Origin of the sequence: Pseudomonas sp. M1 (assembly GCF_022760135.1) — a bacterium.
GTDB classification, from domain to species: Bacteria; Pseudomonadota; Gammaproteobacteria; order Pseudomonadales; family Pseudomonadaceae; genus Pseudomonas; species Pseudomonas citronellolis.
In genome coordinates, this window is the sequence record NZ_CP094343.1 from 6791378 (window position 1) to 6847528 (window position 56151).

The following is a 56151-nucleotide window of genomic DNA, read 5'->3' on the forward strand; positions in this document are numbered from 1 at the left end:
AGCGGGTTGTCGTCCACCGAGAGGCCGGGCTTGCCATAGTACTTGGCCGGGTCGGGCAGGTCGAAGCCCTCGCTGTAGTTGCCCCACAGCTGGTGGCCGTTGTGGAAGTCGTAGATGGCGCCGAGGTTGAACAGGTTGACCTGGTAGTCGTTGTTGCCGCCGGGCACGCCCTTGAAGTCGTCGACCTCGACGTCCATCTTCTGGTGCCGCGCGCCGCCGGAGAGGGTCAGGGCGTCGGTCAGCTTGTAGTCCAGTTGGCCGTAGAACGACAGGCCGTCGACCACGTAGCTGGGGTAGCGCGGCGCGCTGCTGGCGGTGCTCAGGTCGAGGCCGCCGCTTTCCGAGGAGATCAACTGGTCGAAGGTCTTCTGCTCGGCGTTGAAGCGCTCGTGGTCCAGGTCCACGCCGTAGGTGAGCTTCAGCTTGTCCCACTGCTTGCTGAACAGGCCCTTGAGGCCGCTGACCTCGAAGTTCTGCTGCGAGGCGGCGAAGTACACGCCGGTGCTGCCGGCCGGCTTGCCGGCGTTGTAGTAGGGGAAGGGGTAGAAGTTGTCGTCTTCCTTGCGGTAGTAGGCCTGCAGGTAGAAGTCCTGGTCCAGCAGGTTGGCGTGGTGGTAGTTGGCGTTGAGCAGCAGGCGGCGCGTCTGCGGCTCCAGGTCGGTGTCCATGCCGCTGCGGATCTGCGCGTCCTCCAGGTCCGAGGGCGCCTTGTAGTTCAGGTGCGGAAAGTAGATGCCGGTGCTGCCGTCGTTGCCCGAGTCGTAGTACTGGGCCAGCAGGTCCAGGCTCTGCTCGTCGGTGAACTGCGCGCTGAGGTTGCCCATGACGTCGACGGTGCGGTTGTACTGCAGGTCGGTCTGGGTGTTGTCGATGAAGATCTGGTTGCCGGCGCCGTCGTAGAAGGCTTCGTTCTTCTCCGCGGAAACGCCCAGGCGCCCGCTCAGCCGGTCGCTGCCGCCGCTGACCGACTGGGCCAGGCGGGTGGAGAGGTCGTCGCTGTTGTTGAAGCCGCTGCTGGCGCCCAGCTGGCTTTCGAAGCGGGCAGCACCGGGCGCGCCCTTCTTGGTGATGATGTTGATGATGCCGCCGGTGGCGCCGCCGCCGTAGATGGCGCTGGCGCCGGAGAGCACTTCGATGCGCTCGACGTTGAACGGCGAGATGCTGTCGAACTGCCGCGACAGGCCGCGGGAGCTGTTCTGGCTGACGCCGTCGATCATCACCAGCACGTTGCGTCCGCGCATGTTCTGGCCGTAGTTGGTGCGGCCTTCCGGGGCCAGGTCGAGGCCGGGGACCAGCTTGCCCACCGCTTCCTTGAGGCTGACGCCGGTGTCCAGTTGTTCGCGCAGCTGCGCCTGGTCCACCACCCAGACGGTGCCGGGGATGGAGCTGATGTCGGTGGGCGTGCGCGCGGCCACGCTGATCTGCGTCGGCGCCATGCTCAGCGGCTCGCCGCCGGCGGCCTTCTCGCGCTGCAGCACCACGGTGCGCTCGTCGCTGAAGCTCCAGCGCATGCCGCTGCCGGAAAGCAGCTTGTCCAGCGCCTCCTCGCGGCTGTAGCGGCCATCCAGGCCGGGGCTCTTCAGGCCCTGGACGTCCTCGGAGTTGAACAGCAGGTGCAGCCCGGCCTGGTCGGCGAACTGCGTCAGGGCGCTGTCCAGGCTGCGCGGCGCGATGTGCAGCTCGACGTCCTCGGCAGCCAGGGCCAGGGGGCTGGCGCCGCCGAGCAGGGCGGCGAGGGCCAGGGCGCGGTACAGCGGGGAGAGGCGGTGATGCATGCGGGGGTTTCCGTTCTTGTGGGCAGGGCGCGTTTGTTGGGAATTCTTCGCGTTCATGCCTACGACGAAACGGGGTGGGGGATCTTGCAGTGGGGGAGGGAAAAATTTTCGTGGGGTCTGGTTTTGTATTTTGTAGGAGCGAGCTTGCTCGCGAACGGCGCTTGCCGGCAGCTTCGGTGTGTTGGTTTGACGCCGTTCCCTCTCCCCAGCCCTCTCCCTGAAGGGAGAGGGGGCTTGTCCGTGCCGAGAGGAGGAATGGTTTCAGCCAGAAACTTTCGGTGTTGCCGGCTAACTCCAGAACACCCGGCCCTGCCGAACAGTCCCCTCTCCCTTCAGGGAGAGGGTTAGGGAGAGGGCGCTCTTCAGAGCCCGCACCGAACCCAACCGGCGCCATCTAGCCCCCTACGAAGAAACCGGCCTAACCACCACCAACCAGGGCAACCGCGTCACCCGCACCGGCTGCAACCGCTGCAACGTCTGCAGCAACGCATCGGGATCGTCCAGGTCGAACACCCCGCTCACCTTGTGCCGCCGCAAGCTGGCATCGGTCAGCAGGATGCGCCCCGGCAGGTAGCGCTCCAGTTCCGCCAGCACCTCGCCCAGCGGGCGCTGGTTGAAGATCAGCTTGCCGCGCTGCCAGGCGCTGGCGCTGTCCAGGTCCAGCGGCTGCACCGGGCCGGGGGCGGCTTCTCCGCGATAGGCCAGGCGCTCGCCGGCGGCCAGGCGCACCGCCGGTTTGCCGCCGGCCTCCACCCGCACCACGCCCTCGCTGACCGCCACCTGCACTTCCGTGCCGCGGCTGTCGACGTCGAAGCGGGTGCCCACGGCGGTGACTTCGCCGTCGCCGGCATGCACCACGAAGGGCCGTTGCGCGTCCTTGGCCACTTCGAACAGCGCCTCGCCGCCATACAGATGCAGGCTCCGGCGGCTGGCGGAGAAGTCCACCGACAGCGCGCTGGCGCTGTTCAGCCAGACGCGGCTGCCGTCGGCCAGCTCGATCATCCGCCGCTCGCCGGTGCGGGTGGCGTAGTCGGCGTACAGGCCCGCCACCGGCGTGGGCAACGCCAGCGCCACGGCCAGCGCGGCGACGCAGGCGGCCGCTGCCACAGCGACGAGGCGGCGCGGGCGCAGCAGGCGGTGGTGGCGCGCCGTGCGGGTGGCCGGCAGGGCGCCCCACAGCGCCTCGGCGCTGCGCGCGGCGCTTTCGTGCTCGGGGCTCTGCGCGCGCCACTGGGCGAACGCGCTGCGGCGGCCGGCCTCGACGCGGCCGGAATGCAGCTCCGCCAGCCAGTCGATGGCCTGGTTCTCCAGGTCCCGGCGGCTCATGGCTGCGCCTCCCGCTGTTGCAGGTGGTCGCGGCAATGGCGCATGGCCTGGACGATGTACTTGCCCACCATGCTTTCGGAAACGCCGAGGCGGCGGGCGATCTGCGCGTGGGTCAGGCCGTCCAGGCGGTTCATCAGCAGCGCCTGGCGGGCCTTGGGCGGCAGTTGGTCGAGGGCGGCGTCGAGCTGTTCCAGGGCCTCGCGGGCCAGCAGGTTGCGCTCCAGGCCGGCGCCGGGGTCGCTGACCTCGTTGGCCGCCGTCTCCTCCACGTGCAGCTCGGCCAGCCGGCCCTCGCGGCGCAGGTTGTCGATGGCCAGGTTGCCGGCGACGCGGAACAGGTAGGCGCGCGGGTCCTGCACTTCGGCTTCCGGGGCCTGGTCGGCCAGGCGCAGCCAGGTGTCCTGGGCGACGTCGGCGGCGCGCTGGTTGTCGCCCAGGCGGCGGGCGAGGAAGCGCAGCAGGTCCGCATAGTGCGCCTGGAAGCTCTGCAGGAGGTGGGAGGAGGCGAAGCGCCGCATGATGACCGCGATACCCTGGAATACCGGCCCGCCGTGGGCGGGCCGCCGGTAAAGCGGGCAAGCATACACCGAATCGAGAATCATTATCGAACTCAGCCGAACTGCGACAGGTCCAGCGGCCGCACCGCGCCCATCCAGATGGCGTGGTCGCGGTGGTCGCGCAGGTCGTCGCCGGTGTCCGGGTGGATGAACACCACCAGGCCCTCGCGGTGCAGCGCCAGCCAGGGCACCACGGCGGCGAAGGCGTCGTTGCCGAAGGCCAGCTGGCAGCTCCAGTCCGGGTGCGGGCCGACCGGGCGCTGGTGCATGCGGCCCATCTTCACGCCGAACAGGCGCACCGCCTCCTCGCACAGCTGGCGGGCCTGCTCCAGGCTGTCGGCATCGTAGTAGACGTGGGCATGGTAGCCGTGGATCTCGTTCATGGGTCCTGTTCCAGTTCGGCGCGCAGCCAGTCGACGAAGGGCTGCAGCAGGCGGGCGCGGCGCTTGCGCTCGGGCAGCACGGCGTAATAGCCGTAGCGCGAGGCGGCGCTCTCGCGGATGGGCCGGCACAGTAACCCCTGCTCCAGCAGTTCGTCGACCAGGTGGCGCCAGCCGATGGCTACGCCCTGGCCGGCGATGGCCGCCTGCACCAGCAGCGTGTAGTTGTCGAAGCGTAGCCCGGCAGCCTCCGGCGGGCGCGGCAGCTCCAGGGCGCGGAACAGCCCCGGCCAGTCGAACCAGCGGCTGTGGGCCTCGGGCTTCAGGTGCAGCAGCGGCAGGCGCTGCAGCTCCTCCAGCGGCAGCGGCGCCTGGCGCTCGCCCAGCAGGCGCGGGCTGCACACTGGGAAGACTTCCTCGCCGAACAGCAGCAGCGGCTCGCCATGCTTGAAGCGCCCGTCGCCGAAGGCGATGGCCACGTCCACGTCGCTGCGCAGGCTGCTGGGGCTGCGCTCGCTGCTCAGCAGGCTGACGTCCAGTTCCGGGTGCCGCTGGCGGAAGCGCGGCAGGCGCGGCATCAGCCAGTAGGCGGCGAAGGCGAAGTCGGTGGCCACCTGCAGCATCTCCTGGGTGCGCCGGGCGCTGACCGCCTCGACCCCGGCCTCCAGCTCCGCCAGCCCGGCCTGCACGTGGCGCAGCAGCAACTGGCCGCTTTCCGTCAGAACGATCCCGCGGTGCACCCGGTCGAACAGACGTGTGCCGAGCAGCTTCTCCAGGCGCTTGATCTGCTGGCTCACCGCCGGCTGGCTGCTGCCCAGCTCGGCGGCGGCCGCGGTGAAGCCCTGCTCGCGGGCCGCGCACTCGAACACGCGGAGCAGTTCCAGGGGCAGGCTCATGGGTTCGCCACCCATAAGCTGGCGTTATCCGAAGCATGTATGGCCATGCGGTTTACCCCCTGCCGGCGCGGCGTGACACTGCTGCCACGCACTATTCCATAACAACCGTGCATAGGATAAGCCTCGCCATGCCACGCCCGAACATTCTCTTCATCATGGCCGACCAGATGGCCGCGCCCCTGCTGCCCCTGCACGATGCCGCCTCGCCGATCCGCATGCCCAACCTGATGCGCCTGGCCGAACAGGCCGTGGTGTTCGATTCGGCCTACTGCAACAGCCCGCTGTGCGCGCCCTCGCGCTTCACCCTGGTCAGCGGCCAGCTGCCGACCAAGATCGGCGCCTGGGACAACGCCGCCGACTTCGCCGCCGACGTCCCCACCTACGCCCACCACCTGCGCCGCCTGGGCTACCGCACGGCGCTGTCGGGCAAGATGCACTTCTGCGGCCCGGACCAGTTGCACGGCTACGAGGAACGCCTGACCAGCGACATCTACCCCGCCGACTACGGCTGGGCGGTGAACTGGGACGAGCCGGAAGTGCGCCCCAGCTGGTACCACAACATGTCCTCGGTGCTGCAGGCCGGGCCCTGCGTGCGCACCAACCAGCTGGATTTCGACGACGAGGTGGTGTTCAAGGCGCGCCAGTACCTCTACGACCACGTCCGCGAGCACGCCGAGCAGCCGTTCTGCCTGACCGTCTCCATGACCCACCCCCACGACCCCTACACCATCCCCCGCAAGTACTGGGACCTGTACCGCGACGAGGACATCCCCATGCCCTCGGTGGAACTGGCGCAGCACGAGCAGGACCCGCACTCCCAGCGCCTGCTCAAGGTCATCGACCTGTGGGGCAAGCCGCTGCCGCCGGAGAAGATCCGCGACGCCCGCCGCGCCTACTTCGGCGCCTGCAGCTACGTCGACGCGCAGATCGGCGCGCTGCTCAGGACCCTGGAGGAATGCGACCTGGCCGAGAACACCCTGGTGGTGTTCTCCGGCGACCACGGCGACATGCTTGGCGAGCGCGGCCTCTGGTACAAGATGCACTGGTTCGAGATGGCCGCCCGCGTGCCCCTGCTGATCCACGCGCCGGGCCGCTTCGCCGCGCGCCACGTGGCCGAGTCGGTGTCCACCCTCGACCTGCTGCCGACCCTGGTGGAACTGGCCGGCGGCGAGCTGCCGGCGGAACTGGAGCTGGACGGCCGCTCGCTGCTGCCGCACCTGCAAGGCCAGGGCGGGCACGACGAGGTGATCGGCGAATACACCGCCGAAGGCACCCTCAGCCCACTGATGATGATCCGCCGCGGCGACTACAAGTTCGTCTATTCCGAACAGGACCCGTGCCTGCTCTACGATCTGAAGAACGACCCGCGCGAACTGGAGAACCTGGCCGGCTCCGCGGCGCACCGCGAGCTGTTCGACGCCTTCCTGGCCGAGGCCCGGCAGCGCTGGGACATCCCGGCGATCACCGCCCGCGTGCTGGCCAGCCAGCGCCGCCGGCGCTTCGTCGCCGACGCCTTGCAGCGCGGCAGGCTGACCAGCTGGGACCACCAGCCGTTCGTCGATGCCAGCCAGCAGTACATGCGCAACCACATCGACCTGGACGACCTGGAGCGCCGCGCCCGTTACCCCAGACCCTGACCATAAGCACAACCAGAAAAAGCCGAGGGGAGATAAGCATGAACAAGTTAAGTGCATTGCTGCTGGCCACCACCATGGCGCTGGCCGGCCAGGCCGCGCAGGCCGAGGACGACGCCTGCGCCACGGTGAAACTGGCCGATCCGGGCTGGACCGACATCGCCGTGACCAACGGCGTCGCCAGCTTCCTGCTCGACAGCCTCGGCTACCAGGCCAAGGTCGACACCCTCTCGGTGCCGATCACCTACGGCGGCCTGCGCGACGGCCAGGTGGACGCCTTCCTCGGCAACTGGATGCCGGCGCAGCAGGGCTTCCACGACCAGTTCATCGCCAGCGGCCAGGTCACGCGACTGGCGAAGAACCTGGAGGGCACCGAATTCACCCTGGCCGTGCCGACCTACGTCTACGACGCCGGGGTGAAGAACTTCGCCGACCTGCAGAAGCACGCCGACCAGTTCAACCACAAGGTCTACGGCATCGGCTCGGGCGCGCCGGCCAACCTGTCGATCCAGAAGATGATCGGCGGCAACGAGTTCGGCCTGGGCGACTGGAAGCTGGTGGAGTCCAGCGAGCAGGCGATGCTCGCCGAGGTCAGCCGGGCGGTTAAGCGCGAGCGCTGGATCGTCTTCCTCGGCTGGACGCCGCACCCGATGAACGTGAAGTACGACATGAAGTACCTGGCCGGCGGCGAGAAGTACTTCGGCAGCACCGGCAGCGTCTACACCGTCACCCGCAACGGCTACGCCAAGCAGTGCCCGAACAGCGCCAAGCTGCTGGCCAACCTGAGCTTCGACCTGAAGATGGAGAACGCCATCATGGCCGAGGTGCTGGAGAAGAACGTGAAGAACGCCGACGCGGTGAAGGCCTGGATCAAGGCCAACCCGCAGGTCCTGGGCAAGTGGCTGGACGGGGTGAAGGCCCGCGACGGCGGCGATGCCCTGGCCGCCGTGCAGGCCAAGCTCTGACCGCCGATGGAGCGCCTGTATCGCCTGCTGCCGTTCCTCGCCTGGCTGCCGGGCCTCGGCCCGCGGGCGATGGCGCGGGAAGCCTGGGTCGGCCTGGCCGGCGCAGTGCTGGCCCTGCCGCAGTCCATCGCCTACGCGCTGATCGCCGGGTTGCCGCCGCAGTACGGCCTGTACGCGGCCATGCTGCCGGTGGTGGTGGCCTGCCTGTGGGGCTCATCCAGGCACATGGTCGGCGGGCCCACCGCGGCCATCTCGGTGGTGCTCTACGCCACGGTGGCGCCCCTGGCGCCGCCGGGCAGCGAGACGTTCATCCAGTACGTGCTGCTGCTGACCTTCCTCGCCGGCATCCTGCAATGGGCCCTGGGGGCGATGCGCGCCGGGGTGCTGCTGAACTTCGTCTCGCACTCGGTGATGCTCGGCTTCACCCTGGGCGCGGCGCTGGTCATCGCCCTGGGCCAGTTGCCGTACCTACTCGGCGTGGAAGTGCACAGCCGCGGCAGCGCCCTGGACGGCACGCGCCTGCTGCTGGCGCGGCTGGGCGAGTGCGAGCCGGCGTCCCTGGCCATCGGCCTGCTCAGCCTGGCGGCGAGCCTGCTGTGCCGCTGGCTGCGGCCGCGCTGGCCGGCGTTGATGTTCGGTCTGCTGGTGGCCAGCCTGACGGTATGGGCGCTGCCCGCGTGGTTCGGCGGCGTGGCGCGGGTGCAGGCCTTCGCCAGCGCGCTGCCGCCGTTCAGCCCATTGCAGGTCGACGCGGCCGGCATCGCCGCGCTGTTGCCCGGGGCACTGGCCTGCGGCCTGCTCGGCCTGGTCACCAGCCTGTCCATCGCCCGCGCCCTGGCCGCGCGCAGCCAGCAGGTGCTGGACGCCAACCAGGAAATCCGCGCCCAGGGCCTGTCCAACCTGGTCGGCCCCTGGTTCTCCGGCAGCCTTTCGGCGGGCTCCTTCACCCGCTCCGGGCTCAACCTCGAAGCCGGCGCGCGCACGCCGCTGGCCGGGGTGTTCTCCGCCGCCTGGGTCGCCGTGCTGGCAGTAGCCGGTGCAGGACTGATTACCCACATCCCGCTGCCGGCCATGGCCGGCGGCATCCTGCTGATCGCCTGGGGCCTGGTCGACCGCCCGGCCCTGCGCGCCCTCTGGCGCGGCAGCCGCAGCGAGTTCGCGGTGATGGCCCTGACCGCCGCGGCGACCCTGCTGCTGCCGCTGCAGAACGCCATCTACCTGGGCGTGCTGGCCTCGCTGCTGCTCTACCTGCGGCGCACCTCGCAGCCGCGGGTGGAACGCTGGCAGGCCAGCGAGGAGGAAGTGCTGCGGGTGGAAGGCTCGATCTTCTTCGGCGCCTGCGACTACCTGCAGCGCCTGATCCAGGCCAGCCAGGGCCGGCGCCTGGTGCTGGATGCCAGGCACGTGAACTTCATCGACTTCGCCGGGGCGCACATGTTGCAACAGGAAGCCCGCCGGCTGGCTGGCGAAGGGCGGCACCTGGTGCTGCGCCATGCGCGGCCGAGGGTGCGTGAGGAGCTGGCGAAGCAGATCGGTGAAGGCGCGGTTTTGCAGGTGGAGTAGGGCGCATAACGCCTAGGGCGTTATCCGCCGATTGGCCATGGCCCCAGAGCGCGCCGGGTTCAGCCTCGGAGTGAGCGATGAGACCGGTCAGGCGGCGTATAACCGCGAACGGTTATACGCCCTACGTTACCGGTGCTTTTCGTAGGATGGGTTGAGCTTGCGAAACCCATGCGGCCATCGGTGATGGGTATCGCTTCGCTCAACCCATCCTACGGGGCGTTCGCGAGCAAGCTCGCTCCTACGAAGAGCCTAGCCGGCCAACTGCCGCCGCAACTCATCCAGCACCGGCCGCGAATCCGGCCGCACGCCGCGCCACAGCACGAAGGCCTCCGCCGCCTGCTCCACCAGCATGCCCAGGCCATCGATGCAGCGCGCCGCGCCATGCTCCGCGGCCCAGCGGTTGAAGGCAGTCGGCTCCTTGCCGTACATCATGTCGTAGCAGACGGTGTGCCCCGGGTGGATCAGCGCCGCGTCGATGGGCGGCAACTCGCCGGCCAGGCTGGCCGAGGTGCCGTTGACGATCAGGTCGAAGGGTTCGTCGCGCAGGTCGAAGCCGCCGGCGCGCACCGTGCCCAGGTCGGCGAACTCGCGGGCCAGCTGCTCGGCCTTGGCCGCGGTGCGGTTGAGCACCACCAGCGCCGCCGGGCCCTCGGCCAGGAAGGGTTCGAGGATGCCGCGCACCGCGCCGCCGGCGCCCAGCACCAGCACGCGGCGGCCCTTGAGCGCCACGCCGTTGTTCACCACCAGATCGCGGGTCAGCCCGGCGCCGTCGGTGTTGTCGCCCAGCAGGCGGCCGTCGTCGAGCTTCTTCAGCGTGTTCACCGCACCGGCGCGGCGGGCGCGCTCGGTGAGCTCACCGCACAGGCGGTAGGCGTCTTCCTTGAAGGGCACGGTGACGTTGGCGCCCAGACCCTCGGCGAAGAACGCGCGGGCGGCCCCGGCGAAGTCGTCCAGCGGCGCCAGTTGGGCGTCGTAGGTGAGCGCCTGGCCGGTCTGCTCGGCGAACAGGCGGTGGATCAGCGGCGACTTGCTGTGGCCGATGGGGTTGCCGAAGACGCAATAACGATTCATAGGCTTTTTGAGCTGGAAGCTGGAAGCTGGAAGCTTGAGGCTTTTTTCTTCCGGCTTCCAGCTTCAGGCTTCCGGCTTCAACCCCAACCAATCGCGATCCTGGAGGAAATACTCGGTCAGCCGCGCCTCTTCGCTGCCCGGCTCGGGCTTCCAGTCGTAGCCCCAGCGCACCTGCGGCGGCAGCGACATGAGGATGGATTCGGTGCGTCCGCCGGACTGCAGGCCGAACAGGGTGCCGCGGTCGTAGACCAGGTTGAACTCCACGTAGCGGCCGCGGCGGAACTCCTGGAACTCGCGCTGCTGCTCGGTCCAGGCCTGGGCCTTGCGCTTGCGCACGATGGGCAGGTAGGCCTCGATGTAGGCGTCGCCTATGGCCCGCAGGAAGGCGAAGCTGGTGTCGAAGTCCCACTGGTTCAGGTCGTCGAAGAACAGGCCGCCGATGCCGCGCGGCTCGTTGCGGTGCTTGAGGTGGAAGTAGCGGTCGCACCACTCCTTGTAGCGCGGGTAGACGTCCTCGCCGAAGGGCGCGCAGGCCTCGCGGGCGACCTTGTGCCAGTGCACGCAGTCTTCCTCGTGGGCGTAGTAGGGCGTCAGGTCGAAGCCGCCGCCGAACCACCACACCGGCTCCTCGCCTTCCTTCTCGGCGATGAAAAAGCGCACGTTGGCGTGGGAGGTCGGCACGTGGGGGTTGCGCGGGTGGATCACCAGCGACACGCCCAGGGCCTGGAAGCCGCGCCCGGCCAGTTCCGGGCGGTGCGCGCTGGCCGATGGCGGCAGGCCGGCGCCGAACACGTGGGAGAAGTTCACCCCGCCCTTCTCGATCAGCGCGCCATCGCCGATCACCCGGGTGCGGCCACCGCCGCCGGCCGGACGCTCCCAGGCGTCCTCGATGAAGCGGGCGCCGCCGTCCTCGGCTTCGAGTGCGGTGCAGATGCGGTCTTGCAGGTCGAGCAGGTAGGCCTTCACGGCCTGGATAGGGTCGGTCACGGGATCACCTTGGAGCGGGAAAGCCTTGCGGCGCTTGGGCTGCAGGCCGGGAGAGGAGCGCAAGCATAGCATTCCCGGCCGCCATGCCATGCTTGACGGCGGTCAACAAGGCGGCTTGGATGAAAGACTTTTCCCAACGCGGCGCCGACCCCTCCGGCGCCGCCAGCAGCAGGAGATCGACATGGCCAAGCGCATCCAGTTCGCCCGCACCGGCGGCCCCGAAGTCCTCGAATACCTCGACTACACCCCCGCAGAACCAGGCCCGAAGGAAGTCCGCGTGCGCAACCGCGCCATCGGCCTGAACTTCATCGACAACTACTTCCGCAGCGGCCTCTATCCCGCCCCGGCGCTGCCCTCCGGGCTGGGCACCGAGGGCGCCGGCGAGGTGGAGGCGGTGGGCAGCGAGGTGAGCAACGTCAAGGTCGGCGACCGCGTCGGCTACGCCACCGGCCCGCTGGGCGCCTACAGCGAGCTGCACGTGCTGCCGGCGGCCAACGTGGTGAAACTGCCCGACGCCATCGACTTCGAGACCGCCGCCGCGGTGATGCTCAAGGGCCTGACCGTGCAGTACCTGCTGCGCCAGACCTACAACGCCCAGCCCGGCCAGACCGTGCTCTGGCACGCGGCGGCCGGCGGCGTCGGGCTGATCGCCTGCCAGTGGGCCAAGGCCCTGGGGGTGAAGCTGATCGGTACCGTCGGCTCAGCCGCCAAGGCGGAGCTGGCCAAGGTCCACGGCGCCTGGGCGACCATCGACTACAGCCAGGAAAACGTGGCGGAGCGCGTGCTGCAGCTCACCGACGGCAAGAAGTGCCCGGTGGTCTACGACTCGGTGGGCAAGGACACCTGGCCGATCTCCCTGGACTGCGCCGCCCCGCGCGGGCTGATCGTCAGCTTCGGCAACGCCTCGGGCCCGGTGGACGGCGTCAACCTGGGCATCCTGGCGCAGAAGGGCTCGCTGTTCGTCACCCGGCCGACGCTGTTCGGCTACGCCAACACCTCCGAGCGCCTGCAGGCGATGGCCGAGGACCTGTTCGGCATGCTCACCAGCGGCAAGATCAAGGTGGAGATCAACCAGCGCTACGCCCTGGCCGACGCGGCCAAGGCGCAGACCGAACTGGCGGCGCGGCGGACCACGGGGTCGACCATTCTGTTGCCTTGAGGGAAAGGGCACGGCCTGCGCGCGAATCGCGGGCATGGCCCTACATGGACAGGAGGAGCACCACCGTAGGATGGCGTTGAGCGAAGCGATACCCATCACCACTACAGCATGGGTTTCGCAGGCTCAACCCATCCTACGAAGAGCGCCTCGGCGCAGTCGGTAAGACAGTTGCTCAGGGTTGGCGCCGAATCTCCCGGCCACGCCGGACATCCCGCCCTCAGGCCGGGCGCACGGTCCGGCCGGTGACCAGGTCGCGGATCACGCTGGGGTTGCGCCGGCCGCCGAGCTTGCCGTCGAGCACGCCGTCCAGCTCGCCGCGGAAGTACTGCTCCACCCGCAGCCGCGAGCGCGCCGCCGGGCGCCCGGCGGGGTTGGCCGAGGTGGATACCAGCGGGCCGGTCAGCGCGCAGAGTTCGCGCACCAACGGGTGTTCGCTGACGCGCAGGGCCACGCTGTCGTGCTGGCCGGTGATCCACTCCGGCAGGCGCCCCTGGTGCGGCACCAGCCAGGTGTTCGGGCCCGGCCAGGTGGCGCCCAGGCGGTCCTGCCATTCCTGCGGCAGGTCGGCGAGCAGGAAGTCGAACTGGCGGATGTTGTCGGCCACCAGGATCAGGCCCTTCTCCACCGGCCGCGCCTTGATGGCCAGCAGGCGGTAGACGGCATCCTCGTTCCAGGGGTCGCAGCCCAGGCCCCAGACGGCTTCGGTCGGGTAGGCGATGACGCCGCCCTCGCGCACTATCCTGGCCACACGCTGCACACGCCAGCTGCTGATCATCGGCAAACTCCGGGGAAATAACGATTGCGCGGCAGTTTACGTGCTCAGCCGCCGCGATGCACCCAGACGCCGGCCTCGCAGGCCACCTTGCCCTCCAGTTCCAGCTCGGTCAGCGCCGCCAGCACCTGCGGCAGCGCCCAGCCACTGCCGGCGGCCAGCGCCTCGCTGCCCTGCGGGGCGGCGCGCAGCAGGTCCAGCAACGGGTGCGCCTGTGGCAGCGGGGCCGGTTCGCTGGCGGGTGCTTCGGCGGTCCAGCCGCTCAGGCCTTCGAGGATGTCGTCGATGCGCTCCACCAGGGTGGCGCCCTGGCGGATCAGCTCGTGGCAGCCGCGCGCGCCGGGATGGTGGATGGAACCGGGAATGGCATAGACCTCGCGGCCCTGCTCGGCGGCCAGCCGCGCGGTGATCAGCGAGCCGCTGGCCGGGCTGGCCTCCACCACCAGCACACCCAGGGACAGGCCGCTGATGATGCGGTTGCGCCGCGGGAAGTTGTCCGGCCGCGGCGGGCAATCCAGCGGCAGTTCGGACAGCAGCGCGCCGCCGCCCTCGACGATGCGCCGCGCCAGCCCCAGGTGTCGCCGCGGGTACAGGCATTGCAGGCCCGTGCCGAGCACCGCCAGGGTGACGCCACCGGCCTCCAGCGCGCCTTCGTGGGCGGCGCCGTCGATGCCCAAAGCCAGCCCGCTGGTGATGGCGAAGCCGCCGCCGGCCAGGCTGCGGGCGAAGGCGCGGGCGGTGTCCAGCCCCGGGCGGCTGGCACGGCGGCTGCCGACCACCGCCAGTTGCGGCCGGCCCAGGGCCGCGCGGGCGCCCTCGACGAACAGCAGCGGCGGCGCATCGCTCAGCTCCGCCAGCAGCGCGGGGTAGTCCTCGGCGTCCCACATCAGCAGGTGCCGCTCGGGCCCTTCCAGCCAGCGCAGAGCCTCGGCCGCTGCCTGGCGGGTGACCTCACTGCGCCGCGCCTCGGCGCTGGCCGCCGGCAGGCCAAGGGAACGCCAGGCCGCGGCGGGCGCGCTGAGGGCGGCGGAGGCGCTGCCGAAGGCCGCCAGCAGGGCGGCGAAGCGCCGCGGCCCCAGTTCGGGCAGGGCGTGCAGGCGCAGGCGGGCTTCCAGTTCGGCGGGGGAGGGTTGGCGGGGCATGGCGGCAGTCCTTGGCGCGTTGGCGGGAACCCCGACTATGCCGCGTCCGCCGGCTGACGCCTGCCGGACGCTTCGGAAGATACGGCCGGCAGAAACGAAGAACCCCGCCGTGGCGGGGTTCTTCATACAGGCGCGCCGATCAGGGATTGCGCACCTTGTCCTGCACTTCCAGCGAACGGTTGGCGGTAAGCACCAGGCCGTAGCTGAGACGGTTGTAGGTACGGAAGATCATCACCAGCCCGGAGCGCTCGTCGGGGATCTTCACCAGATCACCGCTGACACGATCGCGCACCGTCTCGCCGAGCTTGTAGATGGCCAGCACGTTGCCTTCCTCCAGGCCATCGCGGCTGCCCTTGTCGATGGTCACCACGTCGTACTTGCCGATCTGGGTGACGCCGCGCGGCACGTCGATGATGCTGCCCTTGATCGGCGTCTTCGGCTCGCTGGGCATGAAGATCGAGGTCACCGCGCGTTCCTCGGTGGGGAACAGGCGGTCGCCCGGCCGCACTTCCTGGGTGGTGCGCGTCAGGTTGAGGGTGGCGATGTCGTCTTCCTTGGCGATCACCCGGGCGCTGCCGACGTCCATGGCGTCGACGCCGAGGACTTCCTTGGTGTCCGGGTCGGAGTAGATCTTGCCCTGGCGGAAGATGCCGTAGCTGCCTTCCTCGGCCAGGGAGTCGCCGCGGGCGTAGGCGCGGTCGCCGGCGCCGCTGACCACGCGCTCGGCATCGCCGGCGACCATGTAGGGGGCGTTGCTGAAGTCACCCTCGCTGTCGACGATGCGGTTGGACAGCAGGAAGGCGTTGATCTTGTCCAGCGGGATGGTCGGCACCGCCTCGGCCATGGGCGTGCTGCGCACCTTGGGCGACAGCTTGATGGTGCCGTGGGAGGCGCCGCGGTTGAGCACCAGGCGCGGCTGGCCGTCGATGTACACCAGGCTGAGGACGTCGCCGGGGTAGATCAGGTGCGGGTTGCGAATCTGCGGATTCACCTGCCAGATCTCCGGCCACTTCCAGGGCTTGCTCAGGAACTTGCCGGAGATGTCCCAGAGGGTGTCGCCCTTGACCACCGTATAGCGGTCCGGGTGGCCGTCCCTGAGTTCCACGGCACCCTGCGCCATGCTTCCTGCCGCCAGCAGCAGCACGGCGAGTAGTGTTTTCCTCATGCGGTGAATCCCTTTATTATGTATACACATGAAACGCTGGAAAGCCGCCCCTACCGGGCCTTCCAGGGTTTTTCGATGCTGCTCGGCATATTAGCAGCCGATTTTTACTTTATTCCACAAGTGCATCACAAACGCATATGGCCATTCTGAACATCCTCGAATTCCCCGATCCGCGCCTGCGCACGATCGCCAAGCCTGTCGAGGTGGTCGACGATAGCGTGCGCCAACTGGTCGACGACATGTTCGAAACCATGTACGAGGCGCCCGGCATCGGCCTGGCCGCCACCCAGGTGAACGTACACAAGCGCGTGGTGGTGATGGACCTGTCCGAGGACAAGTCCGAGCCGCGCGTGTTCATCAACCCGGAACTGGAGCCGCTCACGCAAGAGATGGGCGAATACCAGGAGGGTTGCCTGTCGGTGCCCGGCTTCTACGAGAATGTCGACCGCCCGCTGCGGGTGCGCGTCAAGGCGCTGGACCGCGACGGCAAGGCCTTCGAGGAAATCGCCGAAGGCCTGCTGGCGGTGTGCATCCAGCATGAGTGCGACCACCTGAACGGCAAGCTGTTCGTCGACTACCTGTCCAACCTCAAGCGCGACCGGATCAAGAAGAAGCTGGAAAAGCAGCACCGCCAGCGCGCCTGACACCCTCCTCCCCAAAGGCTTGCTCCGGCAAGCCTTTTTTCTTTAAGCGAGCCTACGCATGAGCCAAGCATTGCGCATCGTCTTCGCCGGGACCCCGGAATTCGCCGCCGAGCACCTCAAGGCCCTGCTCGATACGCCGCACCAGATCGTCGCCGTCTACACCCAGCCGGACCGCCCCGCCGGCCGCGGCCAGAAGCTGATGCCCAGCCCGGTCAAGCAGCTCGCCGCGCAGCATGGCCTGCCGGTGCTGCAGCCGCCGACCCTGCGCGCACCCGAAGCCCAGGCCGAACTGGCGGCGCTGCAGCCGGACCTGATGGTGGTGGTCGCCTACGGCCTGATCCTGCCCCAGGCGGTGCTGGACATCCCGCGCCTGGGCTGCATCAACAGCCATGCCTCGCTGCTGCCGCGCTGGCGTGGCGCCGCGCCCATCCAGCGAGCTGTGCAGGCTGGCGATGCGGAAAGCGGCGTAACCGTGATGCAGATGGAAGCGGGCCTGGACACCGGGCCGATGCTGCTCAAGGTCAGCACGCCGATTTCCACCGAGGACACCGGCGGCAGCCTGCACGACCGCCTGGCGCGCCTGGGCCCGCCGGCGGTGGTCGAGGCCATCGCCGGTCTGGCCGCCGGCACGCTCAAGGGCGAGGTGCAGGACGACGCCCTGGCCACCTACGCGCACAAGCTCAGCAAGGACGAGGCGAAGCTCGACTGGAGCCGCCCGGCCGTGGAACTGGAGCGCGCCGTGCGCGCCTTCGATCCCTGGCCGGTGTGCCACACCACCCTGAACGGCGAGCCGCTGAAGGTCTGGGCCGCGCGCCTGGGCGAGGGCAGGGGCGAGCCGGGGAAAATCCTCGGCGCCAGCCGTGACGGCCTGCTGGTGGGCTGCGGCGAAGGCAGCCTGCTGCTGACCCGCGTGCAGCTGCCCGGCGGCAAGCCGCTGGCCTTCGCCGACCTGTTCAACAGCCGCCGCGAGCAGTTCGCCAGCGGCCTGGTGCTCGGCCAATGAGCCTCAGCCCGCGCCTCGCCGCGGCCCGCGCGCTGGCCGCCGTGCTCGCCGGCCGAGCCTCGCTGGGCAGCTCGCTGCCGCCGCAGCTGGAGCTGGTCGCCCCGCGCGACCGCGGCCTGACCCAGGAGCTGGCCTTCGGCGCCGCGCGCTGGCAGCCGCGCCTGGCGGCCCTGGCCGCGCGCCTGCTGCAGAAGCCGTTCAAGGCCGGCGACCGCGACGTCGAGGCGCTGCTGCTGGTCGGCCTGTACCAGTTGCTCTACACCCGCATTCCGCCCCACGCGGCCATCGGCGAGACCGTCGGCTGCGCCGACAAGCTGAAGAAATCCTGGGCCAAGGGCCTGCTCAACGCCGTGCTGCGCCGCGCCCAGCGCGAGGGCGAGGTGCTGCTGGCCGACGTCGACCGCGACCCGGCCGCGCGCCTGGCCCACCCGCGCTGGCTGCAGAAGGCGCTGAAACAGGCCTGGCCAGAGCAGTTCGAAGCCATGTGCGCGGCGAACAACGCCCACCCGCCGATGACCCTGCGGGTGAACCGCCGCCAGGGCAGCCGTGACGCCTACCTGGCCGAACTGCAGGCTGCCGGCCTCGAGGCCGCGCCCTGCGCCTACAGCCGCGACGGCATCCAACTGGCCCAGCCTTGCGACGTGCGCGAGCTGCCGGGCTTCGCCGAAGGCCGCGTGAGCGTGCAGGACGAGGCCGCGCAACTGGCCGCCGACCTGCTGGAACTGGCTCCCGGCCAGCGCGTGCTCGACGCCTGCTGCGCCCCCGGCGGCAAGACCTGCCACCTGCTGGAGGCCGAACCGGGCCTGGCCGGCGTGCTGGGCGTGGACCTGGAAGAAAGCCGCCTGGTGCGCGTACGGGAAAATCTGCAGCGCCTGCGGCTAGATGCCACGCTGGTCGCCGCCGACGGTCGCGATACCGTCGCCTGGTGGGACGGCAAGCCGTTCCAGCGCATCCTGCTGGACGCGCCCTGCTCGGCCACCGGGGTGATTCGCCGGCACCCGGACATCAAGCTGACCCGCGCCGCCGAGGACATCCCGGCCCTGGCGCAGCTGCAGGGCGAGCTGCTCGACGCGCTGTGGCCGACCCTGGAAGTCGGCGGCATCCTGCTCTACGCCACCTGCTCGGTGATGCCCCAGGAGAACCGCGAATCCATCGCCGCCTTCCTCGCACGCACCCCCGGTGCCCGCGAGCTGGACCTGGCAGGGCCCTGGGGCCTGAAGCAGGCCCACGGGCGCCAGCTGTTGCCGCAAGAGGGCGGGCACGACGGTTTCTACTATGCCAAGCTCATCAAGATCTCAGCCCGCTAGCACTGCACGGACGAGCGCGACCCCATGAAGATCATCATCCTCGGCGCCGGCCAGGTCGGCGGCACCCTGGCCGAGCACCTGGCCAGCGAAGCCAACGACATCACCGTGGTCGACACCGACGCCCAGCGCCTGCGCGACCTCAACGACCGCCTGGACATCCGCACCGTGCACGGCAAGGCCTCGTTCCCCACGGTGCTGCGCCAGGCCGGCGCCGACGACGCCGACATGCTGGTGGCGGTGACCAACAGCGACGAGGTGAACATGGTCGCCTGCCAGGTGGCCTACACCCTGTTCAACACGCCGACGCGCATCGCCCGGGTGCGCGAGGCGGCCTACCTGACGCGCACCGGCCTGTTCGACAACGAGGCCATCCCGGTGGACGTGCTGATCAGCCCCGAGCAGGTGGTGACCAACTACATCAAGCGCCTGGTGGAATACCCCGGCTCCTTGCAGGTGATCGACTTCGCCGAGGGCAAGGCCCAGCTGGTGGGCATCAAGGCCCACTACGGCGGCCCGCTGGTGGGCCAGGAGCTGCGCCAGCTGCGCGAGCACATGCCCAACGCGGATACCCGCGTGGCGGCGATCTACCGGCGCAACCGGCCGATCATCCCCCAGGGCGACACCGTCATCGAGGCCGACGACGAGGTGTTCTTCATCGCCGCCAAGGCCCACATCCGCGCGGTGATGGGCGAGATGCGCCGGCTGGAGGAGAACTACAAGCGGATCATCATCGCCGGCGGCGGCAACATCGGCGAGCGCCTGGCCGAGGCCATCGAGAACCGCTACCAGGTGAAGATCATCGAGATGAACCCGGCGCGCTGCCGGCACCTGTCGGACAACCTCGACAGCACCATCGTCCTGCAGGGCAGCGCCTCGGACCGCGACCTGCTGCTGGAAGAGAACATCAACGAGACCGACCTGTTCCTGGCCCTGACCAACGACGACGAGGCCAACATCATGTCCTCGCTGCTGGCCAAGCGCCTGGGCGCGCGCAAGGTGATGACGCTGATCAACAACCCGGCCTACGTCGACCTGGTGCAGGGCGGCGAGATCGACATCGCCATCAGCCCGCAGCTGGCCACCATCGGCACCCTGCTGACCCACGTGCGCCGCGGCGACATCGAGAGCGTGCACTCGCTGCGCCGCGGCGCGGCCGAGGCCATCGAGGTGGTGGCCCACGGCGACGCCAAGTCGAGCAAGGTGATTGGCAAGCGCATCGGCGAGGTACACCTGCCGCCGGGCACCACCATAGGCGCGGTGATCCGCGACGAGGAAGTGCTGATCGCCCACGGCGACACCGTGGTGGAATCCGGCGACCACGTGATCCTCTTCGTGGTCGACAAGAAGCGCATCCGTGACGTCGAGCGGCTGTTCCAGGCCGGGTTGACGTTCTTCTAGGCTGTAGGCTGTAGGCTGTAGGCTGTAGGCTGTAGGCTGTAGGCTGTAGGCTGTAGGCTGTAGGCAAGAGCTTGACATACCACGACGGCACCGCATGCTGTTCGCTTCCAGCTTCCAGCTTCCAGCTTCCAGCTTCCAGCTTCCAGCTTCCAGCCCCCAGCCCCCAGCCCCCAGCCCTATGACCGACCCTCAATCCCTCGAAAGACTCCTCGCCAAAGGCATGGACAACCCGCTGCTGCGCTTCGGCCTGGGCAAGGGCTACCTGGACGCCGGCGATGCGGCGAAGGCCGCCGAACACCTGCGCCGCTGCGTGGAGCAGGACCCGAAGTATTCCGCCGCCTGGAAGCTGCTGGGCAAGGCCCTGCAGGCCCAGGGCGATGCCGAAGGCGCCCGCGCCGCCTGGACCGACGGCCTGGCCGCGGCCCAGGCCCATGGCGACAAGCAGGCGGAGAAGGAAATGACCGTGTTCCTGCGCAAGCTGGACAAGGCCAAGGGCGGCTGAATCCGCGACACCTTGTAGGAGCGGGCCCTGCCCGCGATTCGCGCGCAGGGCGCGCTCCTACAGGTGAAGCCGGAGGTGGGCATGGTGTAGGAGCGAGCTTGCTCGCGAACGGTGCCTACCGGCGGCTTCAGTGCAATGGCCTGACTCCGCTCCCTCTCCCCAACCCTCGGCTGCGCGCCCCGCCCTGAAGGGAGAGGGGGCCGTCCGGCACGAACGGGAAGTTCAGCGGCACCCTGTAGGAGCGGGCCCTGCCCGCGATTCGCGCGCAGGGCGCGCTCCTACAGGTGCAGACGAAACGCCATCGTAGGATGGGTTGAGCGAAGCGATACCCATCACCCCGGCCCGATGGGTTTCGCAAGCTCAACCCATCCTACGAAGAGCGCCTGGGCGTAGGGCGTACAACCGTTCGCGGTTGTACGCCATTGCCATGGCCTCAGAGCACCTCCGCCGCCACCGCGTCCACCGCGGCCTTGGCGATGCCCACCACCTCGTCCGCCTCGGCGCGGCTGAGCACCAGCGGCGGGGCGAAGCCGAGGATGTCGCCGTGGGGCATGGCGCGGGCGATCATGCCGCGCTCCAGGCACGCCGCCGAGACCTTCGGACCCACCTTCAGCGCCGGATCGAAGGGCGTGCGCGCCTCGCGGTCGGCCATGAATTCCAGCGCCGCCAGCATGCCGTCGCCGCGCACCTCGCCCACCAGCGGGTGGCCTTCGAAGGCCTGGCGCAGCTGCTGGTTGAGGTAGCCGCCGACGTCCGCCGCGTTGGCAGTGATGTTCTCGCGCTCGAGAATGTCCAGGTTGGCCAGCGCCGCCGCCGCGCAGATCGGGTGGCCGGAATAGGTCCAGCCGTGGCCCATGGCGCCTTCGCGGGTGGAAGCGCTGTCGATCACGTCCCAGACCTTCTCGCCGACGATCACCGCGGACAGCGGCGCGTAGGCGCTGGTCAGGCCCTTGGCGGTGGTGATCAGGTCCGGGCGCATGGCGTAGCGCTGGCTGCCCATCTTGTCGCCGAGGCGGCCGAAGGCGCAGACCACCTCGTCGGCGATCAGCAGCACGTCGTACTTCGCCAGCACCGCCTGGATCGCCTCCCAGTAGCCCTTGGGTGGGACGATGATGCCGCCGGTGCCCATCACCGGCTCGCCGATGAAGGCCGCCACGGTGTCCGGGCCCTCGGCGAGGATCAGGTTCTCCAGCTCCTGGGCGCAGTGGCGCACGAAGGCCGCCTCGTCCATGCCCGCCGGGGCCTTGTAGAAGTGCGGGCAGAGGGTGTGCCTGACGCCTTCCACCGGCAGGTCGAAGTGCTGGTGGAAGCTGGCCAGGCCGGTGAGGCTGCCGGTGACGATGCCCGAGCCGTGGTAGCCGCGCTGGCGCGAGATGATCTTCTTCTTCTGCGGCCGCCCCAGCACGTTGTTGTAGTAGCGCACCAGCTTGACCTGGGTTTCGTTGGCGTCGGAGCCGGAGAGGCCGTAGTAGACCTTCTTCATGCCCGCCGGCGCCCAGTCGCGGATGATCCGCGCGGACAGCTCGATGATCGCCTCGGACGCGTGGCCAACGTAGGTGTGGTAGTAGGCCAGCTGCTTGGCCTGCTCATGGATGGCGTCGGCCACCTCAAGGCGGCCGTAGCCGATGTTCACGCAGTACAGCCCGGCGAAGGCGTCCAGCAGTTCGCGGCCCTGGTGGTCGCGGATGCGCACGCCCGAGGCGCCGGTGATGATGCGCCCGGGCAGGGCGCCGCTGGCGTGGTCGTGGGCGTGGGTGGAGGGGTGCATGAAGTGCGCACGGTCCTGTTCGAACAGCTTGGCGTAGTCGGTCATGGCGGTGTTCTCCTCAGATGGCGCCGTGGTGCAGGCAGAAGTACTTGGTCTCGACGAAGGGCTCGAAGCCTTCGCTGCCGCCCTCGCGGCCCAGGCCCGAGGCCTTCATGCCGCCGAAGGGGATGGGGTGGCCGGTGAACCTGGCGCCGTTCACCGCGACCATGGCGAATTCCAGGCGGCGCATCAGCGGCCACACCTGGTCGAGGCGCTGCCCACAAATGTAGGCGGCCAGGCCGTATTCGCTATCGTTGGCCAGTTCGACGGCCTGCTCCAGGTCGTCGTAGGCCATCACCCCGGCGATGGGCGCGAAGTTCTCCTCGCGCCAGATGCGCATGGCCGGGGTGACGTCGGCCAGCAGCGTCGGCTGGTGGAACCAGCCGCCCAGGGCATGGGGTTCGCCACCGGCCAGCAGGCGCGCGCCTTGGTCGATGGCATCGCGCACGCGCTCGCCGGTGGCGTCGAAGGCCGCCTGGTGCATCAGCGGGCCGATGTCGCTGCGCGGGTCGCTGGCCGGGCCCACGCGCAGTTCGCGCACGGCGGCGGCGAAGCGCTTGAGGAAGGGCTCGTAGAGTTCGCGGGCGACCAGCAGGCGGTTGGCCGCGCAGCAGTCCTGCCCGGAGGTCTGGAACTTGGCGTCGATGGCGAATTTCACCGCCTGCTCCAGGTCGGCGTCGGGCAGCACGATGAAGGGCGCGTTGCCGCCCAGCTCCAGCGCCACTTTCTTCACGTCCTGGGCGGCGGCCTGCAGCACCAGCTTGCCGACGCGGGTCGAGCCGGTGAAGCTCACCGCGCGCACGCGGCTGTCCTGCACCAGGGTTTCCATGGTCATCTGCGGCTCGCCCAGCACCACGTTGAAGGCCCCGGCGGGCAGCCCGGCCTCCTCGGCCAGCTGGGCCAGGGCGAAGGCCGAGTAGGGCGTCTCGTGGGCCGGCTTGACCACCACGGTGCAGCCGGCGGCCAGGGCGGCGGCGGCCTTGCGGGTGATCATCGCCGAGGGGAAGTTCCAGGGGGTCAGCAGCACGGCCACGCCCACCGGCTCCATCACGGTGCCCAGGTGGGCGCCGGGAATATGGCTGGGGATGTTGCGGCCGTCCAGGCGCCGGGCCTGTTCGGCGAACCAGGGGATGAAGCTGGCGGCGTAGTCGATCTCGCCGCGGGCCTCGGCCAGGGGCTTGCCCTGTTCCAGGGAAAGGATCTGCGCCAGGTCCTCGCGGTGCTGGCGGATCAGCTCGGCCCAGCGCAGCAGGGGCGCGGCGCGCCGGTCCAGGGACAGCTTGCGCCAGGCCGGGAAGGCCGCGGCGGCGGCATCCACCGCGGCGACTATCTGCTCGCGTTCGAGCAGCGGCACGTGGCCGATGATTTCGCGGTTGGCCGGGTTCTCCACGGCGATGCTGGCGCCGCTGGCGCTGTGCAGCCACTGGCCGTTGACGTAGCACAGCGACTTGAAGAGCAGGGGATGGGCGTAGGACATGACGGCGTCTCCTCGCAGGTGGCATGGGGACCATCCTAGGGGGAGCGCCGTGGCGGTTTTTTCCTAAGGGCGGGGCGGCGGCGGCAATTCTTTCCGCAGATGCGCCGCCGGCTTCGGGTTTTTCGCCCGCCTCAGCAGGCGCTGGCGGAGCGCCGGCCCAGGCCCTGGAGGATGGCGCGCAGCAGCACGCCGTAGAGCGGCACGAAGAGGATCAGCATGACCGCCAGCTTGACGCCGTAGTCCACCGTGGCGATCTCCACCCAGTGCTGAGCCATGAAGGGGTTGTCGCTGCGCCAGAAGGCGATGGAGAAGAAGGCGAAGGTGTCCAGCAGGTTGCCGAACAGCGTCGACACCACCGGGGCGATCCACCACTGGCGCAGCCGGCGCAGGCGGTCGAACACCTGGATGTCGAGGAACTGGCCGAGCACGTAGGCCAGGAAGCTGGCCAGGGCGATGCGCGCGACGAAGGTGTTGAACTCGCCCAGCGCGGCGAAGCCGCGGTAGCCGCCGTCCTGGAACAGCACCGAGACCCCGTAGGAAGCCAGCAGCGCCGGCAGCATCACCCGGGCGATGACGCGCCGCGCCGGGCTCTTGCCGAGCAGGCGCACGGTGAGGTCGGTGGCCAGGAAGATGAACGGGAAGCTGAACGCGCCCCAGGTGGTCTGCCAGCCGAACAGGGTCATGGGCAGTTGCACCAGGTAGTTGCTGGCGATGATGACGAGGAGGTGGAAGACGACCAGGCCGGCCAATGCGCCGCGCCGAGCCGCCGGGGAAAGCGCCGACATGCTGGATCCTTTTTCGTCGATGGGGTGAGGGAACCCATGCCCGGCCCTGTGCCGAGCGGGGCGCATTCTATAGGAGATTGAACTTGGAGTCAGGTTTTTTTGGGTGTTTTTTGTGCAGTGGGGTGGGGGGGTGTTGTAGGGGCGGGCTTGCTTGCGAATGGAGTTTTGCCGGGAGTCGTGGGTGCTGGGATTGAGAACGCCCTCTCCCTAACCCTCTCCCTGAAGGGAGAGGGGACCGTTCGGAGTGCGTGGGTATTCCTGAGTTAGCCGGCAGCGCCAGTGGTTTCCGGCTGAAATCATTACTTCTCTCGGCACGGACTAGCCCCCTCTCCCTTCAGGGAGAGGGTTGGGGAGAGGGGACGGAGCCAAGCCATTACACCGAATCCACCGGTAGGCACCCGTTCGCGAGCAAGCTCGCTCCTACGAAAAGAAAGACAGCGCAGCATCAGGCGCCTTCCAGCGCCTCCGCCGGCACCGCCGCATCCAACGTCTTGATCACCTTGGTAACGATGTAGGTGAAATACCGCTCGATCCCCAGGTCCTCCAGCAGCAACTGGTCGATGAAGCGCTGGTAATGGTCGATGTCCCGGGCCTGGATCATCGCGATGTAGTCCACCCCGCCGCCGGTGGCGTAGCAGAAGCCTACTTCCGGCGCCTGCTGCAGGCGCTGTTCGAAGCGGCGCATGTCCTGGGCCGTGTGCCGGCCCAGGGTGATTTCCACCAGCACCTGCTGCTGGCGGAACAGCGCCGGCCAGTCGATCTGCGCGCGGTAGCCCTTGATCAGGCCGGCCTCCTCCAGCTTGCGCACGCGCTCCCAGGCCGGGCTGACAGAGAGGTTGATGGCCTCGGCCAGGCTGGACTTGGTGATGCGCCCGTCGCCGGCGAGGATGCGCAGGATCTTCAGGTCGTAGCGGTCGAGCTTGGTCATCGCCACCTCCGGCGCCGTGGCGCGCGCATCAGTCCAGGACCTCGGCGACCACCGCCAGGGTGTCGCCGCTCTGCACCAGGCCGGGGAAGTGCCGCGCGGCGAGGATGCCGCTGCGCCTGGCGCGGTACTCCACCGGCGCGGCGCCGGTGCGCAGCAGGTCGTGCACCCGCGCCAGTACCTCGCCGCGCTCCACGCGCTCGCCCAGGTCGCGGCACATCTCCAGCAGGCCGTTGTGCTCGCTGGCGACGAAGCAGTCGCCGTCGGGCATGTCGAGCATCACCGAAGGCGCGTGCTCGACCTCGCCGCGCAGGATGCCGGCCTGCACCAGCACGTTGCGCACGCCGCGGCGGGCAATGGCCACGCTGCGCGCGGTGCTGCTGCCGCCGCCGCCCAGTTCGGTGGTGACGAACAGCTTGCCCTGCTCCTCGGCGGCGCTGTCGTACATGCCCACCGCGTCCAGCTCCAGCATGCGCATGGCGTAGGGCGCGGAGAACGCCCGCACCAGCGCCTCGCAGCCTTCCTGCTGGGCCTTGTCCGGCAGCACGTGGCAGGCGGCGAAGGGCAGGAAGTCGAGGGTGCGGCCGCCGGAGTGGATGTCCAGCACCACATCGGCCAGCGGCAGCAGGGTGCGCTGGAAGTAGTCGGCGATCTTCTGCGTCACCGTGCCATCCGGACGGCCGGGGAAGCTGCGGTTGAGGTTGCCGGCGTCGATCGGCGAGGTGCGCTTGCCGGCGAGGAAGGCCGGGGTGTTCATGTACGGCACGATGATCACCCGGCCGCGGATGTCCTCAGCGCGCAGTTCCTGGGCCAGGCGGCTGAGCGCCACCGGGCCTTCGTACTCGTCGCCGTGGTTGCCGCCGGTGAGCAGCGCGGTGGGGCCCGCGCCGTTCTTCACCACGCAGACGGGGATCATCACCGCGCCCCAGGCCGAGTCGTCGCGGGAGTAGGGCAGCTTGAGGTGGCCGTGCTGCACGCCGTCGCGCTCGAAGTCGACGCTGGCGGCGATGGGGTTGTCGCGCAGCTCTTTATCCAGTGGCTGTCTCATGGCCTCACTCCTTGACGAACAGCTGGCGCGGGTAGTCGCAGAAGGTCTGCACGCCGCCGTCGGTGATCAGGATGCTTTCGGTGATCTCCAGGCCCCAGTCGTCCATCCACAGGCCGGGCATGAAGTGGAAGGTCATGCCCGGCTGCAGCACGCTCTCGTCGCTGGGGCGCAGGCTCATGGTGCGTTCGCCCCAGTCCGGCGGGTAGCTGATGCCGATGGGGTAGCCGCAGCGGCTGTCCTTGTGGATGCCGAACTTCTGCAGCACGCCGAAGAAGGCGCGGGCGATGTCGCCGGTGGTGTTGCCCGGCTTGGCCGCCTCCAGCCCCGCGGCTATGCCTTCGACCACGGCCTTTTCCGCGTCGAGGAAGTGCTGCGGCGGCTTGCCCAGGTAGACGGTGCGCGACAGCGGGCAGTGGTAGCGCTTGTAGCAGCCGGCGATCTCGAAGAAGGTGCCGGCGCCGCGCTGGAAGGGCGTGTCGTCCCAGGTCAGGTGCGGCGCGCTGGCGTCGGCGCCGGTGGGCAGCAGCGGGACGATGGCCGGGTAGTCGCCGCCGTGGCCGTCGGCGCCGAGGATGCCGGTGCTGTAGATTTCCGCCACCAGCTCGTTCTTGCGCATGCCCGGCTCGATGCGCTCGAGGATGTGCGCGTGCATCTTCTCGACGATGCGCGCGGCGATGCGCATGTACTCGATCTCGCGCGGGGATTTCACCGCGCGCTGCCAGTTGACCAGCGCGGTGGCGTCGACGAAGCGCGCCTGCGGCAGGTGGGCCTGCAGCGAGCGGAAGGCGGCGGCGCTGAAGTAGTAGTTGTCCATCTCCACGCCGATGGCCAGCGCGTCCCAGCCCCGCGCGGCGATGACCTCGCGGGCCAGGTAGTCCATCGGGTGGCGCTCGGTGGACTGCACGTAGTGGTCGGGGTAGCCGACGATGTTGTCGGCCTGCATGAACACGGTGCGCCGCGCGCCGTTGGCGTCCTGGCCGCGGCCGAACCACACCGGCTCGCCGTCCAGCGCCAGCAGCACGCACTGGTGCACGTAGAAGGACCAGCCATCGTAGCCGGTGAGCCAGGCCATGTTCGACGGGTCGCTGACCAGCAGCAGCTCGATGCCGCGCTGCTGCATGCTGGCGCGGACCTTGGCCAGGCGCTGGGCGTATTCCTCCCGCGCGAAGGGGAGGTTGACGACGATTTCGGGCATGCGGAAATCCTCTGGGTGAAGTCATTGTCGGGCCCTCTCCGGAGAGCCCGTGCCTGTGTTCCCCCTCACCCCAGCCCTCTCCCGGAGGGAGAGGGGGCAGTCCGAGCCGGCTGACGCCATGGCTTCATCCTGCACCGAAGGGTCCCCTCTCCCGCTTGCGGGAGAGGGTTAGGGTGAGGGTGCTCTTCAACTGCTGAAGCGGAACCCCTTGCCCATGCGCTGCGCGCGCTGGAAGGCCAGGCCGGCGATGGCGGTGTCCTGGGCGCCGGTGCCGGTGAGGTCGCAGAGGGTCACGTCCCGGGCGCTGCGGCGGCCCGGGCGCTGGCCGGCGATGACCTGGCCGAGTTCGGCGAAGTCGGCGCCCGCCTCCACCAGGCCGGCTTCGATGGCGTGGTGCAGTTCGCCGAGCACGCGGGTCTGGCTCAGGCGGTCGGCGACGTAGCAGTCCAGCGCCGCCAGCGCGTCGGCGGCGATCTCGTTCTTGTGCTCGGCGTCCGAGCCCATGGCGGTGATGTGCAGACCCGGGCGCAGGTGGCGCTTCCGGATCAGCGGCTCGCGGCTGGGCGTGGTGGTGATGGCGATGTCCGCGCCTTCCAGGGCTTCGTCGACGCTGGAACAGGCGACCACCGGGATGCCCAGGGCGGTGCTCAATTCGGCGGCGCACTGGCGCGCCTTGTCCGCGTCGCGGGCCCAGAGGCTGGCGCCCTCGATCGGCCGCACCAGGCACAGCGCCTTGAGCTGCAGGCGCGCCTGCTCGCCGGCGCCGAGGAGGGCCACCCGGCGGGCATCCTCGCGGGCCAGCCACTTGGCGGCCACGGCGCCGGCGCAGGCGGTGCGCACGGCGGTGAGGTAGCCGTTGTCCAGCAGCAGGGCGTCGAGCAGGCCGGTGTGCGCGGACAGCAGCATCATCATGCCGTTGAGGCTGGGCAGGCCGAGCTTCGGGTTGTCGAAGAACCCCGGGCTGACCTTGATGGCGAAACGCGGCAGGCCAGGCAGGTAGGCGGTCTTCACGTCCACCTCGCCGTTGTGCTCGGGGATGTCCAGGCGCAGGATCGGCGGCATCGCCACCGCCGCCGTGGCCAGCAGGCGGAAGGCCTGCTCGACGGCGTCGAGGCTTTCAGTGTCCAGCGCCACGCAGGCGCGCAGGTCGGCTTCGCTGAGCAGGGTGACGTCAGCCATGCAGGTCTTCCTCGATGATGCGTTGGTGTTGTTCGATGGCGATGTTGCGGCCGCTGACGACCACCACCACCGGCCCTTCGGCGGCGATGCGGCCTTCCAGCAGCGCGGCGATGCCCACCGCCGCGGCGCCTTCCACCACCTGGCGTTCCTCGCGGTAGGCATGGCGGATGCCGGCGGCGATGGCGGGTTCGTCGAGCAGGTGCAGCTCGTCGCAGTGGGCGCGGGCGAGGGCGAAGGTGTAGCGGTTGTCCAGGCCGATGCCGCCGCCGAGGGAGTCGGCGAGGCTCGGCAGTTCTTCCACTTCCACGGGCTGGCCGGCTTCCAGGCTGGCGGCCATGGCCGCGCCGCGGCGCATGCTGATGCCGTGCAGGCGGATCGACGGGTCGGCCGCCTTCAGCGCCACAGCCACGCCGCCGAACAATCCGCCGCCGGACAGCGGCACCAGCACCTGGCGCACCTGCGGCAGCTGTTCGAGGATTTCCAGGCCCAGGGTGCCCTGGCCGGCGATGATCTGCGGGTGGTCGAAGGGCGGCAGCAGCGCAGCGCCCTGCTCGCGGGCGATGCGCTCGGCCTCGGCCTGGGCGTCGTCCTGGCTGTTGCCGACGATGCGCACCTCGGCGCCGAGGGCGCGGATCGCCTCGACCTTGTTCGCCGGCACCAGGCGCGACAGGCAGATGGTGGCCGGCACGCCCAGCACGCGAGCAGCATGGGCGAGGGCGCGGCCGTGGTTGCCGGTGGAGGCGGCGACCACCCCGCGGGCCTTCTGCGCGTCATCCAGCTGGGCGATGGCGTTGCTGGCGCCGCGCAGCTTGAAGCTGCCGGTGGCCTGCTGCGATTCCAGCTTCAGGTACACCGGCGCGCCCAGCAGCGCGGAGAGGCTGGGCGAATGCTCCAGCGGCGTCTCCCGCACCAGGCCGCGGATGCGCTGGCGGGCGCGGTACAGCTCGATCAGGGGGATCTCGTTGGCCATGGCGGCCTCCCGACAATGCAGTCGGGCCGAGTGTATGAGCGGGAAATTGTCGCGATGAATGTACTAGGACGATGTCGTGGAGATTGTCATTCGTCGTGGTAACGGGCGATGGGTATCGCTTCGCTCGACCCATCCTACGGGGCCTCGAACCCACCTGTAGGATCTCATCCGCGAATCGCGCCGGGACTTCCGGCTATCGCGGACAAGGTCCGCTCCTACGGGGAGAAATACCGTACTTCCCGGTAATTTGTAGGAGCGGGCCCTGCCCGCGATTCGCGCGCAGGGCGCGCTCCTACAAGGGGACGGGGCGGCGGCCCGTTCAGAAATCGTGGATCTTCGGGTACTGCTCGAACAGCTCGCGCATGTCGTCCAGGGCCTGGGCCATGCGTTCGTCGCTGCATTCGGCGCCCATGCACAGGCGCACCGCGCGCGGCCGCGGCGTGCCGCGGACCATGAAGGGGTCCGGCGAGGTCACGGCGATGTGCCGGTGGCGCAGCTCGCGCACCAGGCTGTCCAGCTCCCAGTGCTCGGGAATGCCCATCCAGCAGCTCAGGGCCTGCGGCGCATGGCCCAACAGGTGTTCGGCGAAGCGCTCGGCCACCAGCGCCTGGCGCGCCGCCAGCAGGCGCCGCTGGCGTTCCACCAGAGCCTGGGCGTTGCCGTTGTGGATCCAGCGGGTGGCCACCTCGGCCAGCAGCGGCGCGGCCATCCAGCTGTTCACCCGCAGGATGCTCTCGGTGCGCAGGGCCAGGCGCCGCGGCACCACCAGGTAGCCAATGCGCAGGCCGGTGAGCACGCTCTTGGTGAAGCTGGTGCAGTAGAACGACAGCTCCGGCAGGTAGTGGCTCAGCGGCGGCGCTCGGCCTTCGCCCAGCAGCGGGCCGTAGACGTCGTCCTCGATGACGTAGACGCCGAAGCGCTGAGCGATGGCGGCGATCTCCCGGCGCCGGGTGTCGCTCATCAGGCTGGAGGTGGGGTTGTTCAGGTTGGGCGTGCACACCAGCGCGGTGATGCGCTCGTTGGCGCAGAGGTCCTCGAAGTGCTCGGGGTCGATGCCCTCGCGGTCGACCTCCACGCCCTTCAGGGTGAAGCCGAGCACCTGGGAATTGCCGATCACCCCGTGGTCGGTGAGCTGCTCGCAGAGCACCACGTCGTCCGGCCCGGCCAGGGAGGCGAGGGCGATGAAGATGGCGTGGGCGGCGCCGTTGGTGATCAGCAGGTCGTCGCGCTCGCAGCGTAGGCCCTGCTGCGCCAGCCACTGCGCCGCCGCCTCGCGGTGGCCGTCGAAGCCGGCGATCGGCCGGCAGGCGCGCATCCACGGCTGGTCCGTCTCCTGCGCCAGCTGGCGGCAGGTGTCCTGCCACAGGCGGTCGTGCTCGTCGGTGTGGACGATGCTGGCCATGGAGAAGTCCACCAGCGCGCGCTCGGGGTGGTCGAGCATGTAGCGCGACACGCCCTCGGTCATGCGCCGCGAGACGAAGCTGCCGCGGCCCACCTCGCAGCGCACCAGACCCTGGCGCTCCAGTTCCTTGTAGGCGTTGGTCACCGTCTGCACGCTGATGCCCAGGCCGTCGGCCACCTGGCGCTGCGGCGGCAGGCGCTGGCCGTCGTGCAGGCGGCCCTGTTCGATTTCCGTGGCGATGGCCTGGACCAGCGTCTTGTACTTGGATTCGCCGACCCGCAGGCCGGCCAGCGCGTGGCGCCAGCTTTGCATGATGGGCATTCCCCTTCGACCTCGGCACAGGGTGATGGATCAGGGCATTTCCATGGATTGTCCTAGTGCAATTCCGGCGCCGGAAAGCCTTTTGTATGCTCGGGCCGACCAGCCGCTCATGCCGCCGCCCCCGCGGCACAAGGCCGGCGCAGAAAAAAGCCATGGATGGGCGCGTCGCGACAGGCGGTTTTTTCCGCCGCGACGGCGCCGATCGGGAACAGCCGCAAGGCCGGACGGCTTAGTCTGCAACGCAACCAATGCCCTCTGTCGGGGCAGTACTTCGGAAGGCCCGCCCGGCGGGTCCCAACATAAGAACAACAGTCGCACGACATCGCTACCTGCCATCCACCGCCGCGTCCCAACACCACAACAAGGCCGGCACGAGAAGATCAGGAGATCCGAAGATGAGTACCGCCCCCCGTTCCCTCCATCGCCTGGGCCTGGCCTGTACCTTGCTGGCGGGCCTTGCGGCCAGCTTCGCCAGCCAGGCCGAAACCACCCTGGAACGCATCCAGAGCACCGGCACGGTGCGCATCGGCTACGCCAACGAGGCGCCCTTCGCCTACACCGAGACCTCCGGCAAGGTCACCGGCGAGTCGCCGGAGATCGCCACCAAGGTATTCACCGCCATGGGCGTGAAGAAGGTCGAACCGGTGCTCACCGAGTGGGGCGCGCTGATCCCCGGGCTGCGCGCCGGGCGCTTCGACGTGATCGCCGCGGGCATGTACATCACCCCGCCGCGCTGCCAGCAGGTGATCTTCACCGACCCGCACTACCAGATTCCCGACACCCTGCTGGTGAAGCGGGGCAACCCGAAGAACCTGCACAGCTACGCCGACGTCGCGAAGAACCCGGACGTGCGCCTGGCGATCATGTCCGGCACCGCCGAGCTGGGCTACGCCCGCGCCGAGGGGGTGAGCGACGAGCAGATCGTCCAGGTCCCGGACACCACCGCGCAACTGCAGGCGGTGCGCGCCGGCCGCGCCGACGCCAGCGTCGGCACCGCGCTGACCATGAAGGGCCTGGCGGCCAAGGGCGGCGACAGCGTCGAGGCCATCGCCGACTTCAAGGACGACCCGGGGCACATCGGCTACGGCGCCCTGGCCTTCCGCCCGGAGGACAAGGACCTGCGCGACGCGGTGAACCAGCAGCTGAAGAAGTGGCTGGGCAGCGACGAGCACCTGCAGACGGTCAAGCCGTTCGGCTTCGACAAGTCCAACCTGACCGACAAGAGCGCCGCCGAGCTCTGCAAACAGTGACCGCAGGGGGCCCCGCCCCCTCGGCCGTTCCGTCGAACCTGTCGATACGGGATGCGCAACATGGGTGAATTGCTTCCACTGCTGCTGGAGGGCGCCTGGGTCACCGTCCAGGTCACCTTCTTCGGCTCGCTGCTGGCGGTGGCGCTGGCCATAGTCGCCGCCCTCGGCCGCCTGGCGCCGTGGCCGGCGGTGCGCTGGCTGGCCATCGGCTACATCGAGCTGTTCCGCGGCACCTCGCTGCTGGTGCAGCTGTTCTGGCTGTTCTTCGTACTGCCGCTGCCGCCGTTCAACCTGGAACTGGGCGCCTACACGGTGGCCATCCTCGGCCTGGGCCTGCACATCGGCGCCTATGGCGCGGAGGTGATGCGCGGGGCCATCGGCTCGGTGCCCAAGGGGCAGTACGAGGCCGCGTTGGCGCTGAACATGACACCGTTCACGCGCTTCCGCCGGATCATCCTGCCGCAGGCGCTGCTGTGCGCCATACCGCCGGGCACCAACCTGCTGATCGAGCTGCTGAAGAACACCTCGCTGGTGTCGCTGATCACCCTCTCGGACCTGACCTTCCGCGCCCGCCAGCTGGACCAGGCGACCTTCGAGACGCTGAAGATCTTCACCCTGACCCTGGTGCTGTACTTCGCCATGGCCCAGGCCATCGTCTTCCTCATGCGCCGCCTGGAACGCCGGCTGGGGCATGGGCGCATCCGGGGAGGCCTGTGATGAAGTTGTTCGACTGGCAATTCGCCTGGCAGATCCTGCCGCAGCTGCTGCACGCCTCGCTCAAGACCATCGGCATCACCCTGGTCGGCTTCGCCCTGGCGGTGGTCTTCGGCCTGCTCTTCGCCCTGGCCCGGCGCAGCCGGCACTTCTGGCTGTCGTGGCCGGCGGCCTGGCTGATCGAGTTCATCCGCAGCACGCCGCTGCTGATCCAGGTGTACTTCCTGTTCTACGTGCTGCCCAGCTACGGGCTGAACATGACCTCGCTGGTGGCCGGCACCCTGGGCATCGCCCTGCACTACGCCTGCTACACCGCCGAGGTCTACCGCGCCGGCCTGGAGTCGGTGCCGCGCGGGCAGTGGGAGGCGGTCACGGCGCTGAACTTCTCGCCGTGGCGGGCCTACCGCCAGGTAATCCTGCCCCAGGCCATCCGCCCGGTGCTGCCGGCCCTGGGCAACTACCTGATCGCCATGTTCAAGGACACCCCGGTGCTCTCGGCGATCACCGTGGTGGAAATCATGCAGCAGGCCAAGAACATCGGTTCCGACAGCTTCCGCTACCTGGAGCCGATCACCCTGGTCGGGGTGTTCTTCCTGCTCATCAGCATCAGCCTGGCCGGCGTGGTCCGCCAGGTGGAAAAACGCACGGCACTGCCATGAAAGCGCCCACCGGAGGAAACCCCATGACCGTCCTGTCCATGACCACCCGGCCGCTGGCCGACGAGGCCCCGCGGACGCAGACCGCCCAGCCGATGGTGCGCTTCCGCGACGTGTGCAAGAGCTACGGCAGCTTCAGCGTGCTGAACCACCTGAACCTGGAGGTGGGCGCCAACGAGAAGGTCGCCATCATCGGCCCCAGCGGCTCGGGCAAGTCGACCCTGCTGCGCGCCCTGATGACCCTGGAGAGCATCGACAGCGGGGCGATCGAGGTGGACGGCGAGCCGCTCACCCACCAGTTGCGCAACGGCGAGCCGGTGCGCGCCTCGGAAGCCCACGTGCGCCGCGTGCGCGGCAAGATCGGCATGGTGTTCCAGAGCTTCAACCTGTTCCCGCACATGAGCGCCTTGAAGAACGTAATGGAAGCGCCGGTGCAGGTGCTGGGCATGCGCCGCGACGAGGCCCGCGAGCGCGCCGTGGAACTGCTGGAGATGGTCGGCCTGGGCAACAAGCTGGAGCACTACCCCTCGCAGCTCTCCGGTGGCCAGCAGCAACGCGTGGCCATCGCCCGCGCCCTGGCCATGCGGCCGAAGGTGATGCTGTTCGACGAGGTGACCTCGGCGCTGGACCCGGAGCTGTGCGGCGAGGTGCTCAACGTGGTGCGCCGGCTCGGCACCGAGCACAACCTGACCATGCTGATGGTCACCCACCAGATGGGCTTCGCCCGCGAGTTCGCCGACCGGGTGTGCTTCTTCCACCAGGGCAGCATCCTGGAACAGGGGACGCCGGAGCAGCTGTTCGGGCACCCGCAGCATGAGCGGACGCGGTGTTTCCTGAGCGCGGTGAACGAGGCGAGTTGAGGGGGGGCCTGGTTTTTTGTAGGAGCGAGCTTGCTCGCGAACAGTGCTCAACTGTGATTTCGGTGTGTTGGCTTGGCTCCGCTCCCTCTCCCCAACCCTCTCCCTGAAGGGAGAGGGAGCTTGTCCGTGCCGAGAGAAGATTTGGTGTCAGCCGGCAGTCCCTGTGCTAGCCGGCTGACTCCATAACATCAGCGTCTGCCCAACGGTCCCCTCTCCCTTCAGGGAGAGGGTTAGGGAGAGGGCGTTCTTTGGACCCCTGCCAATTCCTGCCGGCGGAACACCCTTCGCGAGCAAGCTCGCTCCTACGAAAAGCCATGCCCATCCACACCGTAGGAGCGGACCTTGTCCGCGATAGCCGGCCGTCCCGGCGCGATTCGCGGATGAGATCCGCCCCTACGGTGTCAGAGAGCAGGTTCCCCAGCCCACCACAGTAGCCACTCTCAGTCGGAATCGACGAAACGCAGGCCGGCGCCCTCGGCGTCGGTGCGCATGACTTCCATCTCCAGCACCGGCGCTTCCATGGGCAGGTCCTGCACCTGGCCGTGCACGCGGGTGCCGGGAGCAAGCCCGGCCAGCGCCGCGTGGCGCACGTAGACGCCGCCGTCGGAGAGGTCACGGGTGTGGCCGATGACCTCGCCGAAGCTGGGGTGGACGATCTTGATCCTGCACTTCATCGGGGTACGCGGGTACTGCCTCTGATTCGCCATGCTCGGCATCCGTCCGGAATGTCAGCGGCATAGTCGGCCCGATCCGCCGCCGCCGGTCAAGCGGCCAGTTGCCCCAGCAGCCAGAGGTTGGCGCCGCTGATGACCACGAACAGCAGCCAGGCCAGCGCACGGGTCGGCCAGCGGTTGACGAATTCGCCCATCAGCGCGCGGTCGCTGGTGAAGCGGATCAGCGGCCAGAGCGCGAAGGGCAGCTGCAGGCTGAGCACCACCTGGCTGAACACCAGCAGCTTGCCCACCGCCCTGTCGCCCATCAGCATCACCCCCAGCAGCGCCGGGATCAGCGCCAGGGCGCGGGTGATCAGGCGGCGCTGCCAGCAGGGAATCTTCATCTGCAGGAAGCCTTCCATGATCACCTGGCCGGCGATGGTGCCGGTGAAGGTGGAACTCTGCCCGGAGGCGAGTAGGGCGACGCCGAAGAGGATGGCGGCCAGGCCGGCGCCGACCAGGGGTTCGAGCAGGCGGTAGGCGTCCTGGATCTCGGTGACGTCGGCGTGCCCGGTCTCGTGGAAGGCCGCGGCGGCGAGGATCAGGATGGCGGCGTTGATCAGCAGCGCCAGGCTCAGCGAGACCACGGTGTCCAGCCGCGCCAGGCGGATCGCCGAGGCCTTGCCCTGGCTGCCGGCCACCGCGCGGGTCTGCACGATGGAGGAGTGCAGGTAGAGGTTGTGCGGCATCACGGTGGCGCCGAGGATGCCGATGGCCAGGTACAGCGGCTCGCGCTGGCTGAGGGTGTCCAGGCTGGGCACGAAGCCGGCGGCGACATCCGGCCAGTACGGCTTGATCAGCACCAGCTCGACCACGTAGCAGGCGCTGATGGTGACGATCAGCCCCAGCATGATCGCCTCCAGGTGGCGGAAGCGCTGGCCCTTGAGGCCGAGGACGATCAGGGTGTCGAGGGCGGTGAGGAGGATGCCGCCGGTGAGGTTCACCCCCAGCAGCAGGTGGAAGGCCAGGGCGCAGCCGAGCACCTCGGCCAGGTCCGTGGCGATGATCGACAGCTCCGCCAGCAGCCACTGGACCTTGGCCATGGCCGGGCTGTAGCGCTGCCGCGAGAGCTGCGCCAGGTCCTGGCCGGTGACGATGCCCAGGCGCATGGCCAGGCACTGCAGGACCATGCCGGCGAGGCTGGACAGCAGCACCACGTAGAGCAGCTGGTAGCCGAAGCCGGAACCGGCCTCGATGGCCGTGGCCCAGTTGCCCGGGTCCATGTAGCCGATGGACACCAGCAGGCCCGGCCCGGCGAACTGCAGGATGCGTTTCCACAGCGGCGCGCTGGGCGAAACGACGACGCTGCCCCTGACCTCGGAAGGGCAGAAGGGCGCGGTGGCGGTAGTCGGCAATCCCCACATGTCAGTTCAATACCACCTGGCTTCGCCTTCCGGGCGCTTCTTGAAGCGCTTCATGGTCCACATGTACTGGCTCGGGTAGTCGCGCACGTAGCGGGCCAGCTCGCGGCTCAGGGCAGCGACCGAGACTTCCATATCCTTGTCGTACATGTCCGCCGGCGCGGCTTCGAGGATCACCTTGTAGCCGCTGCCGTCGGGCAGGCGCACGGCGTGGAAGAACACCCCGCGCGCCTTGCCGCGCGACAGCAGCGAGGGCACGAACTTGCTGGTCAGCGCGGTGGTGCCCAGGTAGGGCACGAACAGCCCCGAGCCCAGGTCCGGCTCCGGGTCGCACGGGATGCCGACGCAGCCGCCGCGCCGCACTTCCTTGATCACGCTGATGATGCCTTCGGGGGTCGACGGCGCCACGCGGTTGCCCAGCTGCACGCGCTGCTTCTTCAGCAGTTCGTCCACCGCCTTCAGCTTCGGCGGACGGTAGAAGATGATCGGCTTGGCGTAGGAGCAGTAGAAGTGGTTGAGCACTTCCCAGTTGCCCAGGTGGCTGGTGATGCCCACCAGGCCGTCGCCGGAGGCCAGGGCCTCTTCCAGCACCTCCATGCCCTCGACCTCGCGGATGTACTGCAGCGACTTCTGCGGCGGCCAGATCCAGGCGCAGGCGCTCTCGGTGAGGGTCCTGCCGATGTCCATCAGGCTCTGGCCCAGCAGCTTGTCCAGCTCCGCGGCGGACAGCTCGGGGAAGCAGTGCGAGATGTTGATGCGCGCCACCTCGCGGGAGCGGTTGGGCAGCTTCCACATCAGCCATCCGATGGCGGCCCCCAAGCCCTGCACCGCCCGCCAGGGCAGCATGGCGAACAGGCGCAGCCCGCCCACCACCAAGGCACCTTTGAATTTCTCCACGGAATGCTCCTTCAGCCGAATGCGCACATTCTAACCAGCGGGCACGGGCGAAGGCGAAAGGCGCTCGGCAATGGGGGCGATAGAAACAGCCTGAATTCACGCACCGGGTGATCCGGCCATGCCCTTTTCTTTCCATGTAGGAGCGCGCCCTGCGCGCGAATCGCGGGCAGGGCCCGCTCACGATCGTAGGATGGGTGGAGCGAAGCGATACCCATCCTACGAAGAGCGCGTGGAAGCGAATTCCGTCCGCAGTCAGGACAGCTCGGCGTAGCGGTCGCAATCGGTGGTGTGGTCCATCACCATCCCCGTGGCCTGCATGAAGGCGTAGCAGATGGTCGGCCCGACGAAGGTGAAGCCGGCCTTCTTCAGGGCCTTGCTCATGGCCTCGGCCTCGGGCGTCACCGCCGGGACGTCGCCGCGGCCGCTGAAATGGTTGACCTTCGGCTGGCCGCCGACGAAGGACCAGAGGAATTCCACCGGCTCGGGAAGTTCCAGCCAGGCCCGGGCGTTCTGCCGCGCGGCCTTGAGCTTGGCCAGGTTGCGGATGATGCCCGTATCCTGCATGCGCTGCTCGATCTCCTCGTCGCTCATGCGTGCCAGGCGCTCGGGGTCGAAACCGAACAGCACCTCGCGGTAGCGCTCGCGCTTGCGCAGCACGGTGATCCACGACAGCCCGGCCTGGGCGCCTTCGAGCACCAGCATTTCGAACAGCGCCTGCGGGTCTCTCTGCGGCACGCCCCACTCGGTGTCGTGGTAGGCGATGTACAGCGGGTCGTCGTTGCACCAGAAGCAGCGGGGCATGGCGGTCGTCCTGACGGGGCGAAGGGAAGTCCCACTATAGCCGGAATACTGTATGAAGATACAGTCCAATACCCGCTTCCCGGCGTTTGCGAATTCATCCGAAAACGTGCGCGCACCCCAAGCGGTGCGCGGCTTCGGGTATACTGCGGGGTTTTCGTCGCATACCCAGCACAGGTGAAATTCGTGAGCCAGACTACGCCCGCCGTGCGCACCTTCCAGGACCTGATCCTCGCCCTGCAACAGTACTGGGCCGACCAGGGCTGCGTGGTGCTGCAGCCCTACGACATGGAAGTTGGCGCCGGCACCTTCCATACCGCCACCTTCCTGCGCGCCATCGGCCCGGAGACCTGGAACGCCGCCTACGTGCAGCCCAGCCGCCGCCCCACCGACGGCCGCTACGGCGAGAACCCGAACCGCCTGCAGCACTACTACCAGTTCCAGGTGGTGCTCAAGCCCAACCCGGAGAACTTCCAGGAGCTCTACCTGGGCTCGCTGAAGGCCATCGGCATCGACCCGCTGGTGCACGACATCCGCTTCGTCGAGGACAACTGGGAATCGCCGACCCTCGGCGCCTGGGGCCTGGGCTGGGAAATCTGGCTGAACGGCATGGAAGTCACCCAGTTCACCTACTTCCAGCAGGTCGGCGGCATCGAGTGCTACCCGGTCACCGGCGAGATCACCTACGGCCTGGAGCGCCTGGCCATGTACATCCAGGGCGTCGACTCGGTGTACGACCTGGTGTGGGCCGACGGCCCGTTCGGCAAGGTCACCTATGGCGACGTGTTCCACCAGAACGAGGTGGAGCAGTCGACCTACAACTTCGAGCACGCCAACGTCGAGAAGCTGTTCGAACTGTTCGACTTCTACGAAAGCGAAGCCAACCGCCTGATCGAGCTGCAGCTGCCACTGCCTACCTACGAGATGGTCCTCAAGGCCTCGCACACCTTCAACCTGCTGGACGCGCGCCGTGCCATCTCGGTGACCGAGCGTCAGCGCTACATCCTGCGCGTGCGCACCCTGGCCCGTAACGTGGCGCAGAGCTACCTGCAGGCGCGCGCGCGCCTGGGCTTCCCGATGGCCACCCCCGCTCTTCGTGATGAAGTGCTGGCGCGTGACGAAGTACTGGCCAAGCTGAAGGAGGCCGAATAATGAGCGCGAAGGATTTCCTCGTCGAACTGGGCACCGAAGAGCTGCCCCCCAAGGCCCTGAAAAGCCTCGGTGAAGCCTTCCTGGCCGGCATCGAGAAGGGCCTTAAGGCCGCAGGCCTGACCTACTCGGCCGCCCGCTACTACGCCGCGCCGCGCCGCCTGGCCGTGCAGATCGACCAGCTCGCCGTGCAGCAGCCCGACCGCACCGTCAACCTCGACGGCCCGCCGCTGCAGGCCGCCTTCGACGCCAGCGGCAACCCGACCCAGGCCGCCCTGGGCTTCGCCAAGAAGTGCGGCGTGGACCTGGCGCAGATCGACCAGAGCGGGCCCAAGCTGAAGTTCAGCCAGAGCATCCCCGGCCAGCCGGCCATGGGCCTGCTGCCGGGCATCGTCGAAACCTCGCTGAACGACCTGCCGATTCCCAAGCGCATGCGCTGGGCCGCCCGCCGCGAAGAGTTCGTGCGTCCGACGCAGTGGCTGGTGATGCTGTTCGGCGACGAGGTGGTGGAGTGCGAGATCCTCACCCGCAAGGCCGGCCGTGAATCCCGTGGCCACCGCTTCCACAACCCGGACAACGTGCTGATCTCCAGCCCCGCCAACTACCTGGAAGACCTGCGCAGCGCCCACGTGCTGGCCGACTTCGCCGAGCGCCGCGAAATCATCGCCAAGCGCGTCGCCGAGCTTGCCGCCGAGCAGAAGGGCAGCGCCATCGTGCCGCCGGCCCTGCTCGACGAAGTGACCGCCCTGGTCGAATGGCCGGTGCCGCTGGTGTGCTCCTTCGAGGAACGCTTCCTCGCCGTGCCCCAGGAAGCGCTGATCACCACCATGCAGGACAACCAGAAGTACTTCTGCCTGCTGGACGCCAACGGCAAGCTGCTGCCGCGCTTCATCACCGTGGCCAACGTGCAGAGCAAAGCGCCCGAGCACATCGTCTCGGGCAACGAGAAGGTCGTGCGCCCACGCCTGACCGACGCCGAGTTCTTCTTCAAGCAGGACCAGAAGCAGCCGCTGGAGCGCTTCAACGAGCGCCTGAAGAACGTGGTGTTCCAGGCCCAGCTCGGCACCGTGTTCGAGAAGGCCGAGCGCGTCTCCGCCCTGGCCGCCTTCATCGCCGAGCGCATTGGCGGTGACGCGAAGAACGCCGCCCGCGCCGGCATCCTCTCCAAGTGCGACCTGGCCACCGAGATGGTCGGCGAGTTCCCGGAGATGCAGGGCATCGCCGGCTACTACTACGCCACTGCCGGTGGCGAAGCCAACGACGTCGCCCTGGCGCTGAACGAGCAGTACATGCCGCGCGGCGCCGGCGCCGAGCTGCCGAGCACCCTGACCGGTGCGGCGGTGGCGGTGGCCGACAAGCTCGACACCCTGGTCGGCATCTTCGGCATCGGCATGCTGCCCACCGGCAGCAAGGACCCGTACGCCCTGCGCCGCGCCGCCCTGGGCGTGCTGCGCATCCTCATCGAGAAGCAGCTGGACCTCGACCTGGGCGAGGCCATCGCCTTCGCCGTCGGCCAGTACGGCGACAAGGTCAAGGCCGAGGGCCTGGCCGCCCAGGTCCAGGACTTCATCTTCGACCGCCTGCGCGCGCGCTACGAGGACGAAGGCGTAGACGTCGCCGTGTACCAGGCCGTGCGCGCCCTGACGCCGACCGCGCCGCTGGACTTCGACCAGCGCGTGCAGGCCGTGCAGGCCTTCCGCCAACTGCCCGAAGCCGAGGCCCTGGCCGCCGCCAACAAGCGCGTGTCCAACATCCTCGCCAAGGCCGAAGGAGAGGTGCCGCAGAGCGTGAATGCCGGCCTGCTCAACGAGGCCGCCGAGAAGGCCCTGGGCAGCGCCGTGGCGGCCGCCGAAGGCGAAGTGGCGCCGCTGGCCCGGGCGCGCGACTACCGCACCGCCCTGGCCCGCCTGGCAGCCCTGCGCGCGCCGGTCGATGCGTTCTTCGAGGAAGTCCTGGTCAACGCCGACGACAGCGCCGTGCGCGCCAACCGCTACGCCCTGCTGGCGAAGCTGCGTGGGCTGTTCCTCGGCGTCGCCGACATCTCTCTGTTGGGGTAATGGAGCTGGAGGCTGGAAGCCTGAAGCTGGAAATTCTTCCCGCTTCAAGCTTCCGGCTTCAAGCCTCTGGCTAAAGCTATGAAGTTATTGATCGTCGACCGCGACGGCGTCATCAACCTGGACTCCGACGCGTACATCAAATCCCTCGACGAGTGGATTCCCATTCCCGGCGCCATCGCCGCCATTGCCCGCCTGAGCAAGGCCGGCTGGACGGTCGCGGTGGCCACCAACCAGTCCGGTATCGCCCGCGGCTACTACGACCTGGCGACACTGGAAAGCATGCACGCGCGGCTGCGCGAGCTGGTGGCGGAGCAGGGCGGCGAACTGGGGCTGATCGTCCATTGCCCCCATGGACCCGACGAAGGCTGCGAGTGCCGCAAGCCGAAGCCGGGTATGCTCAGGCAGATCGCCGCGCACTACGACGTTCCGCTCAAGGGCGTATGGTTCGTCGGCGACACCCGGGGTGACCTGGACGCCGCCCTGGCCGTCGACTGTCAGCCCGTGCTGGTGAAAACCGGCAAGGGCGAACGTACCCTGGCCAAACCGCTGCCCGAAGGCACGCTGGTCTTCGACGACCTGGCCGCCGTCGCTTCCCACCTCTTGCCCTAAGGACCCGCTGACCATGTCGACAGTGCAGGCCACCAGAACCGTTCTTTTCTACCTGCTGCTGTCCGCCAGCGCCTTCCTCTGGGGCACCCTCAGCCTGCTGATCGCACCCTTCCTGCCGTTCCGCGCGCGCTACCGCTTCGTGGTCCAGCGCTGGTGCCGCTTCGCCGTCTGGCTGGCCTGGCACATGGTCGGCGTGCGCTACCGCCTGAGCGGCCTGGAGAACATCCCGCAGAAGCCCTGCGTGATCCTCTCCAAGCACCAGAGCACCTGGGAGACCTTCTTTCTCTCCGGCTACTTCGAGCCGCTGAGCCAGGTGCTCAAGCGCGAGCTGCTGTTCGTGCCCTTCTTCGGCTGGGCCCTGGCCCTGCTCAGGCCCATCGCCATCGACCGCAGCCAGCCCAAGCTGGCCCTCAAGCAACTCGCCAAGCAGGGCCACGAGCGCCTGCAGCAGGGCGCCTGGGTGCTGATCTTCCCGGAAGGCACGCGCATCCCCACCGGCGAGCTGGGCAAGTTCTCCCGCGGCGGCGCGGCCCTGGCGGTGAACGCCGGCCTGCCGGTGCTGCCCATCGCCCACAACGCCGGCCACTGCTGGCCGAAGAACGGCTGGGCCAAGCACCCGGGCACCATCGAAGTGGTGTTCGGTCCGGCGATGCACGCCGAAGGCGAGGGCCCGCGCGCCATCGCCGAACTCAACCAGCGCGCCGAGGAATGGGTGGCGCGGACGCTGCGCGAGATGGGCGAGCTGCCGGCGCAGGCAACCCCCAAGGCCGACGTGGCCTGAGGCGGATAACCCAGCTGTAGCGAACAGGGCCCAAAGGGCCCTGTTTTCGCTTCTGGCGCACGATAAGGCGCTACGGCACCATCCCCTGGATTTTGTCCGATACGCCCTCCACGCGCGTCCCAGGCGGCCTATAAGCTCAAGGACAGGCCCCAGGGAAGAGCGCTCGCCATGCCACCGATCGAACCGCGTCATGCTGCTGCGCAATCCCCAGGTGGCCTTCTGCGGCGGCGCCCTGGTGTTCCCCGGCGGCAAGGTGGAGCAGGCCGACGGGCATGTGCAGCTCCGCCAGCACTGCCTGGGCGCGGATGCTCTGGACGACGACGAACTGCGTTTCCGCGTGGCGGGGCTGCGCGAACTGTTCGAGGAGAGCGGCATCCTCCTGGCACGGCGCGCGGGTAGCGAGCAGCCTTGGCTGGAGGAAATTGGCGGCATCCGCCATCTGTGCATTCCTGAGGATGCTGGTTATCCCGAGGCGGTCTTTCCGCTAAGGCCCGGTGCGGGGTTCTGAATCCGTTTTCCGCATAAACGCCCTCCTTGGCCGGAGAGCAGCTTCGGAACAAGCCCAACAATTGCCCTCATGGCGTTTCCTATAGGGAAGAGGCCCTCCGCCCCGACCTCGCCATATCCCGGCGTAGGGCGCATAACGCCTACGGCGTTATCCGCCGAATCACGAACAGAGTCCTACGGAGTCTCCTCGTAGGATGGGTTGAGCGAAGCGATACCCATCACCGCAACCGCATGGGTTTCGCAGGCTCAACCCATCCTACGAAGAGCACCTCGGCGCGACCGGCAAGGTTGCTCCTACGGTTCAGGGAAGCACGGGCGTAGGAGCGGACTCCGTCCGCGATTGGATTCACCGGCCACACCGGGCGTCCCGGTGCATTGGCCAACGGCGGATAACCGCGAACGGTTATGCGCCCTACGCGCTCCTTCGCTTGCGGGAGTGACGGGGACGATCAGGCGCTTCAGGACGACGCCGAACTCTCCGCCTGCTCCGAACAACCCCCTCTCCCTCTGGGAGAGGGCTGGGGTGAGGGAGCGGAACCAGAGCCAGGATGCCTTCGCTGAACCATGGCAGAGCCTAAAAACAGCATTACAACCACCGCTCGGCAATTTGGCTTTATGGTAATGATTTGCCGTCAGGCCCACGACCTGATGGCCGATGAGGTCGAAAGAAGGTCGTTTCATTGTGAAGGTCGATAAGGATCAGTTGGAACATTTGCGGGCGGAGAACGCTCGCTTGATCGAGCTACTGGAAGCCCACGGCATCGACTGGCGCCTGCCTGACGGGCGACCGAGCCGTCCCCCGACGCCAACCAAGCATCTCGATACGGACGCAAAGCTGGCGCTCTTCAAACGTCTATGTGCTGGGCCTGACAGCCACACCGATACGCCGGGATGGCCAGCAGCCGATTATCTTCATGCAGTGTGGGCCGATACGGCATACGGCAGCCAGGCCCGAAAGCGCCCCTGTCGATCTGCTCGTACTACCGCGGTGGTCGTCCAGGCCGATCGTTACGCAAGAAGGGGCGGGTATCCAGGAGGTCTTCCTGCTGATTGCCAGGGATACGGAGAGGACGGAGCGCATCGTTGCCGAGGTGGTTGCTGCCTTCAACCAGGGGAGGAAGATCCTGGTGCTGACGGAGCGAACGGACCATCTCAATGCGCTCGAGGAAAGATTGCCTGGGCAGATCAAGAATCTGTTCGCACTGCATGGCCGGCTTTCCAGGAAACAGCGTGCAGCCCTCATGGAGGGGTTGGCGGCCCTGCCTGCCGATGCACCCCGGGTAATCCTGGCCACCGGCAAGCTGGTGGGCGAAGGCTTCGATCATCCTCCCCTGGATACGCTCATACTGGCCATGCCGGTCTCCTGGAAGGGAACGCTTCAACAGTATGCGGGGCGGCTCCACCGTGAACATTCGAGCAAGGCTGACGTGCGCATCATCGACTTCGTCGACGCAGGGCACCCTGCCTTGCTTCGGATGTGGAGCAAGCGGGAGGCGGGTTATAGAGCCATGGGCTATCGCTTTGCGGAGGCATCCAGTTCCCTGGAACTGTTCGGCCCGGCCATAGCCGTCGACGACAATAGCGATTAGCCAAGCCAAGGCTACGGAAGCCGGAATGACTCACGCCCGATCACCGGTAGCAACCATTCTGGCGACCAGCCATAAAAAACCCCGGCTGACCTTTCGGAGAGCCGGGGTTTTCAAGAGCAGCAGGGCAGTTAACGTCTAGCAGGATATCCGTTCAACGTTGTCAGCCCCCAAGTGCTTCACCAATCACACGTCCAGGTTCGACACCGCCAGGGCGTTGCTTTCGATGAAGTCGCGGCGCGGCTCCACGGCATCGCCCATCAGGGTGTTGAAGATCTGGTCGGCGGCGATGGCGTCCTCGATGGTCACCTTCAGCATGCGGCGGACGTTCGGGTCCATGGTGGTTTCCCACAGCTGGTCCGGGTTCATCTCGCCGAGGCCTTTGTATCGCTGGATGCTGTGGCGCTTGGTGCCTTCGGCCATCAGCCATTCCAGGGCGTCCTTGAAGCTGGAGACCGGCCGCTTGCGCTCGCCCTTCTGCACGTAGGCGCCTTCTTCCATCAGGCTGTTCAGCTTGGCGCCCAGCTCGGTGACCGAGCGGTAGTCGTTGCTGGCGAAGAAGTCGCGGTTGAAGGTCACGTAGTTGGACAGGCCGTGGGCGACCATCTCCACCTCGGGCAGCCACAGGTGGCGCTCGCGGTCTTCGCGCAGGCTGGCGGTGTAGGTCAGGCCGGACTTCTCGGAAGTCTTCAGGCGCGCCTGGTACTGCTCCAGCCAGGCCTGCATGGCGGCCTGGTCGCCCAGCTGCTCGACGTCGATGCGCGGCAGGTAGACGAAGTGCTCGGTCAGGTCCTGCGGGTACAGGCGCGACAGGCGGGAGAGGGTACGCATGACGGTGCGGTACTCGTTGACCAGCTTCTCCAGCGCTTCGCCGGACAGGCCCGGGGCGCTTTCGTTGACGTGCACGCTGGCGTCTTCGAGGGCCGACTGGGTCATGTATTCCTCCATGGCCACGTCGTCCTTGATGTACTGCTCCTGCTTGCCTTTCTTCACCTTGTACAGCGGCGGCTGGGCGATGTAGATGTAGCCACGCTCGACCAGCTCGGGCAGCTGGCGGAAGAAGAAGGTCAGCAGCAGGGTACGGATGTGCGAACCGTCGACGTCAGCATCGGTCATGATGATGATGTTGTGGTAGCGCAGCTTGTCGATGTTGTATTCCTCGCGCCCGATGCCGCAGCCCAGCGCGGTGATCAGGGTGCCGACCTCCTGGGAGGACAGCATCTTGTCGAAGCGAGCCTTCTCGACGTTGAGGATCTTGCCCTTGAGCGGCAGGATCGCCTGGGTCTTGCGGTTACGGCCCTGCTTGGCAGAACCGCCCGCGGAGTCACCTTCCACGATGTACAGCTCGGAGAGGGCGGGGTCCTTCTCCTGGCAGTCGGCGAGCTTGCCCGGCAGGCCGGCGATGTCCAGCGCGCCCTTGCGGCGGGTCATCTCGCGGGCCTTGCGCGCGGCCTCGCGGGCGCGGGCGGCGTCGATCATCTTGCCGACCACGGCCTTGGCTTCGTTGGGGTTCTCCAGCAGGAAGTCGGCGAAGTACTTGCCCATTTCCTGTTCCACCGCGGTCTTCACTTCGGAGGACACCAGCTTGTCCTTGGTCTGCGAGCTGAACTTCGGATCCGGCACCTTCACCGAAATGATCGCGGTCAGGCCTTCCCGGGCATCGTCGCCGGTGGTGGCGATCTTGTATTTCTTCGCCAGGCCTTCCTGCTCGATGTAGTTGTTCAGGTGGCGGGTGAGGGCAGAGCGGAAGCCCGCCAGGTGGGTACCGCCGTCACGCTGCGGAATGTTGTTGGTGAAGCAGAGAATGTTCTCGTTGAAGCTGTCGTTCCACTGCAGGGCGACTTCCACGCCAACGCCGTCTTCCTCGCGCTGGGTGTTGAAGTGGAACACCTGGTTGACGATGTTCTTGTTGGTGTTCAGGTACTCGACGAAGGCGCGCAGGCCGCCCTCGTACTTGAACAGCTCTTCCTTGCCGGTGCGTTCGTCGCGCAGCAGGATGCCCACGCCGGAATTGAGGAAGGACAGCTCGCGGATGCGCTTGGCCAGGATGTCCCAGCTGAAATGGATGCTGGTGAAGGTCTCGTTGGAGGCCTTGAAGTGCACCTCGGTACCCGAGCCATCGGTCTCGCCCACCGGGCGCAGCGGGAACTGCGGCACGCCGTGACGGTAGATCTGCTCCCAAACCTTGCCTTCGCGGCGGATGGTCAGGCGCAGCTCCTCGGAGAGCGCGTTCACCACGGACACACCCACACCGTGCAAGCCACCGGAAACCTTGTAGGAGTTGTCGTCGAACTTACCGCCGGCGTGCAGTACGGTCATGATGACCTCGGCCGCGGAAACCCCTTCTTCCTTGTGGATATCGACCGGAATGCCACGGCCGTTGTCGCGGACGGTGATCGACTCATCGGTGTGGATGGTGACGCTGATCTCGCTGCAGTAGCCAGCCAGAGCTTCGTCGATCGAGTTGTCCAGCACCTCGAACACCATGTGGTGCAGGCCGGTGCCATCGTCCGTGTCGCCGATGTACATACCCGGACGCTTGCGTACCGCGTCCAGCCCCTTCAGCACCTTGATGCTGTTAGAGTCGTACGTGTTGTTCTCGCTCATTCTTCACTCCCGAGGGTGGTCTGAGAGACATGCCCATGTTCCACGTGGAACATCGCAACCGGCGTGTCCGTTCGCCAGCCGTCCTTCAATGGTTCAGGGTCGACGCAGGTGATGAATACCTGGCAACCCAAGTCTTCAAGCAGCCGGCACAACGAACGCCGGTGCTTTTCGTCGAGTTCCGAGGGCAGGTCGTCCACCAGGTAGACGCACTGTCCTCGCTTGGCCTGATTGATCAGGTGCCCCTGGGCGATACGCAGGGCGCATACGACCAGTTTCTGCTGCCCCCGCGACAGGATCTCCGCCGCGTTATGCCCGCCCAGGCGAATTCGTAGATCGGCCCGTTGCGGTCCAGCCTGGGTATGCCCCATCTGCTGGTCGCGCAACAAGCTGCCGTTCAATACCTCGCTCAGCTCGCGATCCTTGTCCCAGCCGCGGTAATAGCTGAGGGTGAGCTGGTCCAATCGGATCAACTCGCCCAGCGTCTGTTCGAAGACCGGTTTGAGGGCCTGGATATAGGACCGCCGATAGCCATCGATTTCGTCGCTGGCAGTACACAATTCGCGATCCCAGGCAGCCTGCGAAGCACCGTCCAGTCTACCATGTCGAAGCCACGAGTTCCGCTGGCGCAGCGCCTTCTGCAGCCGCTGCCAGGCGACCATGAAGCGTTGTTCCACGTGGAACACTCCCCAGTCGAGGAACTGCCGACGAATCTTCGGCGCGCCTTCCAGCAGGCGGAAGCTGTCCGGGTTGATCAGTTGCAGCGGCAAGGTTTCCGCCAGCTGCGCAGTGCTGCGCGCATTCTGGCCGTCGATGCGGATCTGGAAATCGCCCTGGCGCTCCCGGGACACACCCAGGTTGCTGGTCATGCCATTGGCCAGCTGAACCTGGCCAAAGACGGTGCAGGCGGCCTGTTCATACTGGATGACCGGTTGCAGGCGCTGGCTGCGGAAGGAGCGGGCAAGGCCGAGCAGGTGGACGGCTTCGAGCACGCTGGTCTTGCCGCTGCCGTTTTCGCCGTAGAGGATGTTGATGCGAGGGGAGGGGGAGAAGGTCACCGGGTGCAGGTTGCGCACCGCGGTGACCGAGACGCGGGTCAGTGACATTCAGTGAAGGTCAGAGACGCATCGGCATGACGACATAGGCGGAGTCGTCGTTGTCGGCTTCCTGCAGCAGGGCGCTGCTGTTGGCGTCGGAGAGGATCATGCGAACCTGCTCGGTGCCCATCACGCCCAGTACGTCCAGCAGGTAGCTGACGTTGAAGCCGATTTCCAGGCTGCTGCCGTTGTAGTCGACCTGCACTTCTTCCTCCGCTTCCTCCTGCTCCGGGTTGTTCGCCTGGATCTTCAGCAGGCCGGAGGTCAGTTGCAGGCGAATGCCGCGGTACTTCTCGTTGGAGAGGATCGCGGTACGGCTGAAGGCTTCACGCAGCAGTTGGCGGTCACCGATCACCAGCTTGTCGCCGCCCTTGGGCAGCACGCGCTCATAGTCGGGGAACTTGCCGTCCACCAGCTTGGAAGTGAAGGTGAATTCGCCGGTGGTGGCGCGGATGTGGTGCTGGCCGAGGACGATGTCCACCTGGCCGTCCTGCTCGGTGAGCAGGCGCGCCAGTTCCAGGATGCCTTTGCGCGGCACGATGACCTGGTGGCGGTCCTGGGCTTCCGGCACGCCGCCGGTGAAGGAGCACATGGCCAGGCGGTGGCCGTCGGTGGCCACGGCGCGCAGGGTGCCGCTGGAGACTTCCAGCAGCATGCCGTTGAGGTAGTAGCGCACGTCCTGCTGGGCCATCGCGAAGCTGGTGCGGTCGATCAGGCGACGCAGCTTGCTCTGCACCAGGCTGAAGGTCAGCGAGCCCGGGCCTTCCTCCACGGAGGGGAAGTCGTTGGCCGGCAGCGTCGACAGGGTGAAGCGGCTACGGCCGGCCTTCACCAGCAGCTTCTGCTCGTCGACGCGGATGTCGATCAGCGCGTCGCTGGGCAGGCTCTTGCAGATGTCCATGAGCTTGCGCGCCGGAACGGTGATCTCGCCCGGTTCGGCCGGCTCTTCCAGGGTGACGCGGCCAATCAGTTCGACCTCGAGGTCGGTACCGGTCAGCGACAGCTGCTGGCCCTGGACCACCAGCAGTACGTTGGACAGAACCGGCAGCGTCTGGCGGCGTTCGACCACACCAGCGACCAGTTGCAGGGGTTTCAACAGAGCTTCGCGTTGAATGGTGAAATGCATGGTCTAATCCCTTGCCTCGTGGGGCTGCAGCTTGGCCTCAGGTGGTCAGCGTACGCAGCAGGTTCTTGTAGTCCTCGCGGATGTCCGCGTCGGATTCCTTCAGTTGAGCGATCTTACGACAGGCGTGCAGCACCGTGGTGTGGTCCCGACCACCGAAAGCCACGCCGATCTCCGGCAGGCTGTGGTTGGTCAGTTCCTTGGACAGGGCCATGGCCACCTGGCGCGGACGCGCCACCGAGCGCGAACGGCGCTTGGACAGCAGGTCGGCGATCTTGATCTTGTAGTACTCGGCGACGGTGCGCTGGATGTTGTCGATGCTGACCAGCTTGTCCTGCAGGGCCAGCAGGTCCTTCAGCGACTCGCGGATCAGCTCGATGGTGATCGGCCGGCCCATGAAGTGGGAGTGGGCGATCACCCTTTTCAGGGCCCCCTCAAGCTCGCGCACGTTGGAGCGGATGCGCTGGGCGATGAAGAAGGCCGCGTCGTGCGGCAACTCCACCTTCGCCTGCTCGGCCTTCTTCATCAGGATGGCCACGCGGGTTTCCAGTTCCGGCGGCTCCACAGCCACCGTCAGGCCCCAGCCGAAGCGCGATTTCAGGCGCTCTTCCAGGCCTTCGATCTCCTTCGGGTAGCGGTCGCTGGTGAGGATCACCTGCTGGCCGCCTTCCAGGAGGGCGTTGAAGGTATGGAAGAACTCTTCCTGGGAACGCTCCTTGCGGGCGAAGAACTGGATGTCGTCGATCAGCAGGGCGTCCACCGAGCGGTAGAAGCGCTTGAACTCGTTGATGGCGTTCAGCTGCAGGGCCTTGACCATGTCCGCGACGAAGCGCTCCGAATGCAGGTACACGACCTTGGCGTTCGGGTTCTTCTTCAGCAGGTGGTTGCCCACGGCGTGCATCAGGTGCGTCTTGCCCAGGCCCACGCCCCCATAAAGGAAAAGCGGGTTGTAGCCGTGCTTGAGGTTGTCCGCCACCTGCCAGGCCGCGGCGCGGGCCAGCTGGTTGGACTTGCCCTCGACGAAGTTCTCGAAGGTGAAGGTGCGGTTCAGGTAGCTGGTGTGCTTGAGCGCGCCCTCCACCTGCACGTTGCGCTCGGTGCGCACCGCCGGCGCCGCAGGCATGGCCGCTGCGGCGGCCAGCGGGTCGATGCTCGGGCTGGACTCGTCGATGTCGGGCATCGGCTCCTGCACGTTGAGCTGCATCTGTTGCACACGGCTGGCCGCTTCGGCCTGGGCCGGTGCCTCGGCCTGGTAGGCCTGGGCCTTGGCTGCGCGCACCTGCGCCGGCGAGGGCGGCGGGGTGATGGTCGGCGCGGGCATCGCGTGGCTCTGCGGCATCAGCGCAGGACGCGGGGCCCGGCTGCGGCGGCTGCCGATGAGCAGCGAGAGGGCGGGAATCTGCCCATTGCCACGCTCACCCAGCAGTTCGAGCAGACGCCCCATGTATTTTTCGTTGACCCAGTCCAACACGAAGCGGTTCGGTGCGTAGACACGCAGCTCCTCGCCCTCGGCCTCGACCTGCAGCGGCCGGATCCAGGTGTTGAATTGCTGGGATGGCAGCTCGTCGCGGAGCAATTCCACGCACTGCTGCCAGAGTTCCACGGACACGGGTATCCCCCAGGAGATTGGAAAGGAATGGAACGAAAAGGAAAGCGCAATTGTAGCCGTGCGCTAGCGACTTATCCACATGAGAAATCAACAAGTGGGCAAGCAAAATCAAGGCCTTAATGATGGCACATGGCAACAGCCGGCGCACCCTGAAAGTTGTGGATAACCCCTGCACCGATGGGGGATGAACCAGGCTGGAAAGCTGTTGAGAACTTCCGCTGTGGACAAACCGGTCTTTCTTCCCCAGATTATCCACTGCCGCCGCACAGGAGGGTCACCACTTCTCGACACCTTCGTCAAATCCGCCGTGCCACGGAAACAGTGGCCGGAATTGACTTATCCACAGATCTGGCGCTCCCTAGTAACAATCGCTTTCACCATCTTTTAAGAAACCTTTTCCTTGCTTTCTATTTCTGCAGAAAGCCGCTGGGCAATTACCGGCTGGTTGGAAATTGACCTGCACCGGTGTTTTCACTAGAATCGCCGGTCTCTTTAAACGGGGTCCCTGCGACCTCAGGTCATCAATCCAGGTACCGAACAATGAAACGTACTTTCCAACCCAGCACTCTCAAGCGCGCTCGCGTCCACGGTTTCCGCGCTCGCATGGCCACCAAGAACGGCCGTCAGGTTCTGTCGCGTCGTCGCGCCAAGGGCCGCAAGCGTCTGACCGTCTGATTCGCCCGGCACAGGTGGTGAGTCGAGGATTCGACCGGGAAAAGCGTCTTCTGACAGCCCGGCACTTCACAGCGGTCTTCGACTCCCCCAGCGCCAAGGTTTCCGGTAAGCACGTCCTGCTGCTGGCGCGCGAAAACGCTCTGGATCACCCCCGCCTCGGCCTGGTGATCGGCAAGAAGAACGTCAAGCTCGCCGTCGAGCGCAACCGCCTCAAACGCCTGATCCGCGAATCGTTCCGGCACAACCAGGAAGCCCTGGCTGGCCTGGACATCGTGGTCATTGCGCGCAAGGGGTTGGGTGAATTGCAGAACCCCGAACTGCACCAGCAATTCGGCAAGCTCTTCAAACGCCTGCTGCGCAACCGACCCCGGCCGGAAAGCGCAACCGAACCTCCGGGGGTCGCCGACAGTTCCCATGCGTAGACTGGCGCTGCTTCTCATCCAGTTTTACCGCTACGCCATCAGCCCCTTGATGGCCAGTCACTGTCGCTTTCACCCCAGCTGCTCCTGCTACGCGTACGAAGCCATCGAACACCATGGCTTCCTGCGCGGCGGCTGGCTGGCCCTGCGTCGCCTGGGCCGCTGCCATCCCTGGCATCCCGGTGGCTATGATCCCGTGCCGCCCGCCACTTCCAAGCACCGCCCATCCTCGACGGCCGAGTAACCATGGACATCAAACGCTCGATCCTCATCGTCGCCCTGGCTATCGTGTCCTATGCGCTGGTTCTCCAGTGGAACAAGGACTACGGTCAGCCTGAACTGCCGGCCCAGACCGCGTCGTTCAACCAGCAGCCCCAAGGCCTTCCGGACACTTCCGTGCCGGCCGGCGGCACTGCCAGCGCCGACGTACCGACCGCCCAGAGCGGCGAAACCGGGCTGCCCAGCGCCCAGCAACCGGCAGCCGCCAACGGCCAGCTGATCCAGGTGAAGACCGACGTCCTCGACCTGGCCATCGATCCGCGCGGTGGCGACGTGGTGCAACTGGGCCTGACCCAGTACCCGATGCGCCAGGATCGCCCGGACCTGCCCTTCGCCCTGTTCGAGCATGGCCAGCGCACCTACCTGGCGCAGAGCGGCCTGACCGGCACCGACGGTCCGGACGCCGCCGTCGCCGGCCGCCCGCTGTACAGCAGCGCCAAGCCCCAGTACCAACTGGCCGACGGCCAGGACCAACTGGTGGTCGACCTGAACTTCGCCCGCGACGGTGTCAGCTACATCAAGCGCTTCACCTTCCACCGCGGCCTGAAGACCGACTGCAGCGACAAGGAAAAGGCGCAGAAGAAGCTCGACTGCATCAACCCGAACGCCTACCAGATCGACGTCACCTACCTGATCGACAACCAGAGCGCCAAGCCCTGGAGCGCCTCGCTGTTCGCCCAGCTCAAGCGTGACGCCAGCGCCGATCCGTCGTCCACCACCGCCACCGGCGTGTCCACCTACCTGGGCGCCGCGGTCTGGACCCCGGAGAAGCCCTACGTGAAAGTGTCCATGAAGGACATGGACAAGGAGCCCTTCAAGCAGACCCTGCAGGGCGGCTGGGTAGCCTGGCTGCAGCACTACTTCGTCACCGCCTGGGTGCCCGCCAAGGGCGACACCCACAACGTGATGACGCGCAAGGACGCCCAGGGCAACTACATCGTCGGCTTCACCGGCCCGACCCTCAGCGTGCCCGCCGGTGCCAAGGGCGAGACCAGCCTGACCCTGTATGCCGGTCCCAAGCTGCAGAAGTACCTGGGCGAGCTGTCCCCGGGCCTGGAGCTGACCGTCGACTACGGCCCGCTGTGGTTCATCGCCCAGCCGATCTTCTGGCTGCTGCAACACATCCACGGCCTGGTCGGCAACTGGGGCTGGTCGATCATCCTGCTGACCATCGTCATCAAGCTGGCCTTCTTCCCGCTGTCCGCCGCCAGCTACAAGTCGATGGCGCGCATGCGTGCCGTCTCGCCGAAGATGGCCGCGATCAAGGAACAGCACGGCGACGATCGCCAGAAGATGTCCCAGGCGATGATGGAGCTGTACAAGAAGGAGAAGATCAACCCGCTGGGCGGCTGCCTGCCGATCCTGGTGCAGATGCCGGTGTTCCTCTCCCTCTACTGGGTACTGCTGGAAAGCGTCGAGATGCGCCAGGCCCCGTGGCTGGGCTGGATCACCGACCTCTCGGTGAAGGATCCGTTCTTCATCCTGCCGATCATCATGGGCGCCACCATGCTGGTCCAGCAGATGCTCAACCCGACCCCGCCGGACCCCATGCAGGCCAAGGTGATGAAGCTGATGCCGATCGTCTTCACCTTCTTCTTCCTGTGGTTCCCGGCCGGCCTGGTGCTGTACTGGGTGGTCAACAACTGCCTGTCCATTGCCCAGCAGTGGTACATTACCCGGCAGATCGAACGCGCCACGAGCAAGGCCAAGGCCGCCTGATCCCCGCGCTGTCGAACCACCTTCAGAACGCCCCCTCGTGGGGCGTTCTGCTATCCGGAGGAAAACCATGAACGCAGCCCGTGAAACCATCGCCGCCGTTGCCACCGCCCAGGGCCGGGGCGGCGTGGGTATCGTCCGCGTCTCCGGGCCGCGGGCGCTGCCCATCGCCATCAGCCTCAGCGGCCGCGAGCCGCAGCCGCGCTTCGCCCACTACGGGCCCTTCTACGACGACCAGGGCGAGGTGATCGACGAAGGCCTGCTGCTGTTCTTCCGCGGCCCCAATTCCTTCACCGGCGAGGACGTGGTGGAACTGCACGGCCACGGCGGCCCGGTGGTGCTGGACATGCTCCTGCAGCGCTGCCTGGAACTGGGTTCGCGCCAGGCGCGCCCCGGCGAGTTCAGCGAGCGCGCCTTCCTCAACGACAAGCTCGACCTGGCCCAGGCCGAGGCCATCGCCGACCTCATCGAGGCCAGCTCGGCCCAGGCCGCGCGAAATGCCGTGCGCTCTCTGCAGGGCGAGTTCTCGCGGCGTGTGCACCAGCTCACCGAACAGCTGATCCAGCTGCGCATCTACGTCGAGGCGGCCATCGATTTCCCCGAGGAGGAAATCGACTTCCTCGCCGATGGCCACGTGCTGTCGCAGCTCGATAAGGTCCGCGCCGAGCTCGCCGGCGTGCTGCGCGAAGCCGGCCAGGGCGCGCTGCTGCGCGACGGCATGACGGTGGTGATCGCCGGCCGCCCCAACGCCGGCAAGTCCAGCCTGCTCAACGCCCTGGCCGGGCGCGAGGCGGCCATCGTCACCGACATCGCCGGCACCACCCGCGACGTGCTGCGCGAACATATCCACATCGACGGCATGCCGCTGCACGTCGTGGACACCGCCGGTCTGCGCGACACCGAAGACCATGTGGAAAAGATCGGCGTGGAACGCGCCCTCAAGGCCATAGGCGAGGCCGACCGGGTGCTGCTGGTGATCGACTCCACCGCGCCGGAGGCCGCCGATCCCTTCGCCCTCTGGCCGGAATTCCTCGACGAACGCCCGGACCCGACGCGGGTCACCCTCATCCGCAACAAGGCCGACTTATCCACAAGCCCGGTAGGCATCGAGGAAAGCGCCGACGGCCACGTCACCCTGACCCTCTCCGCACGCTCCGGCGACGGCCTGGACCTGCTGCGCGAACACCTGAAGGCCTGCATGGGCTTCGAACAGACCGCCGAAAGCAGCTTCAGCGCCCGCCGCCGCCACCTGGAAGCCCTGCGCCAGGCCGGCCAGCACCTCGACCACGGCCACGCCCAACTGCTGCTCGCCGGCGCCGGCGAACTGCTCGCCGAG

50 protein-coding genes and 1 pseudogene (2 of these 51 only partly in view) are annotated in these 56151 nt (G+C 67.7%); 24 read left to right on the forward strand and 27 right to left on the reverse strand.

Going from position 1 to position 56151, the window contains the following annotated elements:
* From PM1_RS30195 to PM1_RS30215, 5 genes are all read right to left on the reverse strand, one after another.
* Positions 1 to 1775, reverse strand: partial view of a TonB-dependent receptor gene (locus PM1_RS30195; RefSeq protein WP_009614504.1) — the 5' portion only. 607 nt of this gene lie to the left of the window's left edge; 1775 of the gene's 2382 nt are visible here — the first part of the coding sequence; the start codon lies at positions 1773 to 1775; its stop codon lies off the left edge, out of view.
* Between the two features lie 402 nt (positions 1776 to 2177).
* On the reverse strand, positions 2178 to 3101 hold the full coding sequence (locus tag PM1_RS30200) for a FecR family protein (RefSeq protein WP_009614503.1): 924 nt from the start codon (positions 3099 to 3101) through the stop codon (positions 2178 to 2180).
* Positions 3098 to 3619 (reverse strand): sigma-70 family RNA polymerase sigma factor, encoded by a 522-nt coding sequence (locus PM1_RS30205; protein ID WP_024128852.1) that lies wholly within the window; start codon positions 3617 to 3619, stop codon positions 3098 to 3100. Before PM1_RS30205 ends, PM1_RS30200 begins: the two co-directional genes overlap by 4 nt.
* Before the next feature lie 92 nt (positions 3620 to 3711).
* Positions 3712 to 4041 carry a DOPA 4,5-dioxygenase family protein gene (locus PM1_RS30210; protein WP_009614501.1) on the reverse strand — a complete coding sequence of 110 codons (330 nt, stop codon included), beginning with the start codon at positions 4039 to 4041 and terminating at the stop codon, positions 3712 to 3714.
* Positions 4038 to 4934: a choline sulfate utilization transcriptional regulator gene (locus tag PM1_RS30215; protein WP_043300473.1), complete on the reverse strand. Its 897-nt coding sequence runs from the start codon at positions 4932 to 4934 to the stop codon at positions 4038 to 4040. Before PM1_RS30215 ends, PM1_RS30210 begins: the two co-directional genes overlap by 4 nt.
* A 128-nt stretch (positions 4935 to 5062) precedes the next feature.
* On the opposite strand from PM1_RS30215, the gene betC reads away from it, so the two are divergent.
* From betC to PM1_RS30230, 3 genes are read left to right on the forward strand one after another with little or no spacing between them, the layout of a single operon-like run.
* A complete protein-coding gene (betC, locus tag PM1_RS30220) occupies positions 5063 to 6571 on the forward strand; it encodes a choline-sulfatase (RefSeq protein WP_009614498.1) in 1509 nt (502 codons plus the stop codon).
* A 38-nt stretch (positions 6572 to 6609) separates the two neighbouring features.
* Positions 6610 to 7533 (forward strand): choline ABC transporter substrate-binding protein, encoded by a 924-nt coding sequence (locus tag PM1_RS30225; protein ID WP_009614496.1) that lies wholly within the window; start codon positions 6610 to 6612, stop codon positions 7531 to 7533.
* 6 nt (positions 7534 to 7539) lie between these two features.
* Positions 7540 to 9096, forward strand: coding sequence for a SulP family inorganic anion transporter (locus PM1_RS30230; RefSeq protein WP_009614494.1), 1557 nt, complete (start codon positions 7540 to 7542; stop codon positions 9094 to 9096).
* Between the two features lie 249 nt (positions 9097 to 9345).
* Here the strand turns inward: PM1_RS30230 and aroE are convergent, their stop codons facing one another.
* Together aroE and hemF are read right to left on the reverse strand one after the other, a co-directional pair.
* Positions 9346 to 10167 (reverse strand): shikimate dehydrogenase, encoded by an 822-nt coding sequence (aroE, locus tag PM1_RS30235; RefSeq protein ID WP_009614493.1) that lies wholly within the window; start codon positions 10165 to 10167, stop codon positions 9346 to 9348.
* A gap of 63 nt (positions 10168 to 10230) precedes the next feature.
* Positions 10231 to 11154 carry an oxygen-dependent coproporphyrinogen oxidase gene (gene hemF, locus PM1_RS30240; protein WP_024128853.1) on the reverse strand — a complete coding sequence of 308 codons (924 nt, stop codon included), beginning with the start codon at positions 11152 to 11154 and terminating at the stop codon, positions 10231 to 10233.
* A gap of 181 nt (positions 11155 to 11335) precedes the next feature.
* Between hemF and PM1_RS30245 the strand changes: the two genes are divergently transcribed.
* A complete protein-coding gene (locus PM1_RS30245) occupies positions 11336 to 12313 on the forward strand; it encodes an NADPH:quinone reductase (protein WP_009614491.1) in 978 nt (325 codons plus the stop codon).
* 217 nt (positions 12314 to 12530) lie between these two features.
* Here the strand turns inward: PM1_RS30245 and PM1_RS30250 are convergent, their stop codons facing one another.
* From PM1_RS30250 to PM1_RS30260, 3 genes are all read right to left on the reverse strand, one after another.
* On the reverse strand, positions 12531 to 13088 hold the full coding sequence (locus PM1_RS30250; protein ID WP_009614490.1) for an L-threonylcarbamoyladenylate synthase: 558 nt from the start codon (positions 13086 to 13088) through the stop codon (positions 12531 to 12533).
* A gap of 44 nt (positions 13089 to 13132) precedes the next feature.
* Positions 13133 to 14227: a DNA-processing protein DprA gene (dprA, locus tag PM1_RS30255; protein WP_009614489.1), complete on the reverse strand. Its 1095-nt coding sequence runs from the start codon at positions 14225 to 14227 to the stop codon at positions 13133 to 13135.
* Positions 14228 to 14366: 139 nt separating this feature from the next.
* On the reverse strand, positions 14367 to 15392 hold the full coding sequence (locus tag PM1_RS30260) for a LysM peptidoglycan-binding domain-containing protein (protein WP_009614488.1): 1026 nt from the start codon (positions 15390 to 15392) through the stop codon (positions 14367 to 14369).
* A gap of 137 nt (positions 15393 to 15529) precedes the next feature.
* Between PM1_RS30260 and def the strand changes: the two genes are divergently transcribed.
* The 5 genes from def to PM1_RS30285 all read left to right on the forward strand — a co-directional run bounded on the left by def (position 15530) and on the right by PM1_RS30285 (position 20246).
* A complete protein-coding gene (gene def / locus PM1_RS30265) occupies positions 15530 to 16036 on the forward strand; it encodes a peptide deformylase (protein ID WP_009614487.1) in 507 nt (168 codons plus the stop codon).
* A gap of 58 nt (positions 16037 to 16094) precedes the next feature.
* Positions 16095 to 17039 (forward strand): methionyl-tRNA formyltransferase, encoded by a 945-nt coding sequence (gene fmt / locus PM1_RS30270; RefSeq protein WP_009614486.1) that lies wholly within the window; start codon positions 16095 to 16097, stop codon positions 17037 to 17039.
* The gene (gene rsmB, locus PM1_RS30275; protein WP_009614485.1) at positions 17036 to 18346 is read left to right on the forward strand and encodes a 16S rRNA (cytosine(967)-C(5))-methyltransferase RsmB; all 1311 of its coding nucleotides are present in this window, start codon (positions 17036 to 17038) and stop codon (positions 18344 to 18346) included. Before fmt ends, rsmB begins: the two co-directional genes overlap by 4 nt.
* Positions 18347 to 18370: 24 nt before the next feature.
* On the forward strand, positions 18371 to 19744 hold the full coding sequence (gene trkA, locus PM1_RS30280) for a Trk system potassium transporter TrkA (RefSeq protein WP_009614484.1): 1374 nt from the start codon (positions 18371 to 18373) through the stop codon (positions 19742 to 19744).
* A 178-nt stretch (positions 19745 to 19922) separates the two neighbouring features.
* The gene (locus PM1_RS30285) at positions 19923 to 20246 is read left to right on the forward strand and encodes a tetratricopeptide repeat protein (RefSeq protein WP_009614483.1); all 324 of its coding nucleotides are present in this window, start codon (positions 19923 to 19925) and stop codon (positions 20244 to 20246) included.
* 433 nt (positions 20247 to 20679) lie between these two features.
* On the opposite strand, the gene PM1_RS30290 is transcribed toward PM1_RS30285, so the two are convergent.
* The 9 genes from PM1_RS30290 to ehuR form a co-directional block, all read right to left on the reverse strand.
* On the reverse strand, positions 20680 to 22059 hold the full coding sequence (locus PM1_RS30290) for an aspartate aminotransferase family protein (protein WP_009614481.1): 1380 nt from the start codon (positions 22057 to 22059) through the stop codon (positions 20680 to 20682).
* Positions 22060 to 22072: 13 nt separating this feature from the next.
* The gene (locus PM1_RS30295) at positions 22073 to 23530 is read right to left on the reverse strand and encodes an NAD-dependent succinate-semialdehyde dehydrogenase (RefSeq protein WP_009614479.1); all 1458 of its coding nucleotides are present in this window, start codon (positions 23528 to 23530) and stop codon (positions 22073 to 22075) included.
* 131 nt (positions 23531 to 23661) lie between these two features.
* Positions 23662 to 24315 carry a 7-cyano-7-deazaguanine/7-aminomethyl-7-deazaguanine transporter gene (locus PM1_RS30300; protein WP_009614477.1) on the reverse strand — a complete coding sequence of 218 codons (654 nt, stop codon included), beginning with the start codon at positions 24313 to 24315 and terminating at the stop codon, positions 23662 to 23664.
* Between the two features lie 445 nt (positions 24316 to 24760).
* Positions 24761 to 25243 carry an Lrp/AsnC family transcriptional regulator gene (locus tag PM1_RS30305; RefSeq protein WP_009614475.1) on the reverse strand — a complete coding sequence of 161 codons (483 nt, stop codon included), beginning with the start codon at positions 25241 to 25243 and terminating at the stop codon, positions 24761 to 24763.
* A gap of 28 nt (positions 25244 to 25271) precedes the next feature.
* Entirely contained in the window at positions 25272 to 26288 is a 1017-nt protein-coding gene (gene doeB / locus PM1_RS30310; protein WP_009614474.1) for a N(2)-acetyl-L-2,4-diaminobutanoate deacetylase DoeB, read from the reverse strand.
* 4 nt (positions 26289 to 26292) lie between these two features.
* A complete protein-coding gene (doeA, locus tag PM1_RS30315) occupies positions 26293 to 27483 on the reverse strand; it encodes an ectoine hydrolase DoeA (protein WP_009614473.1) in 1191 nt (396 codons plus the stop codon).
* 186 nt (positions 27484 to 27669) lie between these two features.
* Positions 27670 to 28662 (reverse strand): cyclodeaminase, encoded by a 993-nt coding sequence (locus PM1_RS30320; protein WP_009614472.1) that lies wholly within the window; start codon positions 28660 to 28662, stop codon positions 27670 to 27672.
* Positions 28655 to 29632 (reverse strand): hydroxyectoine utilization dehydratase EutB, encoded by a 978-nt coding sequence (gene eutB, locus PM1_RS30325; RefSeq protein ID WP_009614471.1) that lies wholly within the window; start codon positions 29630 to 29632, stop codon positions 28655 to 28657. Before eutB ends, PM1_RS30320 begins: the two co-directional genes overlap by 8 nt.
* 319 nt (positions 29633 to 29951) lie before the next feature.
* Complete coding sequence (ehuR, locus tag PM1_RS30330; protein WP_024128855.1) at positions 29952 to 31346, reverse strand: MocR-like ectoine utilization transcription factor EhuR; 1395 nt, start codon at positions 31344 to 31346, stop codon at positions 29952 to 29954.
* Positions 31347 to 31750: 404 nt separating this feature from the next.
* Here ehuR and ehuB point away from each other — a divergent pair, with 404 nt between their 5' ends.
* Genes ehuB through ehuA form a run of 4 tightly spaced genes read left to right on the forward strand, consistent with a single transcriptional unit; the run spans position 31751 to position 34835 of the window.
* Positions 31751 to 32605 carry an ectoine/hydroxyectoine ABC transporter substrate-binding protein EhuB gene (gene ehuB, locus PM1_RS30335; protein WP_009614469.1) on the forward strand — a complete coding sequence of 285 codons (855 nt, stop codon included), beginning with the start codon at positions 31751 to 31753 and terminating at the stop codon, positions 32603 to 32605.
* A 60-nt stretch (positions 32606 to 32665) separates the two neighbouring features.
* Positions 32666 to 33322, forward strand: a complete 657-nt coding sequence (gene ehuC / locus PM1_RS30340; RefSeq protein WP_009614465.1) for an ectoine/hydroxyectoine ABC transporter permease subunit EhuC — start codon at positions 32666 to 32668, stop codon at positions 33320 to 33322.
* Positions 33322 to 33978: an ectoine/hydroxyectoine ABC transporter permease subunit EhuD gene (ehuD, locus tag PM1_RS30345; protein ID WP_009614464.1), complete on the forward strand. Its 657-nt coding sequence runs from the start codon at positions 33322 to 33324 to the stop codon at positions 33976 to 33978. The genes ehuC and ehuD overlap by 1 nt, the downstream gene beginning before the upstream one ends.
* 23 nt (positions 33979 to 34001) lie before the next feature.
* A complete protein-coding gene (gene ehuA / locus PM1_RS30350) occupies positions 34002 to 34835 on the forward strand; it encodes an ectoine/hydroxyectoine ABC transporter ATP-binding protein EhuA (RefSeq protein ID WP_009614463.1) in 834 nt (277 codons plus the stop codon).
* A 440-nt stretch (positions 34836 to 35275) separates the two neighbouring features.
* Here the strand turns inward: ehuA and PM1_RS30355 are convergent, their stop codons facing one another.
* From PM1_RS30355 to PM1_RS30370, 4 genes are all read right to left on the reverse strand, one after another.
* Complete coding sequence (locus PM1_RS30355) at positions 35276 to 35542, reverse strand: PilZ domain-containing protein (protein WP_009614462.1); 267 nt, start codon at positions 35540 to 35542, stop codon at positions 35276 to 35278.
* 56 nt (positions 35543 to 35598) lie between these two features.
* Positions 35599 to 36912 (reverse strand): Nramp family divalent metal transporter, encoded by a 1314-nt coding sequence (locus PM1_RS30360; protein ID WP_009614461.1) that lies wholly within the window; start codon positions 36910 to 36912, stop codon positions 35599 to 35601.
* 6 nt (positions 36913 to 36918) lie between these two features.
* Positions 36919 to 37806, reverse strand: coding sequence for a lysophospholipid acyltransferase (locus PM1_RS30365; RefSeq protein WP_009614460.1), 888 nt, complete (start codon positions 37804 to 37806; stop codon positions 36919 to 36921).
* A 252-nt stretch (positions 37807 to 38058) separates the two neighbouring features.
* A complete protein-coding gene (locus PM1_RS30370) occupies positions 38059 to 38607 on the reverse strand; it encodes a DNA-3-methyladenine glycosylase I (protein WP_009614459.1) in 549 nt (182 codons plus the stop codon).
* Between the two features lie 183 nt (positions 38608 to 38790).
* On the opposite strand from PM1_RS30370, the gene glyQ reads away from it, so the two are divergent.
* The 6 genes and pseudogenes from glyQ to PM1_RS30400 form a co-directional block, all read left to right on the forward strand.
* Positions 38791 to 39756 carry a glycine--tRNA ligase subunit alpha gene (gene glyQ / locus PM1_RS30375; protein ID WP_009614458.1) on the forward strand — a complete coding sequence of 322 codons (966 nt, stop codon included), beginning with the start codon at positions 38791 to 38793 and terminating at the stop codon, positions 39754 to 39756.
* Positions 39756 to 41810, forward strand: coding sequence for a glycine--tRNA ligase subunit beta (gene glyS / locus PM1_RS30380; protein WP_009614456.1), 2055 nt, complete (start codon positions 39756 to 39758; stop codon positions 41808 to 41810). The genes glyQ and glyS overlap by 1 nt, the downstream gene beginning before the upstream one ends.
* Before the next feature lie 78 nt (positions 41811 to 41888).
* Entirely contained in the window at positions 41889 to 42419 is a 531-nt protein-coding gene (gmhB, locus tag PM1_RS30385; RefSeq protein WP_009614454.1) for a D-glycero-beta-D-manno-heptose 1,7-bisphosphate 7-phosphatase, read from the forward strand.
* A 13-nt stretch (positions 42420 to 42432) separates the two neighbouring features.
* Positions 42433 to 43200, forward strand: a complete 768-nt coding sequence (locus PM1_RS30390; RefSeq protein WP_009614452.1) for a lysophospholipid acyltransferase family protein — start codon at positions 42433 to 42435, stop codon at positions 43198 to 43200.
* A gap of 190 nt (positions 43201 to 43390) precedes the next feature.
* Positions 43391 to 43708: a hypothetical protein gene (locus PM1_RS30395; protein ID WP_009614450.1), complete on the forward strand. Its 318-nt coding sequence runs from the start codon at positions 43391 to 43393 to the stop codon at positions 43706 to 43708.
* A gap of 853 nt (positions 43709 to 44561) precedes the next feature.
* Positions 44562 to 45296: pseudogene (locus PM1_RS30400) on the forward strand (DEAD/DEAH box helicase); the annotation flags it as partial.
* A gap of 183 nt (positions 45297 to 45479) precedes the next feature.
* On the opposite strand, the gene gyrB reads toward PM1_RS30400, so the two are convergent.
* From gyrB to dnaA, 4 genes are read right to left on the reverse strand one after another with little or no spacing between them, the layout of a single operon-like run.
* Positions 45480 to 47900 carry a DNA topoisomerase (ATP-hydrolyzing) subunit B gene (gene gyrB, locus PM1_RS30405; RefSeq protein WP_009614448.1) on the reverse strand — a complete coding sequence of 807 codons (2421 nt, stop codon included), beginning with the start codon at positions 47898 to 47900 and terminating at the stop codon, positions 45480 to 45482.
* Positions 47897 to 49003: a DNA replication/repair protein RecF gene (recF, locus tag PM1_RS30410; RefSeq protein ID WP_009614447.1), complete on the reverse strand. Its 1107-nt coding sequence runs from the start codon at positions 49001 to 49003 to the stop codon at positions 47897 to 47899. Before recF ends, gyrB begins: the two co-directional genes overlap by 4 nt.
* A gap of 10 nt (positions 49004 to 49013) precedes the next feature.
* Entirely contained in the window at positions 49014 to 50120 is a 1107-nt protein-coding gene (dnaN, locus tag PM1_RS30415; RefSeq protein WP_009614446.1) for a DNA polymerase III subunit beta, read from the reverse strand.
* A gap of 37 nt (positions 50121 to 50157) precedes the next feature.
* On the reverse strand, positions 50158 to 51726 hold the full coding sequence (gene dnaA / locus PM1_RS30420) for a chromosomal replication initiator protein DnaA (RefSeq protein ID WP_009614445.1): 1569 nt from the start codon (positions 51724 to 51726) through the stop codon (positions 50158 to 50160).
* Between the two features lie 540 nt (positions 51727 to 52266).
* On the opposite strand from dnaA, the gene rpmH reads away from it, so the two are divergent.
* The 5 genes from rpmH to mnmE all read left to right on the forward strand — a co-directional run.
* Positions 52267 to 52401 (forward strand): 50S ribosomal protein L34, encoded by a 135-nt coding sequence (gene rpmH / locus PM1_RS30425; protein WP_003100258.1) that lies wholly within the window; start codon positions 52267 to 52269, stop codon positions 52399 to 52401.
* A 14-nt stretch (positions 52402 to 52415) separates the two neighbouring features.
* Entirely contained in the window at positions 52416 to 52823 is a 408-nt protein-coding gene (gene rnpA, locus PM1_RS30430; protein ID WP_009614437.1) for a ribonuclease P protein component, read from the forward strand.
* Positions 52816 to 53064, forward strand: coding sequence for a membrane protein insertion efficiency factor YidD (gene yidD / locus PM1_RS30435; protein WP_043270141.1), 249 nt, complete (start codon positions 52816 to 52818; stop codon positions 53062 to 53064). Before rnpA ends, yidD begins: the two co-directional genes overlap by 8 nt.
* A gap of 2 nt (positions 53065 to 53066) precedes the next feature.
* Positions 53067 to 54818, forward strand: a complete 1752-nt coding sequence (yidC, locus tag PM1_RS30440) for a membrane protein insertase YidC (RefSeq protein WP_009614436.1) — start codon at positions 53067 to 53069, stop codon at positions 54816 to 54818.
* A gap of 67 nt (positions 54819 to 54885) precedes the next feature.
* Positions 54886 to 56151: the 5' portion of a tRNA uridine-5-carboxymethylaminomethyl(34) synthesis GTPase MnmE gene (gene mnmE / locus PM1_RS30445; protein WP_009614435.1), read on the forward strand. It continues 102 nt past the right edge of the window; only the first 1266 of its 1368 coding nucleotides appear in the window; its start codon is at positions 54886 to 54888; its stop codon lies beyond the right edge, outside the window.

Bases quoted from the DNA above. Each gene is read 5' to 3' on its own strand.
- PM1_RS30320 (WP_009614472.1), bottom strand. From the start codon at position 28,662: ATGGCTGACGTCACCCTGCTCAGCGAAGCCGACCTGCGCGCCTGCGTG.
- ehuA (WP_009614463.1), top strand. From the start codon at position 34,002: ATGACCGTCCTGTCCATGACCACCCGGCCGCTGGCCGACGAGGCCCCG.
- def (WP_009614487.1), top strand. From the start codon at position 15,530: ATGGCCATTCTGAACATCCTCGAATTCCCCGATCCGCGCCTGCGCACG.
- PM1_RS30230 (WP_009614494.1), top strand. From the start codon at position 7,540: ATGGAGCGCCTGTATCGCCTGCTGCCGTTCCTCGCCTGGCTGCCGGGC.
- PM1_RS30285 (WP_009614483.1), top strand. From the start codon at position 19,923: ATGACCGACCCTCAATCCCTCGAAAGACTCCTCGCCAAAGGCATGGAC.
- fmt (WP_009614486.1), top strand. From the start codon at position 16,095: ATGAGCCAAGCATTGCGCATCGTCTTCGCCGGGACCCCGGAATTCGCC.
- PM1_RS30370 (WP_009614459.1), bottom strand. From the start codon at position 38,607: ATGCCCCGCTGCTTCTGGTGCAACGACGACCCGCTGTACATCGCCTAC.
- gyrB (WP_009614448.1), bottom strand. From the start codon at position 47,900: ATGAGCGAGAACAACACGTACGACTCTAACAGCATCAAGGTGCTGAAG.
- yidD (WP_043270141.1), top strand. From the start codon at position 52,816: ATGCGTAGACTGGCGCTGCTTCTCATCCAGTTTTACCGCTACGCCATC.
- doeB (WP_009614474.1), bottom strand. From the start codon at position 26,288: ATGAGACAGCCACTGGATAAAGAGCTGCGCGACAACCCCATCGCCGCC.
- PM1_RS30200 (WP_009614503.1), bottom strand. From the start codon at position 3,101: ATGAGCCGCCGGGACCTGGAGAACCAGGCCATCGACTGGCTGGCGGAG.
- PM1_RS30295 (WP_009614479.1), bottom strand. From the start codon at position 23,530: ATGTCCTACGCCCATCCCCTGCTCTTCAAGTCGCTGTGCTACGTCAAC.
- PM1_RS30390 (WP_009614452.1), top strand. From the start codon at position 42,433: ATGTCGACAGTGCAGGCCACCAGAACCGTTCTTTTCTACCTGCTGCTG.
- ehuR (WP_024128855.1), bottom strand. From the start codon at position 31,346: ATGCAAAGCTGGCGCCACGCGCTGGCCGGCCTGCGGGTCGGCGAATCC.
- doeA (WP_009614473.1), bottom strand. From the start codon at position 27,483: ATGCCCGAAATCGTCGTCAACCTCCCCTTCGCGCGGGAGGAATACGCC.
- ehuC (WP_009614465.1), top strand. From the start codon at position 32,666: ATGGGTGAATTGCTTCCACTGCTGCTGGAGGGCGCCTGGGTCACCGTC.
- PM1_RS30205 (WP_024128852.1), bottom strand. From the start codon at position 3,619: ATGCGGCGCTTCGCCTCCTCCCACCTCCTGCAGAGCTTCCAGGCGCAC.
- rpmH (WP_003100258.1), top strand. From the start codon at position 52,267: ATGAAACGTACTTTCCAACCCAGCACTCTCAAGCGCGCTCGCGTCCAC.
- PM1_RS30300 (WP_009614477.1), bottom strand. From the start codon at position 24,315: ATGTCGGCGCTTTCCCCGGCGGCTCGGCGCGGCGCATTGGCCGGCCTG.
- eutB (WP_009614471.1), bottom strand. From the start codon at position 29,632: ATGGCCAACGAGATCCCCCTGATCGAGCTGTACCGCGCCCGCCAGCGC.
- PM1_RS30395 (WP_009614450.1), top strand. From the start codon at position 43,391: ATGCTGCTGCGCAATCCCCAGGTGGCCTTCTGCGGCGGCGCCCTGGTG.
- PM1_RS30215 (WP_043300473.1), bottom strand. From the start codon at position 4,934: ATGAGCCTGCCCCTGGAACTGCTCCGCGTGTTCGAGTGCGCGGCCCGC.
- yidC (WP_009614436.1), top strand. From the start codon at position 53,067: ATGGACATCAAACGCTCGATCCTCATCGTCGCCCTGGCTATCGTGTCC.
- recF (WP_009614447.1), bottom strand. From the start codon at position 49,003: ATGTCACTGACCCGCGTCTCGGTCACCGCGGTGCGCAACCTGCACCCG.
- PM1_RS30225 (WP_009614496.1), top strand. From the start codon at position 6,610: ATGAACAAGTTAAGTGCATTGCTGCTGGCCACCACCATGGCGCTGGCC.
- trkA (WP_009614484.1), top strand. From the start codon at position 18,371: ATGAAGATCATCATCCTCGGCGCCGGCCAGGTCGGCGGCACCCTGGCC.
- rsmB (WP_009614485.1), top strand. From the start codon at position 17,036: ATGAGCCTCAGCCCGCGCCTCGCCGCGGCCCGCGCGCTGGCCGCCGTG.
- PM1_RS30245 (WP_009614491.1), top strand. From the start codon at position 11,336: ATGGCCAAGCGCATCCAGTTCGCCCGCACCGGCGGCCCCGAAGTCCTC.
- PM1_RS30360 (WP_009614461.1), bottom strand. From the start codon at position 36,912: ATGTGGGGATTGCCGACTACCGCCACCGCGCCCTTCTGCCCTTCCGAG.
- PM1_RS30305 (WP_009614475.1), bottom strand. From the start codon at position 25,243: ATGACCAAGCTCGACCGCTACGACCTGAAGATCCTGCGCATCCTCGCC.
- aroE (WP_009614493.1), bottom strand. From the start codon at position 10,167: ATGAATCGTTATTGCGTCTTCGGCAACCCCATCGGCCACAGCAAGTCG.
- gmhB (WP_009614454.1), top strand. From the start codon at position 41,889: ATGAAGTTATTGATCGTCGACCGCGACGGCGTCATCAACCTGGACTCC.
- ehuD (WP_009614464.1), top strand. From the start codon at position 33,322: ATGAAGTTGTTCGACTGGCAATTCGCCTGGCAGATCCTGCCGCAGCTG.
- PM1_RS30290 (WP_009614481.1), bottom strand. From the start codon at position 22,059: ATGACCGACTACGCCAAGCTGTTCGAACAGGACCGTGCGCACTTCATG.
- ehuB (WP_009614469.1), top strand. From the start codon at position 31,751: ATGAGTACCGCCCCCCGTTCCCTCCATCGCCTGGGCCTGGCCTGTACC.
- dprA (WP_009614489.1), bottom strand. From the start codon at position 14,227: ATGCCCCGCCAACCCTCCCCCGCCGAACTGGAAGCCCGCCTGCGCCTG.
- betC (WP_009614498.1), top strand. From the start codon at position 5,063: ATGCCACGCCCGAACATTCTCTTCATCATGGCCGACCAGATGGCCGCG.
- PM1_RS30210 (WP_009614501.1), bottom strand. From the start codon at position 4,041: ATGAACGAGATCCACGGCTACCATGCCCACGTCTACTACGATGCCGAC.
- glyS (WP_009614456.1), top strand. From the start codon at position 39,756: ATGAGCGCGAAGGATTTCCTCGTCGAACTGGGCACCGAAGAGCTGCCC.
- PM1_RS30355 (WP_009614462.1), bottom strand. From the start codon at position 35,542: ATGGCGAATCAGAGGCAGTACCCGCGTACCCCGATGAAGTGCAGGATC.
- dnaN (WP_009614446.1), bottom strand. From the start codon at position 50,120: ATGCATTTCACCATTCAACGCGAAGCTCTGTTGAAACCCCTGCAACTG.
- PM1_RS30260 (WP_009614488.1), bottom strand. From the start codon at position 15,392: ATGAGGAAAACACTACTCGCCGTGCTGCTGCTGGCGGCAGGAAGCATG.
- PM1_RS30250 (WP_009614490.1), bottom strand. From the start codon at position 13,088: ATGATCAGCAGCTGGCGTGTGCAGCGTGTGGCCAGGATAGTGCGCGAG.